The organism is Bradyrhizobium sp. 137, assembly GCF_023074095.1.
In the GTDB taxonomy this organism is placed as follows: Bacteria; Pseudomonadota; Alphaproteobacteria; order Rhizobiales; family Xanthobacteraceae; genus Bradyrhizobium.
Genome location: NZ_JADPKU010000087.1, coordinates 1 through 50,382 on the forward strand (window position 1 = coordinate 1; position 50,382 = coordinate 50,382).

32 protein-coding genes and 5 pseudogenes are annotated in these 50,382 nt (G+C 59.5%); 18 read left to right on the plus strand and 19 right to left on the minus strand.

Translation table 11 applies throughout. From position 1 onward, the window contains the following. The first annotated feature begins 1,287 nt into the window (after positions 1 to 1,287). Positions 1,288 to 2,868 (plus strand): Fic family protein, encoded by a 1,581-nt coding sequence (locus tag IVA78_RS24525; protein WP_247468295.1) that lies wholly within the window; start codon positions 1,288 to 1,290, stop codon positions 2,866 to 2,868. Between the two features lie 329 nt (positions 2,869 to 3,197). On the opposite strand, the pseudogene IVA78_RS24530 reads toward IVA78_RS24525, so the two are convergent. After that, positions 3,198 to 3,371 (minus strand): annotated as a pseudogene (locus IVA78_RS24530) (PIN domain-containing protein); the annotation flags it as partial. Then, positions 3,368 to 3,571 (minus strand): annotated as a pseudogene (locus IVA78_RS24535) (plasmid stabilization protein); the annotation flags it as partial. The pseudogenes IVA78_RS24530 and IVA78_RS24535, both read right to left, overlap by 4 nt. A gap of 2,118 nt (positions 3,572 to 5,689) precedes the next feature. Between IVA78_RS24535 and IVA78_RS24540 the strand changes: the two are divergent. Further along, positions 5,690 to 6,083, plus strand: a pseudogene (locus IVA78_RS24540) (helix-turn-helix domain-containing protein); the annotation flags it as partial. 181 nt (positions 6,084 to 6,264) lie between these two features. On the opposite strand, the gene ccoS reads toward IVA78_RS24540, so the two are convergent. The 11 genes from ccoS to IVA78_RS24595 form a co-directional block, all read right to left on the minus strand. Beyond that, on the minus strand, positions 6,265 to 6,432 hold the full coding sequence (ccoS, locus tag IVA78_RS24545) for a cbb3-type cytochrome oxidase assembly protein CcoS (protein WP_247468297.1): 168 nt from the start codon (positions 6,430 to 6,432) through the stop codon (positions 6,265 to 6,267). After that, a complete protein-coding gene (locus IVA78_RS24550) occupies positions 6,417 to 8,624 on the minus strand; it encodes a cation-translocating P-type ATPase (protein WP_247468300.1) in 2,208 nt (735 codons plus the stop codon). The genes ccoS and IVA78_RS24550 overlap by 16 nt, the downstream gene beginning before the upstream one ends. A gap of 11 nt (positions 8,625 to 8,635) precedes the next feature. Then, positions 8,636 to 9,121: a FixH family protein gene (locus IVA78_RS24555; RefSeq protein WP_247418532.1), complete on the minus strand. Its 486-nt coding sequence runs from the start codon at positions 9,119 to 9,121 to the stop codon at positions 8,636 to 8,638. Between the two features lie 15 nt (positions 9,122 to 9,136). Further along, positions 9,137 to 10,603, minus strand: a complete 1,467-nt coding sequence (gene ccoG / locus IVA78_RS24560; protein ID WP_247468302.1) for a cytochrome c oxidase accessory protein CcoG — start codon at positions 10,601 to 10,603, stop codon at positions 9,137 to 9,139. A gap of 110 nt (positions 10,604 to 10,713) precedes the next feature. Next, complete coding sequence (gene ccoP, locus IVA78_RS24565; protein WP_247468305.1) at positions 10,714 to 11,589, minus strand: cytochrome-c oxidase, cbb3-type subunit III; 876 nt, start codon at positions 11,587 to 11,589, stop codon at positions 10,714 to 10,716. A gap of 6 nt (positions 11,590 to 11,595) precedes the next feature. After that, positions 11,596 to 11,760, minus strand: coding sequence for a cbb3-type cytochrome c oxidase subunit 3 (locus IVA78_RS24570; RefSeq protein WP_247468308.1), 165 nt, complete (start codon positions 11,758 to 11,760; stop codon positions 11,596 to 11,598). A 13-nt stretch (positions 11,761 to 11,773) separates the two neighbouring features. After that, positions 11,774 to 12,505, minus strand: a complete 732-nt coding sequence (gene ccoO / locus IVA78_RS24575; RefSeq protein ID WP_247468311.1) for a cytochrome-c oxidase, cbb3-type subunit II — start codon at positions 12,503 to 12,505, stop codon at positions 11,774 to 11,776. A 10-nt stretch (positions 12,506 to 12,515) separates the two neighbouring features. Then, positions 12,516 to 14,165 (minus strand): cytochrome-c oxidase, cbb3-type subunit I, encoded by a 1,650-nt coding sequence (gene ccoN, locus IVA78_RS24580; RefSeq protein WP_247468314.1) that lies wholly within the window; start codon positions 14,163 to 14,165, stop codon positions 12,516 to 12,518. Between the two features lie 197 nt (positions 14,166 to 14,362). Next, on the minus strand, positions 14,363 to 14,788 hold the full coding sequence (locus IVA78_RS24585) for a CBS domain-containing protein (RefSeq protein ID WP_247418527.1): 426 nt from the start codon (positions 14,786 to 14,788) through the stop codon (positions 14,363 to 14,365). Next, positions 14,749 to 15,261: a universal stress protein gene (locus IVA78_RS24590; RefSeq protein ID WP_247468320.1), complete on the minus strand. Its 513-nt coding sequence runs from the start codon at positions 15,259 to 15,261 to the stop codon at positions 14,749 to 14,751. Before IVA78_RS24590 ends, IVA78_RS24585 begins: the two co-directional genes overlap by 40 nt. A 48-nt stretch (positions 15,262 to 15,309) precedes the next feature. Further along, positions 15,310 to 15,654: a hypothetical protein gene (locus IVA78_RS24595; RefSeq protein ID WP_247278987.1), complete on the minus strand. Its 345-nt coding sequence runs from the start codon at positions 15,652 to 15,654 to the stop codon at positions 15,310 to 15,312. Between the two features lie 188 nt (positions 15,655 to 15,842). Between IVA78_RS24595 and fixL the strand changes: the two genes are divergently transcribed. The 4 genes and pseudogenes from fixL to IVA78_RS24615 all read left to right on the plus strand — a co-directional run. Beyond that, positions 15,843 to 17,360, plus strand: coding sequence for a sensor protein FixL (fixL, locus tag IVA78_RS24600; protein WP_247468323.1), 1,518 nt, complete (start codon positions 15,843 to 15,845; stop codon positions 17,358 to 17,360). A gap of 3 nt (positions 17,361 to 17,363) precedes the next feature. Further along, a complete protein-coding gene (gene fixJ / locus IVA78_RS24605) occupies positions 17,364 to 17,981 on the plus strand; it encodes a response regulator FixJ (protein WP_247468326.1) in 618 nt (205 codons plus the stop codon). Between the two features lie 44 nt (positions 17,982 to 18,025). Then, complete coding sequence (locus IVA78_RS24610; RefSeq protein ID WP_247278990.1) at positions 18,026 to 18,445, plus strand: response regulator; 420 nt, start codon at positions 18,026 to 18,028, stop codon at positions 18,443 to 18,445. Positions 18,446 to 18,548: 103 nt separating this feature from the next. Next, positions 18,549 to 19,244: pseudogene (locus tag IVA78_RS24615) on the plus strand (helix-turn-helix domain-containing protein); the annotation flags it as partial. Positions 19,245 to 19,716: 472 nt separating this feature from the next. On the opposite strand, the gene IVA78_RS24620 reads toward IVA78_RS24615, so the two are convergent. Both IVA78_RS24620 and IVA78_RS24625 read right to left on the minus strand, forming a co-directional pair. Further along, a complete protein-coding gene (locus IVA78_RS24620) occupies positions 19,717 to 20,199 on the minus strand; it encodes an EAL domain-containing protein (protein WP_247468342.1) in 483 nt (160 codons plus the stop codon). 574 nt (positions 20,200 to 20,773) lie between these two features. Further along, positions 20,774 to 22,012 (minus strand): cytochrome P450, encoded by a 1,239-nt coding sequence (locus IVA78_RS24625; protein ID WP_247468328.1) that lies wholly within the window; start codon positions 22,010 to 22,012, stop codon positions 20,774 to 20,776. A 552-nt stretch (positions 22,013 to 22,564) separates the two neighbouring features. Between IVA78_RS24625 and IVA78_RS24630 the strand changes: the two genes are divergently transcribed. The 5 genes from IVA78_RS24630 (at position 22,565) to IVA78_RS24650 (ending at position 28,553) form a co-directional block, all read left to right on the plus strand. Next, entirely contained in the window at positions 22,565 to 22,816 is a 252-nt protein-coding gene (locus IVA78_RS24630; protein ID WP_247468330.1) for a GcrA family cell cycle regulator, read from the plus strand. 1,213 nt (positions 22,817 to 24,029) lie between these two features. Further along, positions 24,030 to 25,364, plus strand: coding sequence for an oxygen-independent coproporphyrinogen III oxidase (gene hemN / locus IVA78_RS24635; RefSeq protein WP_247468332.1), 1,335 nt, complete (start codon positions 24,030 to 24,032; stop codon positions 25,362 to 25,364). Positions 25,365 to 25,596: 232 nt separating this feature from the next. Beyond that, complete coding sequence (locus IVA78_RS24640) at positions 25,597 to 25,746, plus strand: hypothetical protein (protein WP_247278995.1); 150 nt, start codon at positions 25,597 to 25,599, stop codon at positions 25,744 to 25,746. Between the two features lie 860 nt (positions 25,747 to 26,606). Beyond that, positions 26,607 to 26,750 (plus strand): hypothetical protein, encoded by a 144-nt coding sequence (locus IVA78_RS24645; RefSeq protein ID WP_247333138.1) that lies wholly within the window; start codon positions 26,607 to 26,609, stop codon positions 26,748 to 26,750. Positions 26,751 to 26,999: 249 nt separating this feature from the next. Further along, a complete protein-coding gene (locus IVA78_RS24650; protein WP_247458952.1) occupies positions 27,000 to 28,553 on the plus strand; it encodes a carbohydrate porin in 1,554 nt (517 codons plus the stop codon). Between the two features lie 780 nt (positions 28,554 to 29,333). On the opposite strand, the gene IVA78_RS24655 is transcribed toward IVA78_RS24650, so the two are convergent. Continuing rightward, entirely contained in the window at positions 29,334 to 30,263 is a 930-nt protein-coding gene (locus IVA78_RS24655) for a TauD/TfdA family dioxygenase (protein WP_247468345.1), read from the minus strand. A 448-nt stretch (positions 30,264 to 30,711) separates the two neighbouring features. Then, a complete protein-coding gene (locus tag IVA78_RS24660; protein WP_247468335.1) occupies positions 30,712 to 31,548 on the minus strand; it encodes a hypothetical protein in 837 nt (278 codons plus the stop codon). A 1,395-nt stretch (positions 31,549 to 32,943) separates the two neighbouring features. Between IVA78_RS24660 and IVA78_RS24665 the strand changes: the two genes are divergently transcribed. Next, positions 32,944 to 33,570 (plus strand): FMN-binding negative transcriptional regulator, encoded by a 627-nt coding sequence (locus tag IVA78_RS24665; RefSeq protein WP_247468336.1) that lies wholly within the window; start codon positions 32,944 to 32,946, stop codon positions 33,568 to 33,570. Positions 33,571 to 34,347: 777 nt separating this feature from the next. Here the strand turns inward: IVA78_RS24665 and IVA78_RS24670 are convergent. Further along, positions 34,348 to 39,918: an ATP-binding sensor histidine kinase gene (locus IVA78_RS24670; RefSeq protein ID WP_247468338.1), complete on the minus strand. Its 5,571-nt coding sequence runs from the start codon at positions 39,916 to 39,918 to the stop codon at positions 34,348 to 34,350. Positions 39,919 to 43,047: 3,129 nt separating this feature from the next. On the opposite strand from IVA78_RS24670, the gene IVA78_RS24675 reads away from it, so the two are divergent. The 6 genes from IVA78_RS24675 to nolL all read left to right on the plus strand — a co-directional run bounded on the left by IVA78_RS24675 (position 43,048) and on the right by nolL (position 48,816). Beyond that, on the plus strand, positions 43,048 to 43,677 hold the full coding sequence (locus IVA78_RS24675; protein WP_247468349.1) for a response regulator transcription factor: 630 nt from the start codon (positions 43,048 to 43,050) through the stop codon (positions 43,675 to 43,677). Between the two features lie 91 nt (positions 43,678 to 43,768). Further along, positions 43,769 to 44,158, plus strand: coding sequence for a response regulator (locus IVA78_RS24680; protein ID WP_247468339.1), 390 nt, complete (start codon positions 43,769 to 43,771; stop codon positions 44,156 to 44,158). 1,459 nt (positions 44,159 to 45,617) lie between these two features. Then, entirely contained in the window at positions 45,618 to 45,923 is a 306-nt protein-coding gene (locus IVA78_RS34310; protein ID WP_253075282.1) for an aminotransferase class III-fold pyridoxal phosphate-dependent enzyme, read from the plus strand. Continuing rightward, positions 45,923 to 46,195 carry an aminotransferase class III-fold pyridoxal phosphate-dependent enzyme gene (locus IVA78_RS34315; RefSeq protein WP_253075120.1) on the plus strand — a complete coding sequence of 91 codons (273 nt, stop codon included), beginning with the start codon at positions 45,923 to 45,925 and terminating at the stop codon, positions 46,193 to 46,195. Before IVA78_RS34310 ends, IVA78_RS34315 begins: the two co-directional genes overlap by 1 nt. Then, positions 46,186 to 46,635: an aminotransferase class III-fold pyridoxal phosphate-dependent enzyme gene (locus tag IVA78_RS34320; protein ID WP_253075281.1), complete on the plus strand. Its 450-nt coding sequence runs from the start codon at positions 46,186 to 46,188 to the stop codon at positions 46,633 to 46,635. Before IVA78_RS34315 ends, IVA78_RS34320 begins: the two co-directional genes overlap by 10 nt. 1,059 nt (positions 46,636 to 47,694) lie before the next feature. Beyond that, positions 47,695 to 48,816 carry a nodulation factor fucose acetyltransferase NolL gene (gene nolL, locus IVA78_RS24690; protein WP_247458956.1) on the plus strand — a complete coding sequence of 374 codons (1,122 nt, stop codon included), beginning with the start codon at positions 47,695 to 47,697 and terminating at the stop codon, positions 48,814 to 48,816. Between the two features lie 439 nt (positions 48,817 to 49,255). Here the strand turns inward: nolL and IVA78_RS24695 are convergent. Further along, positions 49,256 to 49,860, minus strand: a pseudogene (locus IVA78_RS24695) (3-methyl-2-oxobutanoate hydroxymethyltransferase); the annotation flags it as partial. Positions 49,861 to 50,382 lie beyond the last annotated feature (522 nt).

The window sequence follows — 50,382 nt, forward strand, 5'->3', positions numbered from 1 at the left end:
ACGCCGTCCTCGCCGCCGTCGGCTACAACTTCCGCCGCCTGATCTGCTGGCTCAGGCTCTCGTTGTGGCAAATCCTGGCCATCCTCTTCGCCCGACCCCGAATCAATCCAGCCTGAATTCAGGGTTCTTCACGGACGACGACCTTCTCATCGTCGAAAGCACGCAAGGGGATCCTTATGCTGGCCTCATCGCCGCCGATGAATCCAAGATTAGATTATCGCCATCGTGAGCCGCCGCGCGACCCTTAAGCGACCCGCCGCATCCTAGGATGGCTGCGTTGCGGCGGATTTGCGAATTTCAAACCTAGCCGCGCGAACTGGGTCGATCAACGGACCACGTCCGCGGCCGTCCATCAGCCATGATCGCGGCACGCCGAATGCATCTGCGTAGATGCGGCCAGTTTCAGCATTGAAATAGCGAGCCGCGATTTCGTGGGCGCGATAGGTGCCTTGGTGCCACCCAAACCTGACCGCGGCCTCCCGGCTGGACTTGAAGCTGGCCGCCTTTCGGGCAGCGTGCAGACGGACGGTTGGGCCGGTCCGAGCCCCCTTATAATGCTCCTTCATCCCCGATCTTCCCGACGGCCTCTCCCTGTCGGTTTGGCCGTGCCCGTCAATTTCAAGGACTCGTTTACCGAGTGGAAGTCTGTCTTCCTAGCGCCTTGTTTCGATTTGAAGCGGGAATGCCGGCCGGCGAAGCCACCGCGTTCGAGGTTGATATCGCTCGGTTGCGCTTGGTGACGTTCGGTTTTCGGCCAACAGGGGCCCAAACGGACGAGAATTTCTGCATAACTATTGGTTATCACCAAGCTTCATGATTTTTGCCAAATCAGTAACTTTGTTAACTGATCAGGAAAATCGGGTGTTTTAACCCGTTTTCATGCCGTTTCAGGCCAATTTTGGCCTCCTCATCCTTTCTTAGACCCTTTTCGGCCGGTTTGGCACCAACTGCGGGCCAAATTTTATTACTTTGAGGTATTTAGGTAGCGAAAATTGGGTTCTCCAGGCACCAAGAATTTGGTCGGGTTTTTCGGCAAACCACTCGTCGATGAAAGCTGTGGGAGAGCTCGATCGGCGGCCACATTCTCAGCCGGACAAGCGCGTATCGTCGGCCTTCCACCGGAAGGCGCAGCTCGGCTTCTCGGTCTAAATGCGCCGTTGCAATAAATTATTGTAAATACGCAACGGAGTTTTATTGAGATGATCAGCATAATACTATTGATGTTGAACAGCATTATACTATTGTATTCGCACGACATCAAACTATCGGAACCTCGCGAGCTGGAACATGCCCTCCCTCCACGAAAAACTCGCCCAGTCCCTCACCGAGCTGAAGACCCTCAGCAACGGCGGAAAGCGACGAATCTTCCGGAGCGACGAACTTTCGCGCACCCACCGCGAACGGCTGGTGGAGGCCGGGTTCCTGAAGGAGATCATCAAAGGATGGGTGCTGATGACGCGACCCGAGGAGCGGTCGGGCGACAGCACGTCCTGGTACTCGTCGTTCTGGGAGTTTTGCCGCGCCTACTGCAACGAGCGCTTCAAGAGTGACTGGGTCCTCTCGGCAGAAAGTTCAATCCCGCTACTTGCAGAAAATCTTAACGTTCCGAAGCAGGTCGTGATCGCGGCACCGACCGCCAATAACCAAACCCAGCCCCTCCTCCATGGCACCTCCCTCTATCTGTACAAGGCGACCAAACTGCCGGTGACCCCGGTCGAGACCGCCGGGGTTCAGACCTTTCCGGCGCCGCAGGCGATCTGCGCTGCCGCACCAGCTTTCTGGCAGACGCAGAAGAACGACGTCATCGCCCTGCTCGGTTCGCAGAGGAATGCCAGTGCAATCCTAAAAGTCCTCCTGGAAGGCGGACATGCGGCCGTGGCGGGGCGCATCGCCGGGGCGTACCGACTGCTGGGTAACACGCGGGCCGCCGACGATATCGTCACCGCGATGACGGCGGGCGGGCACGATGTCAGGGAAGATGCCGATCCATTCAAGGCGCCGGTACCGATGCAGCTTCCAAGCCGGGCCACGCCGCCAATCATGACGCGAATCCGTCTCATATGGGCGGAGATGCGCGAAAAGGTGTTAGCAAATTTCAAGCTTGAGCCGCGGCGTATCAAGGATCATGACGGATATCTGGCCGCGATCGACGAACGATACACCTCGGACGCGTACCACTCGCTTTCTATCGAAGGCTACTCGGTCACGGAGGAACTGATCGAGAAGGTCAAGACCGGGAAATGGGATGCCAACGGCAGCGATGGAGATCGCAAACAAAGGGATGCAATGGCCGCGAAGGGCTACTGGGATGCGTTCCAGCTGGTCCGTGGCGCGGTGGCCCGCGTGCTCAACGGCGAGGACGCCGCCGAGATCGCCGATCGGGAGCACCTCGACTGGTACCGGGCCCTCTTTCAGCCCTCAGTTCAAGCCGGCATCATCAAGCCCGAAAACCTCGCCGGCTATCGAACTCACTTCGTTTTCATCAGGAACTCGGGACACACACCGGTCGCTTGGGAATCGGTACCTGACGCCATGGAGGCTTTTCTTGATTGCCTGAAGGAGGAGAAGGATCCGCGCGTGAGAGCTGTGCTGGGACACTTCGTATTCACCTTCATACACCCTCTTCCAGACGGCAATGGCCGAACGGGCCGCTTCCTCATGAATGTCATGATGGCATCGGGAGGACTGCCTTGGACAATCATTCCCGTCGGCAGACGCGACGAATACATGCGGGCACTCGAGAGCGCGAGCGTACAAGGTGATGTCGGTCCCTTCGCCGCATTCCTGGCAGACTGTTGTCGTCGTGAACCGCCTCCGCCCCGGCAGAGCCTTCCGGGAGAAGTCCAAGCACTGGCGGACCTCGGTTGAGCATCGCGCCGGACTAGGCCCGGCAAAAAGCCCAGTGTCACCAAATCGCGCGCGCAAGTTGCGAGCCATCGCACGGCGAGATGCCGACGTGACCGGCGCCCGTGGGCTAACCGGAGCGCGCGCGATCATGATCGGGATGACCACCATGATGATGATCAGCGATCAAGCTGACCAGCACCGATCCCGATCGGCGTGATCCCGATCATCATCCTCGGCGGCATCAGCATGCCGATGTCCAGGAGCAGCAGCAGCACGCCATTCCTCTGTCAGCCTCAGAACGGACGGTGGGAGGCCGTTCTCGGCTGCAAGGTCGAGGTGCTGACCAAGGGCTTTCTTTCTCTCGACCCGCGCGGCAGCGCGCGGATGCCGAACAACAGTTCGGCGATAGTGACGCTGGAGAAAAACAGCGTCTCGGCCGCCTGGGCGTCGAGCCAATCACGGACCGATGGATGCGGTTCGGGCTTCATCGCCTCGGAGACCACATTGGTATCGAGCAGGATCATTCGAAGCGCATCGGCTCAGCGGGACGCGCGTCGCGGCCATGTTCAAGTGTCTCGACATCGGCATTGGTGAGGCCGATCTTCCGGCTCATCTCCGAAAGGGCGGTGCCGAGCCGCAGCCGGCCATCGGGACGCAGGGCGGCCTCCAGAATGGCGCGCATTTCCGCTTCCGCGCTGCGATTGTGCTGCGCCGCGCGGACTTTCCCCTTGTGGCAGCACCATTCTCAAGCGCGATCGTGCTGCACGACCGGGTCCACGAAGGTGATATGCAACGTGATCGGCCCTCTGGAACCGTCGAGCAACACGCGAAGCCTGCTGCGCGTAGCACCGAACCCGAGAACGACTCCTTGCTTGCCGCTCAGACGCGGTCCAGCCGCTTCGCAAACGACTACACGCTCACCCACGGTCCAGTCGTGGAGCGTACTTTCACTGGCGCATGCCACTTTGAGTGTCCCAGGACTTTACCCGTCCCAATTCCAACCACGCCGAAAGAGACGATCTGCACATCGGGTCCCTCCGGTCCGACACGCCTCGAATTGCTGCAAGACTCGCATAATCGCGGCCCGACGCCTAGTCGAATTATGTGTATGGCGAGCTCTGCCTGGCGGTTCAGGGCCGCACTGGATCCACCAGTTGGAGTACGAACCTCCCGAATGCTGGTCTACTTTGAATTGGAGGATCCTTTTTGCAGTGGCGTTTATCAATTGGTCTAGGAGGGCCTAACGGGCGCTCTCAGGGCATGAGCGTTCTGTCCACCGTCGCGACGATATCCGCGACCGTGCTGGCATCGCGGTGGTGCTGTTCACGACGCATGACCATTCGGAGGTTGAGGACGATGACTGCCACAAAACTCTCGCGACCCTTCCGTGAAAGAAATGCTCTCGAGCACCTGGGACCGGGAGCTGTCGAAAGATCTTGCCCAGGAAGTCGAGATCTGCACAGGCGACCGCGCGAAACGTTCGCCGAGATGCGCCGCTTCCTTGCCGTCAAGGGCTACCGGGAATTTCTGCCGGCCGCAGAAGGCTCGCGTAAAAAATCGCCGAAGACGCGCTGAACTTGGTCGCTCACGCGATACGCTCCTACGCGCTCGAGAGGCCGGCTCTATCCGCCGCGCCTTTCCGGAGCGCGGCCGTGATTGTTCCGAGTGGGGCGACGCTCGTGAAAACCTGCATACGCTGATAATCGGCGTCCTAGCCGAATTACGGGCTGTTCGGCGAAGCCGCCGAGAACGCCCTCACTACGTTGAGGAGTCTCGTTCGCGCCTACGTGCTGAACGAACTCATGCACACGGTCGTGGGATCGATTCCTACGACGAAGCATTCGACAAGGCCTTCCAGGTCTTTCGTGCCAGGGCTGCCGGCTTTCGCTTCCTCGAGAGGCGGCCGGGGCGAGCGGGCCGTTGCGGCAGGAGCTTGCGTACGTCGCCGATCAAGAGGAAGGATGGGCCTCCCTGTAGGGGATCGAGGTAAGGTCTGGCAACGGCGCTGGCCGAGATTTTGGGTTGGATGCGCTCTACGGCCGGACGCCAGGGGGAGAAATACTGCAATTGCGGCGGACCAGCTACGTCCGCGCAAAGGACATTGCGCTGGCGCAACGGCGGCCCCGGCCGGCTTCAATAAGAAAGCATCACACCAGAATTGGGAGCGTATTGGGCATGAAGAAAACAGAGAAGACTTATCCCATTCTTGAAGGCCCCCTGCATGTTTTCAGTAACTGGCTGAGGCATCGCCGTGAAATCCGTGAGTTGCATCAACTCTACTGCGGCACGAAATCGCGCCCGACCTGCGCGTCACGCCTGCAGACCTCGATGCGTGGTCAAGGACGCTTGCGGCTGACGAATTGCCCCAGTTACTGAAGGTTCTCGGCATCGACCACGAGGATGTCTCGCGATCGAAGCCGGCAGTGCTGCGCGACCGCGGGTTTGCACCCAATGCGACCGGACGCGTGAGTGCAACAACGATGTCGAGATCAGGGTGGGTACCAGAGATTACGAAGATTACTGCCTCAACGCTCCAACGATGCAAGCGCTCGGCAGCGGCCTGGAGGGCCACCGGTCCTGAACGAGCGGCATCTCGCCCGTAGATCTACCGTGCGTTAGTCCCGCTAAGAGATGACACCGAATTCACCGTGTCGCGGTCTCTCGCATCCTCCGGCCATCAGCAAGGAGATCGCCGATGCTTCCGCCCGCACTCTACACCACCCAGCCTTCCAGGACGCGCTCCGCGCCCTCGCCGTCCGCTGCGTTCGGCGGCTGGTCGGCCAGCCGGCGCTCGTGGCCAGCGAATTCGCAAGCGGCAAGGACAAGGAGATCTTTGGCGAGGGCCCACCGCATCGCGGCCGAAGCGATCCTCAAGACCACGGTGCGCCTGGTAAACCGGGCGAGCCCGGACAAGGCGGCCAATACAGACATTCAGGTCCGCGCAAGCTCTGGGTCCTGACGGCCGGCGAGCTGAAGCACGCGGAGGACCACATGCTGCTGCTCGGCCGCAAGAACGCCATGGAGGGTCGCGACCTTCCTGCTCGAGACGGACATCCCGCACCGCGGCCGCCGGCCTGATGGCCGTCCGAGTGCCGCCGTGATATCGGCGACTATCTCGGCCTCATCCTGGAGACGGTCTCGCGAGCCCTGTCAGAGCTTCACGCGAAGGCCTTCTCGGCTTCTCCGGAGCGCGCCAGATCGTGCTGCGCAATCGCCAGCATTTGCCGGACATGGAGGTCGGACTCCCACCACGCCGCCGGTCCGTTCAGTTGCGTCGCCTTCGATTGGGAACAACGCCCCCCACGCAGTGACACAACCTGTCGTCATAACAAACCTGGTCAACCCTCTATCAATGACGACAGGGATGCTCTCCCATTCACTGGAAGTCCGCCGCACCTCGTGCGGAAGGCTACCCCTTTACCGCTTAGCCCGGGCCTCTTGCGGCGGCTCGTCGTCGGCAATTGCCCGCCACGCTGCGCCGTCGAAGTCGTCATACTGACCGCTCCGAAGCGACCAGAGGAAGGCGACGAGGCCTGCACCTCCGAGTGCCAGCGCCAGCGGGACTAGGATCACCAGGATTTCCATCGCGCAATCTCCCGCGACGCGCTACGCCCCCGCAGCGAATTCAGCATGACCAGGATCGACGAGCCGCTCATCGCGGCTGCTGCGATCAGGGGCGTCACGACGCCGCTGATCGCGATCGGCACCGCCAGGACATTATAAGCGATCGCGAGCCAGAGGTTTTGCCGCATCAGGCGCAGCGCCTTGCGCGCGGAATCGATGGCCGCGACGACCGGCGCCAGCGGCCGGCCGAGGAAGATGAGATCGGCGGTCGCCCGGCTGAGATGCGCGGCCGAGATCGGCGACATCGAGGCATGAGCGGCCGCTAGCGACGGCGCATCGTTCATGCCGTCGCCGACCATCAGCACCTTGGCGCCGCGCCGCTTCAATTCCTCGATCCGCGCGATCTTGTCGGCGGGCGTGACGCCGGCGCGCCACTCGGGAACGCCGAGAGAATAGGCCGCCGCCCTCACCGCCGGCTCGCGATCGCCGGAGAGAATTTCGACGCCGATGTTGCGCGCCTTCAGCGCCGCGATCACGGCTTGCGCATCCGCGCGGAGGCCCTGACGCACCGAAAGGATGAATTTTTCGGCCCCCTTGCAGAAAGCCACGCTGGAGGCTTCGGGATCTAGATCGGCACCGTCGCCGACCAAGGCATCGGCGCCGCAGAACGACGGACGGCCGAGACGAATCTCGACGCCGTCGACCGTTGCCCGCACGCCCTGCCCGGCCTCCTCGATTGCACCCACGATCGGCGATTTGGCGACGGCGGCCTGCGCGACCGCGGCGGCCACCGGATGATGGCTCGACAGTGCAAGTCGACCGGCGAGGTCGAACATGTCCGCGGGGATGTCGGCCGCATTCGTCACCTCTAGATCCGGCAGGGTGAGCGTGCCGGTCTTGTCGAAGATGACATGATCGGCTTCGGCCAGCCGCTCGATGGCGTCGCCGGAATTGAGCAGCACCCCGGATTTGAACATGGCGCCGGAAGCGACAGTCTGCACCGTGGGAATCGCAAGGCCGAGCGCGCAGGGACAGGTGATGATCAGCACGGCGACGCCGGTGACGATCGCGTCGTGCCAGCCAGCACCCGCGATGACCCAGCCGAGGATAGTGATGAGTGCGGTCGCATGCAGCACGGGCGCGTAGAGCCGCGAGGCGCGGTCGGCGAGCCGCATGTGGCGCGAGCGCCCCTGCAGCGCATTGTCGAGCAGCCGGGTGATCTCGGCGAGCAGCGTCGCCTCTGAGGCCGCCGAGACCCGCACCCGCAACGTGCCCGAGATGTTCATCGATCCCGCATAGACCGGCGTGCCCTGCTCGGCGGTGACATAGAGCGTCTCGCCGGTGATCAGGCTCTGGTCAATCTCGGAGCGCCCCTCGATCACGGTGCCGTCGACCGCGCAGCGCTCGCCGGGCCGCAACAGCAAGATATCGCCGGGATGAATCGCCGCCACCGGCACCTGCGAAATTTCATCGGGGCCGACGAACTTCGCCGCGGTCTCCGCCTTCAGCGCGGCGAGATTGCCCGCGACCGCGCGGGTCCGCCGCCGCATGTTCTGGTCGAGGAAGCGGCCGACCAAAAGAAACGTGAGCAGCATGATCGCCGCGTCGAAATAGGCGTGCTCGGCGTGGTGGATGGTCTCGACCACGGACATGCCCAGCGCGAGGCACACGCCGATCGAGATCGGCACGTCCATGTTGGTGGTCTTGTGCGACAGCGCGCGCCAGGCCGAACGGAAGAACGGCTGGCCGGCATAGGCTGCCGCCGGCAGCGCGATCAGCGCCGACAGCCAGTGGAAGAAGTCGCGCTGCTCCGGCAACATGTCCGAGACATTGCCGGACCACACCGGGATCGACAGCATCATCACGTTCATGGTGGCGAACGCGGCGACGCCGAGACAGCGCAGCAGGAAGCGCGATTCGGCAACTTCAGTCGCCTCCGCGCTCTCGGTCTCGTAAGGGTAGGCCTTGTAGCCGAGCTCTTCCAGCCGATCGATGAGACGGCTTGGGTCGAGCGTGCCCTGCTTCCATTCCAGCGCGACGCGCCGGTCGGTGAGGTTCACCCGCGCCAGCGTGACGTCGGGAATCGCCGACAGTCCGCGCTCGATCCTGGCCATGCATCCGGCGCAGTGAACGCCGTCGACGGCGAGATCGATGTGCTGGACGCCTTCGCCCGCGGTCCGGACGTAGTGCGAAAAGTCCCGCGTGATCCGCATGGCGAAATCCTTCAGTTCAGAATCACGCGGTTGCGTGACAGGAAGACGCGCGTCCCCCGCGCCTCACCCTCGATCACCAGGTCCCACTGGCCCGGCGCGACGGACGCGGCATCGCCGCGATAGAGGCCGATGCCCGCCTCGGTGAGCTCGACGGCGAGATCAGCGCGCTTGTCGGTCGGCCGCTCCAGGCGTCCGCCGAACCTCAACCCGCTCACCGGCTGCCCGGCAGCGTCGCGCGCTTCGACCTGGAGCACGGCATTGCCATCGGCGCGCCGCTCGATATGAGCGTTAACCTGCCATTTGCGCGCGGCTTGGTCCTGCGCCGCCGAGATCTCGCGGTCATAAGTGAGGCCTGCGGCATAGGGGCTGTCGACGTCGGTGCCGGGCAGCGTCGCGATCGCGAGCTTCATCATGGTGACGTTGACGCCGATCACGCCGCCGAAGAAGGCGACCAGCATCAGGAACACCTTGGTCCCGGTGAGCGGCTTGGATGCCATGGGTGTCTCCTGGACTTACGGCGAGACGAAATTGTCGGTGGCGGATGCGGCCTCGCCGAGCCCGATATCGGTGACGTCGAAGCGGACGGGAATCGACTTCTCCGGATTGCTCTGCGCCGGCGCGGTCACGAGCGTGCGCAGCTCGCTGGTGGAGTCGCGGGGGATCACGATCATCGGCCGGTCCGGCGTCACGGAGTCGACGCCGATGACGTGAATGGTCGCGTTGACCGGGCCGTTGGCGTCGATGGCGATGACGCGGTCATAGCCGCTCTTGTTCAGCAGCCGGACCGTGTAGGCGTTGCGGATCGAGCCGTCGCTGAGCCTGACCGCGACCGGATTGCGGTCGTGCAGCACGTTGACGTCGAGCAGGCTGCGGGTCGCGAGGGTGTAGATCATGATGCCGCCGACGGCCGCGATGATCGCGCTGTAGGCGACAGTGCGGGGCCGGACGATGCGGTAGACCGGCGCCTTGCCTTCCTGGCGGCGATGGATGTTGATGTCGTTGTCGTAGCCGATCAGCCGCTTCGGCCGGCCGATCTTGGTCATCACGTTGTCGCAGGCGTCGATGCAGAGCCCGCACTGGATGCATTCGAGCTGCGGCCCGTTGCGGATATCGATGCCGGTCGGGCAGACCGCGACGCATTGATAGCAATCGACGCAGTCGCCTGCGTGCTCGCCGAGCGCACGCAGCTCGGCGGCCTTCTTGACCGAGGTACGCTTCTCGCCGCGATCGTAGCGGTAGGTGACGTTGAGCGCCCATTCGTCGGTGAGCGCCGCCTGGATCCGCGGCCAGGGGCACATATAGACGCAGACCTGCTCGCGCATGAATCCGGCGAGCACATTGGTCGTCGCGGTGAGGATGCCGATCCAGGCGTAGGCGATCATCGGCGCCTGAAAGGTGACGAGCTCCTTCACCAGCGTCGGCGCGTCGTTGAAGTAGAGCACCCAGGCGCCGCCGGTCCACCAGGCAATCAGGAGCCAGATCGAATGCTTGAGCACGATCTCCAAGATGCGCTCGAGGCTCATCGGATCGGACGATTTGTCCTTCTTCATCCGCTCGCGCCGATCGCCTTCGATCAGGCGCTCGACAGCGTAGAACAGGTCGGTCCAGACCGTCTGCGGACAGAGATAGCCGCACCAGATGCGGCCGCCGACCGAGTTCATCAGGAACAACGCCACCGCGGCGACGATCAACAGGCCCGTGAAGTAGTAGACCTCCTGCGGCCACAGCTCGATGAAGAAGAAGTAGAAGCGGCTGTTGGGCAGATCGATCAGCACCGCCTGGCTGGGGGCGCCGAGACCGCGGTTCCAGCGCACGAAGGGCAGCAAGTAGTAGAAGCCGAGGCAGAACGCCATCAGGCCCCATTTGATCCGGCGGAAGGTGCCGGAGACGCTCTGCGGATAGACTTTCTTCTGGGCCACATAGAGCGGCCCGTAATCGTCGTCCGATGTGAGCTCGTTCGGGTTCACGGTCTTGTTCATCGCCTGGAGCTTCTCGAGAGGTGCGATTAAACCTAGACCCGACGCCGCGGCGTCCATTGATCCAGCGCAAACGGCAGCACTTTTGTTAGCCCCCGTTTTCTGCCGATCTGCTATTTTCCACCGCCCAGCGAGTGGACGTAGACCGCCATGGCCTTGATGGTGGCCGGATCGAGCCGCCCCTCCCAGGCCGGCATCACGCCGGCGCGACCCAGGCTGATGGTCTCGATCAGGCTCGCCTCGTCCGAGCCATAGAGCCAGATCTTGTCGGTGAGATTCGGCGCGCCCATCTCGGGGTTGCCCTTGCCGCCGTCGCCATGGCAGGCGACGCAATTCTCCGCGAAGATCTTTTCGCCCTTCGCCGCGTCGTAGCCCTTGCGGGTCGACAAGCCCGATAGCGACCGCACGTAATTGGCGACCGTGACGATCTCGTCGCCCTTCAGCACGCCGTCCTTGCCGAAGGCGAGCATTTGACCCTCATGCGCCTTGGCGTGACCGGAACGCGCGCCGAACTGGATGGTCTGCATGATCTGGTCGAGCGTGCCGCCCCACAGCCAGTCGTCGTCGTTCAGGTTCGGATAGCCTTTCGCGCCGGCGCCGCCGCTGCCGTGACACGGTGCGCAATTGTCGCCGAACACGGTCTTCCCCTTGGCGCGGGCAAGCGCCAGCAAGGCCGGATCCTTCTCGATGTCGGCGAGCGAGGCCGCACCGAGCGCCACCATTTTGTCGCCGCGGATCTTCTCGAGATTGGCGAGCTCGACTGCGACGTCGGCGCGGGACGAGTATCCGAACATGCCCGTGGTATTGCTGGAGATCAGCGGCCAGGCCGGATAGACGAGCCAGTAGCCGATCGCCCAGACGATGGTGAGGTAGAAGGTGACTACCCACCAGCGCGGCAGCGGCGTGTTGAGCTCCTTGATGCCGTCCCACTCGTGCCCGGTCGTGGACCTGCCGGTGACAGAATCGATGTCGCTATGATGATCGGTCATGATCTCTCACTCGTCCCGCAACGGCAGGTGTGCCGCTTCGTCGAAAGCGGCCTTGTTGCGAGGCCAAAATGCGTAGGCGATGATCGCGAGAAAGATCGCGATGAAGACCGGCGTCCAGATCGTGGTCACGAGACCGGACGCAAGATTGTCGAGTGTCAGGATGGCTTTCATCGTTGATGCCTTCTCAGCGAAGATTGGCTTTCTCGTTGTAGATCTTGAAGTCGACCAGCGTGCCGAGCATCTGCAAATATGCGATCAGCGCGTCCATCTCGGTCGGCGTGCCGGTCTTGCCGTCGAAATTGCGCACGACGGCCTTGTAGCGCTTGCTGAAGGCATCGCTGCCGGAGTTGTCCGGATCGGCCTGGGCCTTCATATCGGCGCCGGCGCTCGCGATCTGATCGTCGGTGTAGGGCACCCCGACGGTTCTCAGCGTACGCATGTGGTCGGCGATCATGTCGGGATCGACCTCCGTCTGACTGAGGAACGGATAGCCCGGCATCACCGACTGCGGCACGATCGCGCGCGGGTTGGTCAGATGGGTGACGTGCCAGTCGTCGGAATATTTGGCGCCGACGCGAGCAAGGTCGGGACCGGTGCGCTTGGAGCCCCACTGGAACGGGTGGTCGAACATGCTCTCGGCGGCGAGCGAGAAGTGGCCGTAGCGCTCGACCTCGTCGCGCAGGGGGCGGATCATCTGCGAGTGGCAGAGATAACAGCCTTCGCGGACGTAGACGTTGCGGCCTGCGAGCTCCAGTGGCGTATAGGGCCTGACACCGTCGACCGCCTCGATCGTGCTCTTGAGGTAGAACAGCGGCGTGATCTCGACGAGACCGCCGATCGCGATCACCAGCAGGATGCCGACGATCAGGATGATCGAGTTCTTTTCGAAGACTTGATGGCGTGTCCAGAACGACATGGAAAACTCCTCATTCCGCCGGCTGAAGAGCGACGGGCCTCTGGACTTCCGCTTCGCCGACGCGAACCGTCATCCAGAGATTGTAGGCCATGATCATCGCGCCGATCAGGAACAGGGCGCCGCCGGCGGCGCGGATGATGTAGAAGGGATGCATCGCCTCGACCGTCTCAATGAAGGAATATTCGAGGAAGCCGAGCGAGGTGTAGGCGCGCCACATCAGACCCTGGAGGATGCCCGACACCCACATCGCCGAGATGTAGAGAACGATGCCGAGGGTTGCGATCCAGAAGTGCCAGTTGACGAGCTTCAGGCTGTAGAGGCCCTTGCGATTCCAGACCCACGGCACCAGGCAGTAGAGCGCGCCGAAGGAGACGAAGCCGACCCAGCCGAGCGCGCCGGAATGCACGTGACCGATGGTCCAGTCGGTGTAGTGGCTGAGCGAGTTGACCACCTTGATCGACATCATCGGGCCTTCGAAGGTCGACATGCCGTAGAAGGCGACGGAGACGACGAGCATGCGCAGCACAGGGTCGGTGCGCAGCTTGTCCCAGGCGCCCGACAGCGTCATCAGGCCGTTGATCATGCCGCCCCAGGAGGGCATCCACAGCATGATCGAGAAGGTCATGCCCAGCGTCTGCGTCCAGTCCGGCAGCGCCGTATAGTGCAGATGGTGGGGACCTGCCCAGATGTAGAGGAAGATCAGCGCCCAGAAGTGGATGATCGACAGCCGATAGGAATAGATCGGCCGCTCGGCGCGCTTCGGGATGAAGTAGTACATGATGGCGAGGAAGCCGGCGGTCAGGAAGAAGCCGACCGCGTTATGGCCGTACCACCACTGGAACATGGCGTCCTGGATGCCGCCCCAGGCGACGTAGGATTTGGAGCCAAACACCGAGACCGGGAGGGCCGGATTGTTGCCGAGATGCAGGACCGCGATCGTCACGATGAAGGCGAGATAGAACCAGTTTGCGACGAAGATGTGCGGTTCCTTGCGCATGATGATGGTGGCAAGGAAGACGAGCAGATAGGCTACCCACACAATCGTCAGCCAGAGATCGGCGTACCATTCCGGCTCGGCATATTCCTTCGACTGGGTGACGCCGAGCAGATAGCCGGTGCCGGCGATCAGGATGAAGAAATTGTAGCCGATTACGACGAACCAGGGCGCGAGGTCGCCGGCCAAGCGCACGCGGCAGCTCTTCTGGACGACGTAGAAGGACGTCGCGATCAGCACGTTGCCGCCGAAGGCGAAGATCACCGCGGAGGTGTGCAGAGGACGCAGACGGCCGAAGCTGGTCCAGGGCAGATCGAAGTTCAGCGCCGGCCAGGCCAGTTGCGAGGCGATGATCAGGCCGACGAGGAAGCCTGCGATGCCCCAGAACATCGCCATGAAGGAGGAAAACTTGATCGGGCCCATGTTGTAGTTGGGGCGGCCGTTGATCTCCGCCGGCGGCAGCGCCGCCGCGCGATCGAAGTACCGGTTGATGATGCAGAACACCGCGGCCAGGCTCGCGGCCGCGCTCAGCGCAGCGTGGAAGGCGAAGGGCGCGTCGAGCGCCTTGGCCGAGGCGATTAAGCAGAAGAAGGCGGTGACTGCGAACACGACAGCCAGGCCGCTTTCACCTGACGTCATGGATTTGGAGAGGGCGGGCTGGCTCATGCGGATTCTCTCTGAAAGAACACGCCGCCAGAAACCACATCCGCCCTCGCGGGGAATTGATTGAAATCAAGCTAGCTGGATTTCCGTTGATGTGAGACCGATGCGGATCAGGGAGTAGTCGTCAATTGCTTGCGCACGGCACGGCGCACACCGCGAAGCATTGCCTCCGGAAAATCACGGAGCTTGAAATCGCGGGATCAGTCCCGCGCGGTGGCCTTGAGCGCCGCGATGACGTCCTCGCGGGCGATGATGCCGACCAGCTTCCTTGCGCCGTCGAGCACGATGATGCTCCTGATGCGATGCTCGACCATGATCTGGAGCACGCGCGTCAGCGTTGTGTCGGGGCTGACATAGATGAACTCGGGCGTCATGACGTCGCCGATCTTGCGGCTCATCAGGTCGGGATAGCGCGGCAGCATCTGGCTCGGCGTGAAGGCGAAACACTTCAGGATGTCGAATTTGGTGACGATGCCGACCACCTGCCCGTCATCCTCGACTGGATAGGAGTTGAAATCGTCGCGCTCGAACATCTCGCTGAGTTCGAGCAGGTCGAGATCGCACTGAGCCGTCCGTACGTTGCGTGTCATGTAGCCGCCGACGGTCTGTTCAAGAGACTTGTACACGGCGCGTCCTCCTGGATTGGTCTGGGTTCGCCGGCCGTCAGTGCGACAGCAACACGCGGGGCCGATTGCGTCATCAGATCATGCGTGGCGCCGCCGAGGATCAGCTCGCGGAAGCGCGAATGACCGTAGGCGCCGGCGACGATCAAGCCGGCGCCGATGTTATAGGCGATCTTCTCTAATTGCGCGGCGGCGGTTTGGTTTCTCGCGGCTTCCGGGATGCGCGCGATCGCAGCGAGGCCGTGGCGAGCGAGCCATGTGGCAACGTCCGTGACGCGCCCCATCGTGGCCGAGCCGTCGCCAGCGTATTCCGGAAGCTCGACGATGGTTATGTCCTTCGCGTTGCGCAGCCTCGGCAATGCATCGACAACCGCCCGCCGTGCCTCGGGCGTGTCCTTCCAGACTATGAGCACGCTACGCAGATCGAGCCAGTTGACTCCGTCGGTTACCATCAGGAGCGGCCGGCCAGCCTGCATTACCAGATCCTTCAGGCTTGCAAGCGAAAAGGCATCGGAGAAAGCGGGCTATATCCGCCGCTGACGACGATGTCGGCGCACCGCACCTGCGCCAGGACAAACCGCCTGGGAAAATCCAGGGCGCTGCGCCATTCCGAGTGTCCGCCGCGCGCCTTCGTCGCGGCGCGGATTGCGCCTCCAGCTCGGCAAGGCGTTCCTGACGGACGCCTGCTCCCGATCGATCAGCCCTAGGGCCTCGGCGCCATCTGCGAAATAGAGCGGCGGAGCGAACTGCGCCGCGGCAACGCCGACAATGGTCGCCTCGAACCGCTCGGCGAGTTCGCCCGCGACCTGAAGACGCGCCTCGTTGGGCTGATCGAGCGCCAGGCTGACCACCACGGTCGGATATGTCATCGGGAGCCTCCGGGCAGTACGTTGCTGTGGAAATCTAGCCGCGCCGACGCAAGGCAGGATGAGGTAGATCAATTTTCGGCGCCCAGTTGGGAGAAATCCGCCGATCAGACATCCGAACTTGCCTCCGGTCCGGCCTTGGGCGAAATTGCCGCCACGGGACCCCGCCGCGGGAGAATGGGAGCAATAGCTTGTCGCTGAGCCGCGTAACGCATCCGCCAGAGGACGCTCGCGGCGAGCATTTCGGCGTCCGGATCGAAGGCTTTGGCGTCGGCACCTGGGATCTCGATCTCAGGACGCGCGACCTGGAGTGGTCGGAAACCGCGAGAATGCTGCTCGGCATCGAACGGAATCAACCGGCGAGCTATGAACTCCTTCTCTCGCGCCTCGGTCCCGCGGACCGCGCGCGCCTGGAGAGCGCGATCGAGCATGTCGTCGACCACGGCGGCGGCTTCGACGTATCCTTCAGAGTTGCCAATGCCTCAGGCCTGGGGCGCTGGATTCGCGCCCGGGCAGGTCTCATCCGGGACGACGCCGGTGCCGCCCGCCATCTCAGCGGCATCTTTCTCGACGTCAACGAGGAGAAACAGGTTGAGGAGGCACTGCGCACCCGCGAGACTCACCTCCAGTCGATCCTCCAGACCATTCCCGATGCAATGATCGTCATCGACGGCCACGGCATCATCGAGCTCTTCAGCACGGCGGCCGAGCGCCTGTTCGGCTGGCCCGAGCAGGAGGCCATCGGCCAGAACGTCAGCATCCTGATGCCTGAGCCCGACTGCACCCGCCACGACGGCTACATCGCGCGCTACCGCACCACCGGAGATCCGCATATCATCGGCATCGGGCGTATCGCGACAGGCAAGCGCCACGACGGAACCACCTTTCCGATGCATCTGGCGATCGGCGAGATGCAGTCGGGCGCCGAGCCTTATTTCACCGGATTCATCCGCGACCTCACCGAGCATCAACAGACCCAGGCGCGGCTCCAGGAATTGCAGTCCGAGCTCGTCCATGTCTCGCGGCTGACCGCGATGGGCGAGATGGCCTCTGCGCTCGCCCACGAGCTCAACCAGCCGCTGGCGGCGATCAGCAATTATATGAAGGGCTCGCGACGGCTGCTCGCCGGCAGCAGCGATCCGAACACACGGAAGATCGAAAGCGCGCTGGACCGCGCCGCCGAACAGGCGTTGCGCGCCGGCCAGATCATCCGGCGCTTACGCGACTTCGTGTCTCGCGGCGAGTCCGAGAAGCGGGTCGAGAGCCTGTCCAAGCTGATCGAGGAAGCCGGCGCGCTTGGGCTTGCCGGCGCCCGCGAGCAGAACGTGCAGCTCCGCTTCAATCTCGATCCGGACGCCGATCTCGTCCTCGCCGACCGGGTGCAGATCCAGCAAGTCCTGGTCAATCTGTTTCGCAATGCGCTGGAAGCGATGGCGCAGTCGCCGCGGCGCGAGCTCGTTATTGCCAACAGCCGCATCGCCGATGATGTGATCGAAGTGGAGGTGTCCGACAGCGGGTCCGGCTTCCAGCGCGATGTCATTTCAAACCTGTTTCAGACCTTCTTCACCACCAAGGAGACCGGCATGGGCGTGGGACTGTCCATCAGCCGCTCCATCATCGAGGCTCACGGCGGCCGCATGTGGGCCGAGAGCAACGCATCGGGTGGCGCAACATTCCGCTTCACCCTCCCGGCAGCCGACGAGAACTGATTCATGACAACCAAGGGACATGTCTACGTCATCGACGACGACGAGGCGATGCGGGACTCGCTGAACTTCCTGCTGGATTCCTGCGGCTTCGGCGTCACCCTATTCGACAATGCGCAACGCTTCCTCGGCGCCCTGCCCGGCCTCGCCTTCGGCTGCGTAGTCTCGGACATCCGCATGCCGGGCGTTGACGGAATCGAGCTTCTCAAGTGCATGAAGGCGCAGCACAGTCCGTTCCCGATCGTGATCATGACCGGTCACGGCGACGTGCCGCTCGCAGTCGAAGCGATGAAGCTTGGTGCGGTCGACTTCCTGGAAAAGCCGTTCGAGGACGACCGCCTCGTCACCATGATCGAGGCCGCGATCCGCCGGGCCGAACCGGTCGCCAAGAACGAGGCTATGGCGCAGGATATGGCCGCCCGTGTGGCCTCGTTGAGCCCGCGCGAGCACCAGATCATGGAGGGGCTGATCGCAGGTCTCTCCAATAAGCTGATCGCCCGCGAATACGACATCAGCCCGCGCACGATCGAGGTCTACCGGGCCAATGTGATGACCAAGATGCAGGCCAACAGCCTCTCGGAACTGGTCCGGCTGGCGATGCGCGCCGGCATGCTGAAGGATTGAGGCAGGTCAAGGCACGTGTGCGGGCCTGTGGTAGCCACGCAGGCATGATCGAGATCGGCTCGCCCCATCAGCGGCCCCCAGGCGCATCGGCAAAGCCCACCGTCTACGTGGTCGACGACGATGCCGCTGTGCTGGGATCCCTGCGCTTCCTGCTGGAAACCGAGGGCTTTGCCGTGCGGACCTTCAGGAGCGCTCCGGCGCTGCTCAATGCGACGACCCCGCCCGGCGCGGACTGCTACGTGATCGACTACAAGATGCCTGACATCAATGGCATCGAGTTGGCCTGGCGGCTGCGCCAATCCGACGCCGACAGGCCCGTGATCCTGATCACCGGCTATCCCGACGGAAATATCTCGGTAAAGGCAGCGGCGGCAGGGATCACGGACGTGATTTTGAAGCCGCTCCTCGATGAAAACCTAGCGAAATGCATCCGCCACGCCATCCAGGACAGGCGCGGCCACTGACCTACGGGATTCTCCGTAGGTAAACCTCCTTAAGATAACGCTCGAAATTTCCGGATCGCGCGATCCCGCGTACCAATGCACCATCACAACGGAGATGGCGCAGATGCTGACCCAGACGCTCAAGACCCAGGCGATTAAGACCCATATCGGCGGTAAGATCGCTCCCGCGCTTTCCGTTTCCGAACAGTTCGGCGCGATCGCCGGACATGCCGGCCTCGTTGCCACCGAGTTCTCTTATCGCAAGGACGAGGAGATCTATGGCGAGGACGAGCCCGCCGAATATGTCTATCAGGTCGTCTCCGGCGCGGTGCGCAGCTACAAGCTGCTCTCCGACGGCCGCCGTCAGATCGGCGCGTTCCATCTTCCCGGTGACGTGTTCGGCCTCGAACCCGGCCAGACGCATCGCCTTGCGGCCGAAGCGATTATCGCCACCAGCGTACGCCTCGTGGAGCGAGCCAGCCTCGAAAGGTCTGCCAGCACCGACGTACAGGTCGCGCGCAAGCTCTGGGTCATGACGGCGGGCGAGCTGCGTCACGCCGAAGATCACATGTTGCTGCTGGGGCGCAAGACGGCGATGGAGCGTGTTGCAACCTTCCTGCTCGAAATGGATCGCCGCCTCGCCGTCGCCGGCATGATGGCACTGCCGATGTGTCGGCGCGATATCGGCGACTATCTCGGCCTCACGCTCGAGACCGTGTCGCGCGCGCTCTCGCAGCTTCACGCAAAGCGCATACTCGGCTTCTCCGGCGCCCGCCAGATCGTACTGCGCAACCGCCAGCGCCTGCACAATCTCGATGCCGGATCGCTTTCACCCGGCCGCGTTTCTCCTCTCCGACTTGGCCCGCCGAACGCATTTCGGCGGGCCTTTCTTGCCGCAATCAAGCCGCGGGCTGCGTTTCCGGCCAAGAGGATCAGAGTCGCCAAAACGTGTGCCAACTGCTGCGGCGGAGTTGAAGCCCAAAACGACCAAACCGGTTCGACCTCTCCCATCAGGTTGTGGCCTAGCAGCCGGCCTGACGTTACGGTGCGCGCAGGCGAATGCGGCGCGGATGTTGACGTCCTCTAGATCATCCTGATTTCGCGGTACTGGGCCTGCTGGCAGCTCTCGCACCAGTGACGCTGGTCTGGATCTCAGTCCGGGTCCTTCAATGCCGAATCCTGAAGACAGCTTTGTCGAGCCCGCCGCAATCTCCCCTACGAGGCCGACTGGACGAGAGATGGGACCCTCGGCTTGGACCGACTTTCCGCCGCAAGACGCTACGGGCGTCCGATCAAGTAGCCTTGCATCTCATAGAGCCCTCCTGGACAAGGAGCGACATTTGGACCTTCGTTTCGATCCCTTCAGCAAGCACCGGCACGCCAAGACCCTGAGCGAGCCGATGACAGCGCGAACGATGGCCAACGATCGCTCGTTCTGTCCAAGCGAGCCAACGAATGCCCGATAGATCTTGATCCAGTCGAGAGGGTATTCCTCGTTGGTAGGACAACGAGGAATACCCGGTCCCGAAGTCGTCCAGCGCGATCAGGATGCCGAAGCTCTTGAGCGATTGCATCGTCTTCTTCGCGCGCAAGACATCCTCGATCAGCACGCCTTCGGTGATCTCGAGCTCGAGGCCGGCCAGCGACAGCCCGCTTTCGCCCAGCACCTTTCGGACTTGCGCATCGAGGTTCTCCCTGCGGAATTGCGCGGCCGAGACGTTGACGGCGATCCTCAAGAGTCGGTTCCACGACGCGGCCTCACGGCAAGCTTCCATCAGCACCCGGTCGTCAATCTGGGCAATCGAACAGCCTCAGAGCGCCGCTCACGCCGCTTAAGCGCGATCAGCCTACCGCCAAAAAGGCCTTGCCCGCTCAGGCATGTCGAGGGGATATCGCATGACAGAACTGTCGGGTGGGACGCGCTTTTTGAAGCCAAGCGACCGGGCCGGAAAGTTCCGGCAGGCGATCGCCCATGGAAACAAAGCCATTACGGATCGGTCCGCCACTTGGGGCTTCTCGGAGAGAGCCGATCCGCTCACCATCCCTCCAAGGCGAACGCGAGCGAGCGTTTCGCCCAGAACAAGGCGAGAGGGCCGCTCGGCGGAGCACAACCAGGACACAGAAAGCGAGGCCCTCGGAGGTGGTACCAGGGGGTGGCGCGATGAATATCGCAACCGCCCGGCCAAGGTCTTCGGCGGGATAGCGACGCTGTGGCCCTGCCGGCAATCGTCAAAACACCCAGAAGCCCGCAAGGCAACCCCGGTGAACTTACCGAGACAACTGGTCTCCACGAGGTCATAACTGGTTCTGCACGATATGACCAGTGTTGAATGTCGCTCGCAACCGAGACTAACCTGGAATCTGCACCGGCAGTGCGGAATAACCGTGCACAAAATTGGATTGAACTCGCTCCGGTTCGCCGACCACCTTTACCTCCAGAGATCGCTTCAGCATCTCCTGCCACAGGATTTTCAGCTGCAGCTCTGCAAGATGCCTACCCATGCAACGATGAATCCCAAAGCCAAAAGAGAGATGTTGCCGTACATGTTCTCGATCGATGATGAAGCTGTTGGGGCTAGCAATAACGTCGTCGTCTCGGTTGCCAGAGATGTACCACATCACAACTTTATCGCCTCGCCTGATTTGCTTGTGCCCTATCGTGAAATCGTCCAAAGCGGTCCGGCGCATATGGGCGATAGGCGTTTGGTATCGTATAATCTCGGATACCGCCCCCGGCACTAGCGAAGCATCATCGCGGAGTTTTCGCAGTTGGGACGGATTTTGACTCATGAACAAGACGCCACCGGTAATTGAGTTGCGCGTAGTATCGTTACCTCCAACAATCAGCAGAATGAGGTTGCCCAGGAACTCACATGGCTCCATGTTTCGGGTCGCCGGTGAATGCGCCATCATAGAGATTAGGTCAGCGCGCGGCTCGGATTTTGCCCGTTCGCTCCAAAGCCGTGTGAAATAGTCCAAGCACTCGGACAGCACCGCCTTTCGCTTTTCCCAGCTGTCAATCTGGTGGCCCATTTGTGGACTCAAGGCGGCTACGTCCGACCAGTAGGTCAGCAGCCGTCGATCTTGAAAGGGAAAGTCGAACAGCGTGGCCAGCATTTGGGTCGTCAACTCGATGGAGACTCTATCGACCCAGTTGAAGGTATCATTGCGCGGCAAACCGTCCAAGATCTTCTGAACCCGCGAGCGGATCAAGCCTTCAAGCTTCGCCAGGTTCTCCGATGCTGCGATCGGACTGACAGTCTTACGCTGCTGAGCATGGACAGGAGGACTCATCTTAATAAAACTGGGAGTCCAATACTTCTGCGGCGGGTCCACAATTGTGACGCTTCGCTCTGACGAGAATATTGTGTGATTTGAATCCACGGCTACGATGTCGCGGTATTTTGTTATCGACCAATATGGACCGTACGGGCTGTCTTCGCAATAATGGACGGGATCTTCCCTTCGCAGCCGCTCGAAACAAGGCCAAACGGTATCATCTTCAAAGCGCTTGGGCTCGCTTACATCAAGGCGGCTCAGCGGGATGTCAGCCTCCTCGCAAGCGTTCTCTGCCGATAAGTCTGTCATGATTGTCTCGCGGACATTGGCGTGCAATTTTGAAAGCTCGGCTCATGCGCTATTTGCACTCGCATGGAAGCTCGGTCGAAACACAACGAGCTGGGCCCTCCAGTAACAATGTGTGACGCATGTCCATGGCTGGGCTTCGCGAGAGCTCGCACAATCGTCAGAACTCTGAAATTATCTTACGGCCTAAGTTACTTGGGAACTTGGTTCGGCCCCCGTCGATAAAGATAGTGGAAAGGCGAGCGAAGCTCCCCTATCAAGATTGGGGAGGCGCGCGAACTCGCTTTTGTGGTAGTCAACATCAGGACGCAAGCACTCGCCGCGATGGCACCCAGCGGCACGCCCGGTTGCCACTCGACTACTTATATTGCGCGAGCAGATGGGACCCTAATCACGGTAGGGACTAAGAAGAGAGCGCGGTTTGCCAAGGACACTCGTTTTTCCTTCACTCGCGATGCGGGCTTTCGTAGAACAGGAGACCAAACCGGCGATCGTGCGCGAGCCGGACGAAGAGTAAACTAACCTGACGTCACAACTGGCACTAAAGTAGCGTCCATGCGCTGGAATAAAAGAGAATTGGCACAGCTGGAAAAGCTCTGGGCCGCGGGACAGAGTGCCGCGCAGATCGCGCGTCATCTCGAGTGCAGTCGCAACGCAGTTTGCGGCAGGCTAGCTCGGTTGGGCCTCACTCGAGGTCACAAGCCACCAACAGCAAAACCCAAGATAGACCCGCCCCGAAGCGAGGGCCGACGGCGATGGCGGCTGGTCGCGATTGCGTCGGAACGAAGCTGTCGCAAAAGGCGCTAGATAGCCAGCCTCAAGAAATGAGCAAGCGGCAGCTTTACGCGATGCTAGCTGAGGCAGTCAGGAATACCGCGTAGAACTATCAGGCGCGCCGCGATCTCCCGGGCTATGCGCCGTACTTGGTCCATCCGGACGATTTGCTTGTTGGTTTGCGCGCTTTGTGGCTATGGGACGAACAGTGGCGTCGAGTAGAATGTTCGCGGCGGAGGCTCGATCGTAGGTCAAGTCATCCAATCTCAAGAGGCTGGATGCACTGAATTAGAAGAAGAATGCGTTCTGGTTCTTGAGCCTGTTTTCGGTTATGCGTCTTCGGGGAAGCGCCCGACGTCCTGGTTTGCGCCGTGTTTGGAAGTTTCTGCACACGCCGTGCCCGACGAAGTACACGAGCTCGGGTGAAGCCGCTTGACCGTGAGCCTGTCCCGACGGAACCTCCGACAGGTACCGCCCCGGCGTCGGTGACAAGCTCAGCCTTGGAGCAACTTCACGGACCGCCGAGCTCTCGAGATATTGTCTGACGTCGGTCAAAATAGACTCCTGCAGTGCCCAGACACACGAAGACGACCACCACCCACCATAGGTGCCTTGACGATCTGTGCAAAACCGGTGGCAAGTCTGAAACGGCTGTTCAATTGCATCGATCACTTCTCGCTCGCCTACCCGGCTCATTACTTTTTCCATACCAACTGCGAGAACACACTCACGCCAACAGCCGTGGCGCCGCGCGACACCGACGATCCTCGCATTGGTGAAGTTCGACTATGTACCGGGATGTCCCCGAGGCGGCGCAGGATCCCTGGGTGGATGGGGAATACGCCAGGCAGAAGTCAACTACCAAACCTTGTAAGTTGATGAAGATTGCGAGGCGACGTATCAATTTTGATCGATGAACTTCGCACGAGTCAGGTCGTGGAGCAGTTCGAGCTCTAGCAGCGTCAACGGCCCCGGTGGATGTCTCGTTGGCGAACGTCGGAGATTAGCGAAGCGGAGTTGAATCTGGGGCCCCGCCGTGGCCGTGTTGATTCGAGTATCTCGCCTGCAGCAGTTGTTCTCTGTCTTCGAGAGGAACGGCTTGCTATCCCACACCGCGTTTCGTCAGCAGATCGGCCGTCACGCAAGCTTCCAATTGTCTAGCGACATTCCGGACTACTGTCGGCAAAAAGGAATGCAAAAGACTTCGCTTGCGACCACAAACTTCGTAAACATAGGATAACAATCGTTGCAGACCTCGGTCCTGGAAAAGTATTGCGATGCTCGCCTTCCTTGGTACACCATCTATCCAACTGTAGCCCAGTTCTCCACGGTGGTCGGCGCCGAAGCCTCTGAGAAATGGCTGCAGCGCCTGCCGGTTAATGAGTCCGTGTCGCTCTATTTCCACGTTCCGTTCTGTCGATCGATTTGCTGGTATTGCGGCTTCGCTCGAAGCATCACTCGCCGGGATTCACCCATCCTAGAATATTTGGCGGTTCTTCGTAAGGAGATCGAGTTGGTCGCGGCGCAGGTGCCGCAACGGCTGCCTGTGAGCGACGTGCACTTCGGCGGTGGAACGCCGACCCTCATCGAGCCCGCGCAGTTCGGGGCACTGATGGAACTTCTGCGCCGCCGCTTTGCGGTTTCGAAAACGGCCGCCATCGCTGTTGAGATCGACCCCCGCACGTTCACGCTCGCCACATCCGAAGCGTTAGCGGCTGCCGGCGTGAACCGCGCGAGCCTGGGCGTCCAGAGCTTCGATCCAATTGTTCAAAAGGCCATTAACCGCGTTCAGAGTGAGGCACAAACAGAGCGCGCTGTCGAAATGCTGCGGCAGCATGGAGTAATGCGCATCAACTTCGACCTCATCTACGGTCTGCCAAATCAGACGGTGCAGTCCTGCGTTCAGACCGCGACTACGGCGGTGGCCATGCGACCAGACCGGCTTGCGGTATTCGGCTACGCGCACGTTCCTTCCTTTAAGAAGAATCAGCGCCTGATCGACGAGGCAGCGCTGCCAGACAGCCCTGCCCGTGCAGAACAGGCCGCGGCAATGGCCAATACACTGATTGCTGCGGGCTACCGCCAAATCGGACTTGACCATTTCGCCTTGCCGGACGATGAGCTCGCGCTGGCGCAGAAAGCCGGTCGCCTGCGGCGGAACTCACTGGGTTACTCGGCCGACACCTGCCATAAAGTCATCGGTTTCGGCCCGTCGGCCATCGGCCGAGTTGGCGATGGTTACGTCCAGAATGAAGTTGCAGCGGGTTCTTACAGCGGCCAAATCAAAGCCGGCCGTCTGGCGACGTCAAAGGGCTACTGTCTCAGCCTCGAAGACCGCGTCCGGGCCGCAATCATCGAGCGGCTGATGTGCGATTTCGAGGTCGACGTGCCGGCAATTTGCATTGCTCATGGATTTGACCCGGTCCCGTTCCTCGGTTCACCCGAACGCTTGGCAATGCTCGCCGAGGATGGGATCGTGGAGGTGGAAAAGGGATTCATCCGCGTGAGGCAGGAGCATCGTTTTCTAACTCGCGCTGTGGCCGCCGCATTCGATGCTTATCTCGGCGCGCCGCTCTGTTAAGGCCAGCCAAGGAGCGCTGATCGTATGAATGCATTACCTTCCGTTACGCGCCCAGAAGCCCGGGTAACGAGTTTCGCTCACCTGGTGCACTCACGTACAGCGCCAAATTCGTAAAGGACGCCGTGCGCAGCTGCGCGACGAGAGCCGGCCCGGCCCTAGCCGCGAAGTCAGCTAGGCGAGTTGCTGCCGGGAATTGGACGCCCCCGACTGCAACGCAGTCCGCTCACGCGGCGTGACCGACAAAGTTCATCACATCACCACCATTGCCCGTGTGGCCGCGGACCTCGACCAGGACGACGACTGGCTGCGGGACGTCGCCAACAAAATGGCGATCGAGGACGGCTTCATTTGGGTCTACCGCGTCGGAGAAGATGAGATGTAGGCGTTCAGCGACTTCGGTATCGAAAACCTGATCGAGCTCGTCCGGATGTACGAGGATATTTCGACCTCCTCAAGCGCTGGCAGCCCGGGATACCGCAATCAGCCTGCGGTCTACGCTGGATACGAACTCCCAGCAAAGAGGAGCGCTTCGTGGTGATGCACGACGGATCCTATTGATGTGCATGGTCGCCGCTCGACCGGAATCGCTACGGATCGCTGCGTGCAATCCAGAGCAGCAGCTGGTCGACGCGATGAGCTAGACCAAAGAGCACAAAAGGACCGGCGCCGGCGCGACACGGCGCCAACGATAATCGAGCACCACAGTTAGAACCGGATCCCGCGGGATCGAAACAAGTTTCCCGTAAGAGCCTCGCGCAACCGGAATCGAAGCGACCTTCCCGAATGGCACCCCTCGATGCTGCCATACCGGAGTTCGTCCCTGACGCCGGGACGGTCTCGCGCCGAGCGGCACGACAGATTCGCACAGCGAGGCCGACGTCCCGCGCCCGGTCAACCTACCAAACCTAGCAATTGATGGAGATGACGGACACATGCCAGTCAGTGCCGGTGAAACTCGCTCGGGCCACATCAAGGACGAAGTCGCGATGCGATATAGATCCGGTAACTCCAATCGAGCTGATGGATGTTCTGTCTGGTCCCGCAGCTATCAAAACGCCTCCAATCGCGCTCTCCATCTTCCCATGAGAGCCAATCAAGGCCTCGTGCCGGCCTCAGCGAGCTTACGGGGGTCAAAAGATGTTAGCCCCTTCTGCCCGCCTGTGCTTCATCCCATGGACCGAGCTGCGGGCGTTTCTAGGGTCCGGCGTGTTCTTATGCGAGCTCAGCTAGCGCGGCTCTCTGTTGAAGAACATCCTCGTGGCAGCGGATTTGTCGCGAGAATCCCTGGGCTCCGGCGCTGGCCGCCAATCTCTTGCCAGCGAACGTCACATCGAGCAGGCCACACCCCGTCTCGACACGGTGCAGCAGATGCTTGCACTCGATTAGCGATCGAGCGGCTGGGTTGCGTCGCGCTGGGTACCACCACGTTGGCCAAGCTGCGCCAGCAGTGGTGATAGCGCGGAAGGCTGAGCGGGTCTCGTTGGCATAGAGATGCCGCCTGGCCTCAAGCGTCACCTAGTCCGCCTTGAGCACTAGGATCCCGAACCGGTCTAGACCGTCAGGTGGACGTGCACCTTATTCAAATCGACGGACGTGGAAATCACGATGCATTGTTGCGGTATAGCGCCAGTATCCATGCGGACATACTCGGCTGGCGAAGTTGCTTTCATCTCTCGACCAAGTGCGAAATCAAGAGGGCGTATTCTCCTTTCCCTGATAGCTAGTCTCGCCTGCAGTTCGGCGGAGGCAGAACCTGGTGATATCTCTGGCCCTAGAAGTCACAGCCCCGATGAGCTCGCCGAAGCAAGAAGCCAAACAATCTCGAATCCGGCTGTAACCTTCCGAAGCGGCCGGCCCAAAGGAGCAGCGCGCCTTTCTGGGAACTCGCTGCCAAAAGCAGCTAGGTCTACCACAACGCGCGACAGTGCGGAGGTCACCGCCAAGAGCAGAAGTCAAAAGCAGATTGACCCATTCGCAAAATTCGAGAAGCTCCGCGAAAAAGGTGCGGCGTTCACTGGGCCTGGTCCTGCGGACACCATAGATCAGGATACAGCTTCTGTCAGATCCGAGCTTTCGGATCTCGGGATTGGATTCGCCGGCTGGACCCTAAACACGTTTGTCAACAATCAACTCGGTAATGCGACCAGAAGCACCATCGCCAATCAACAATATGTCGGCCAGAATCCGACATTTAGTACGGTCAACTCTATGATCGTGACCTATGACCTCGCTCGGTTTGGAATTCCCGACGGTCAGATCGTCGTGGGAGCCGAGCATCAATATTGGACATGGAAGAGCGCCGGGCCAGACCGACTGGGAATTAATGCAGTTTCCTACTATCAAACGTTCTTCGAAAGGAAGATCGAACTCAAAGTGGGTTACCTCAGGAACCAACATGAGTTTGCGGGTGCCGGAGAAAAAGTTTTTGGACCCTCGTCGAAGATGCTGTTCCAAGCAGGCATGAGCAACAATTGGGCGCCAACGCCGGCTTTTAATCTGAAGTACAATTTTGACGATCGCTTATATAACAAGCTCTCAATCCAGCGCTCGCTTAGTCCAGCCGGTCAATATACGCATGTAAGCGAAAATCCCACTGGCTTGAACTGGAGCACGCGCGACGCGGGCATTCTTTTACTTGATGAAGTTTGCTATAAGAACAAGCCTGCTCCCGGGGTACCCGAGACTTGGCTGCGGGCTGGCGCGGGCTTTAACAACAGCAGCTACACGGACCTACAGCATCCGACGCAACCGACAGCCAAGGCGAACAGCGTCTACTATGTAGCTGCGGATAGGCAATTCTGGCAGTCTGCCGTCCATGGCTCGGCATCTCGCGGAATCTATGGCGGGTTCTCTGCGATGTACGCTCCGCCTGACCTAAATAGGGCTAGTCAGTACTACGAGCTTCGCCTGTATGCGAAGGGCCTATTTGACAGCCGGCCCACTGATCAGATGAGTCTTGTTGTCAACAACACCATCTGGAGCCATTTCGCGGTGGACGCTGCATTGGCGAAAGAGCAGCTGGCGCACCGGGACAGCACAGCAATTTCGGGACTGTATACGGCGCATCTGGCGCCCGGGATATATACAACCGTAGGACTGACGTACATCAATCACCCGACAAGCATTACCTACACGCCGCAAACAGGACACGCCCTGAATATATTGGTATCTACGTCGGTATTCTTCTAGGCTCTCAGGACTGCGCGGACCGTCATGTAGTCGATATCCCCACTCGCCCTTTTCAACGGTGTGGGCCTCCCATCACGGCGATTTTGGTATCCGCTGTGCTCCTGACGCGAAGCCGGGTACCCCGTAGATTGAGCCGTGATATCCAACGTAGCATGCTGTTGGGAATGGTAGGTTAGAGCCTGCTGCTTCGGTCTACGAGCGATAGGCCGACATCGTACTTGCGCAAGAGCTATACCCTCCGGCCGCGGAATGATGTTCGATGCTCATTTGTTCAATTGAGTGCTGAGCTTGCGGCAGCGACATTGCTTTTGGATGATTGCTGGTGCAGTTCGTCAGACTCGCGTCCGAGCTCGTACTCTGCCATGACAAGCCGAAATCGTGCCCTCGGAGCTTAGTTCACGCCGAAGAGGTGTGGTAAGCGGAACCGCGACACAGGTGCCAAAGCTACCCGACTACGGCAATCGCTATATCTGTCCGACGGTCGCGGCGCTGGCCGAAAGGCGATGCGCGAGGTCGGCGGAGATGTGCCCCCCTTCGGCGGCAAATCGACCGGACGCGGCCGGATGACTTGCGCCACTCGAATGCTGACTCATTTTCGCCGGTCGAGACGAGCTTGAGCATCTTACTCCAGCAAGGAGGTCGCCTCCCGAGTCTGCGGCGCGTTAGCCCTCCCATCCAATTGCGCGTGGCGTTCTGCTGGGTTCACTTCTCTTCTCAAACATCTATTCGCGCGAACATGCGATAAGAGCAGTGCATTATCGGTGAATTTGCCGAGCCTTGCTAGGCAACCTTCGTGGACGGGTGCTTCGTCGTCTTGAGGCGCGTTACACTGCATCGACCGTCGACGCTGACGGGCGCGTCACCATCGATTGTGGCACGATGAACGACGCGATGCTGGTCACCGTAATCGTTGACCGCATAATGCTGCGTTGCGCGGTTATCCCAGATCGCGACATCGCCTTCTTTCCAGCTCCAGCGTACGGTGTTTTCGGGTGCCGTGATATGAGACTGGAATAGATCAAACAGCTTCTGACCGTCGCGTTTTGGGATATCAATAAACCTTTGCACCAGATCGCCGAGCACCAGCGCGCGCTCGCTGGTCTCGGGATGTACACGGACCACCGGGTGCTCCGTCTCATAGATCGTTTTGGTAAAGACCTCATCAAAATGCTTCTGGTCGATTTCGCGAACACGGCAGGTCCCGGCGTAGTCGAAGGCGTTGCTGTGAACGGTCCAGAGTTCGTCGGCAAGCCGTTGGAGCGGCCGCGGCAGATCCAGATAGGCGGCCACAGCGTTCGACCAAATCGTATCGCCACCGGACGATGGGACCACAATGGCTCGCAGCACCGCAAGTCTAGGATACGCCGCGAGAAAGGTTCCATCGGCGTGCCATACATCAGCCCGGCTACCTCCGCGCGCGGAATCAAGCTCGATGATCGAGGTCGTTCCATTGATCGTACCGAGTGTCGGATGCGGCACCAGCCTTCCCAAACACGCAGCAAAGCGCTCCTGCTCCGCGTCATCAAGATGCCCCTGATCACGGAAGAAGATCACCTTGTGTTCGAGCAGCAAGCTGTTGATCCCAGCGACAGTTTGGCTCGGTAAATCACCCGAGAGCGTGATATTTCTGATTTCAACACCGATGCGCGCTGCGCGCTTGACGACGTCGGTCAGTGGAATGACACTCTCGGTCGAAGCCGTTTGTTTCATTGCGAATTTTTCCAAGCTTTGCAGCTTCTTCAAGCGGACAAGGGCGCGTGTGACTCGGTTTCGAAGGCGAGCCTCGCGCTACGGGTACTCTCGAGCAAGCACCATGCCAGTCGGAAAACGGAGCTGTGAACGTCCGTCAGGTACAGGATCGGATTCGAGTCAAACAGTTTGCCAGGAACTCGATGCCACCTCCCACCCTCTTGCCAACGCCACCCGGGTCGGCGGCGAAAGGCATAGGGCACATAATCGATAAGAAATGTACCGCTCGGCACCCGAAGAGAAAGGCCATACGGTCCTCGTGCAACGTCGGGCAGCCAGCTGTGCGTGCTGTTCTCGTCCAGTATGCGCCCTCCGCTCAACAGTTTGCGGACGTCGGCCAGTCTCGAGCCGCCTCTGCGAACGGGCCGTCACCGGCTCTCAAGGTGTCCGGGACCTGCCCTGGCCGTGATCACTGCCGAAACATCATCGGCTGGAAATGGAAGAGGAATAGATGACCTTGGAAGAGCTCCAAACGATGAACTACGGCTTCATCCAGGCGAAAGCCATTGATCCGCGGCACTGGGATCGCGATGTTCTCGATGCACAGACGTCCGAGCACGGCGAGGCAGATGTTCTGCACGGTCCGGCTGGGTTTGCTCAACAAGCCAAAGATATGTCCACTACCAGTCTTGATAGGTGTTTCAATGTTGTCAAAGTAGTTGCCCTCGATCAGTACTTGCACAGATGGTCCAGCATCCACTGCATGGAAGAATCCGCCGCTCTGTTGCGCATTCGTGTTGCGGAAGTAATTGCTAAGGAGATGAATAATAGCCTGCGCTCCGTCAATGTGCGGCGCCCGCCCTGAGATCTCATGGAAATAGTTATTTGCGATGGTGATCGTCTGCGGGACACCAAGAAACAGGAGATTCCAATGGTGCTCCCCGTTACAATAGGAGGAATAGGTATCGCCGCCATCGAAGTCGTTCCAGGAAATCGTAATATTCGTCGTAGGGCCAAAACCGCCGGCAATCATCTGCCGCCCGATATTGTGAAATCGGTTGTGATCGATCCTAACCAGGTCGGCTCGTGCAATTGCAATAGCATCGCCGGCAAATATCACGCCTTGATTGATATCACTGATGGTCAGGTTGCGAATAACGACGTTGCTGACCCCATTTAGGCGTAGCCCCTTCCCTTTGATTGTAGCGCTCGGGCCAACGCCGATCACCGTCTTGTTTGAGCCAATCTCCAGCGGGCGCTTGCCGGCCCGTCGAAGCCGACCAATGTCTTCTCCTTGCCATCGCAATGCGCATCGTTGCCGTCTATAAGGAGAAGGGACTCACTCTTGTAAGGTGCCGAACAAGCACGGCCGTATTGGCAACCCTGCCCCTCGCCTTGCCCTTCCGTACGGGTAAAGTCTATTGTTCCGGCTACCTGGATCTCGCGCGGACTATTGTCATTGCAGTGCCCGTCGCTGTACGAACGACACAACTCATACTTCAGAGCTTTGGTTGATCTGACCTGAACTACCTCGCCTCCAAGGCCGCCCGTCGCTGCAGAGCCAAAGCCCTTGAGGGCTTCCGATCGCACATTGTTCGATCCGAGCACGGAAGAGACGCCGACGACGACAGCAAGTCCACCGAGCACGCGCAACGACCGCTTGATGTGCTCATCGTGTCCTTCATAGGCATATGCTCTCTCTTACCCGGAAAATCCGCACGAGGACTTGAACTCTCGAACTGAAATGCTGAACTGGAATAGGCCATCAGCATGCGGCGTTAACGCCATCAGATCGTCCTCAATAAGGCAGGATCGGAAGATCGGAACCATGCTACGCAACAGCCGAAGTGTGCAGCCGCAGGCTCCGCGCCAGCTGTGATGGATCTGGGTAGCCATAGAGCCAATCACGGCCGATGAAAGCAGCGGTCGATGCTTCGAGGCCCCGTCAGCGGAATACTGTAGCGCGCAACACGTCTGGCCTGGGAGGATGGGCCGTCGCTCCCGACGTTTTGCTGGACCGGCGGGAGGCGCTTGAGCTCTTCGGCATTTTCGACCAGCACCAGAACGCGTGATGCATGATAATTCGCATCCGCGGGAAACAGATAGGCGGCGCGGCTGGGATCCTCGTCTTCCTGGATTGCACGTCGGATGTCAGGCCCCTTCTTCTGCGATATAGATGGGCCAGATTGGCCCCGTATGTCGCGTGCCAGACACATCACACGGACGGACGCCTCCTATCGATTTCATAACCGGCAATCATCACGCCGCCGGAATGGCTACGATTTCCTTGTTTTTGATTGTCTGTCCAGTGCCAGGGGCGGATCTAGCACAGCCAGTCACCGCCAACCTGCGGCTCGCGGCGCTTCGAGCTGATGCGGCAGGGCTCAGCCGCAATTCTGGTCGTCCCCACTCACAGCCCTAAGGTGAAGCTGCTCATGTGCTGCAGTCATCGGCACGAAGAGCCGAATTCGTCTGCAAGCGGGCGCATAGAAGGCAACGGCTGACCAGCGTGCAAACTCACCCTCCGATGTGCACCTGCACCTTTGACGCATCATAGGTTTACTGCCCCCAGGGCCTAGCGCGCGCGGAGGACTGAAACCACCCACCAAAACTGATCGTTTTTATGATCCAGCATGAGGTGTACCCCAGTCCGAATCATGAGTCGCCCGGCTTTCCGTCGGGCTGCCGGGGAGCTTCGTCGATGTACACGCCGCCCTCCTTCCAAGTTGTCGATATCACCGACGTTCATCGGACGATGCGCCAGGCACGCTCGGCGACACTGATCACCGCTACTCACGAAGGGCTTGTTGGAACGATGCTGCCCGTAGTACTCGACGAGCGCGAAGGCTCCATGGGCACGATTTACGCCCACGTGGCGCGTGCGAATCCGCAGTGGAAGCTGACACCGACTGGCGAGGCGATGGCCATTTTCGCTGGAGCGGAGGCCTATGTCAGCCCCTCCTGGTACGTGACCAAGCACGAGAGAGGCGAGGCCGTACCGACGTGGAACTATGTCGCTGTGCATGCCTACGGGCCGGTCGAATTCTTCGATGATGCCGATCGGCTGCGAACGGTGGTCACGCGGCTGACCGATGTGCATGAGCGCTCGGGCAAAGACCGCTGGGCGATTTCTGACGCCCCTGCCGATTTCATCAAAACGGAGCTTAAGGGGATTGTCGGTCTGCGATTGCAAATTACACGGCTCGATGGCACGCGGAAGATGAGCCAGAACCGCAACGCGGCGGATCGCGCCGGCGTCATCGAAGGGTTATCGAAGAGCGACCGTGACGACGACCGTCGTGTGGCTCACCTCATTGCGAAAGGATGACGAACTCGAACGACGTATTGTGAACGACGCGGTATCACCTGGATTTTCTCCATATCCTCGACTTTGCGCAGCGATGCGCCGGCGGCGGTCGGTTCCTGCTCGCCTCAGGCGCTTTTACAGAGCACAGAAAACCATACACGACGCCATCGCTTGCGCGTCGCCTATTGCGAGCGGCAGCAGCGGCGCGAGGCCCTGAGGCCAACTCCGGAGAAGAGCGGTACACCGGTTGCAATCCGGGGCCTGCTTCGGGGCGCATGACAGGAATGCTCTGCATTGAGATCGGATTCAAGGGGGCTGCGCTGGCTACACTGTTATCAAAGCAACCCTTCCTAAACCACTTTAGCACTTGGGATTGGCTCTAACAGATCAGCCACACCGAGACTCTGCGCAGCCACAGGCGACGGTTGCATGCATTATAAAGTAAATCATGTCGCTCTCCCGACTCAAACAAAGATGCTTTGGAGGGCGATTGCCGTCATTCTCTCGAACACTGCGTGTGCAGCTTTCGTCTGATTCCGCTTGACGCCCTGCAAGTCTCAAGAGACTTGCAGGAAGCCCTCAAAGCGTCCTGAATCTGACGTTACGGTCAGACTGTAGATCTTCTGATAATTCGCGAAAATCTGCGAGACCGCGCGATCGAGGTTGCTGTCGTTCGCTCCAACACTCCTTGATGGGCAGTAAGAAACGCGAATGTCTCAAATCCTCGAGGTGTCGCCGCTCGCTTCTGTCACGATGATCGGGGCTCCCGGAGCGCCCTGCTCGATATCCAACTCGAGCCTAAGACGGTGAAGCGACCTGTTCCGACCGATCCACGCCCTGCGGCGCAACCGGCATGCTGAACTGAAAGACCGCCCCGCGAGGATCATTGGCGCCCGCCCACATCCGGCCTCCGTGCGCCTCAATAATAGAATGGCAAATAGCGAGCCCCATGCCCATGCCTTCGGACTTGGTGGTGTAAAACGCCTCGAACACGCGGTCAGCGCTGTTCGGATCAAGTCCTGGACCCGTATCCCGAAAAGTGACCACTACGTTGTTCGAGTCATCTGTCCGCGCGCTGATCAGTAACTCGCGGTCACCTTCGTTGATCTCGCTCATGGCCTCGATGGCATTCGTGATCAAATTGAGAATCACCTGCCGGAGCTGGACGCGATCCGCGCGGACGAGCGGCAACGCCTCAGCCCGTCGCGTTTGCACCCATACATCATTTTTCGCAAGTTCCGCGCGAACTAGCGCCAGCACCTCTAAGATCAATTCGTCAATTGCGAGAAGCTCCGTTTGCATAGGAGCCTTATTCATAAGAGCGCGGATCCGACGGATCACGTTCCCTGCACGCATACTGTCACGGACAATCAAACCGAAGGTCTGTCGAACTTCTTCCAGATTTGGCGGCTGAGCACCGAGCCAATTTAGCCCCGCCCCCGCATTACTGCTGATCGCGGCAATCGGCTGGTTGACCTCATGGGCGATTGAGGCGGCCAGCTGTCCCATTGTCGTGATCCGATTGGCGTGTGCCAGCCCCATCAGAGTCTCGCGATACCGTCGTTCGCTTTCACGGGCTTCCGCTTCCGCTCTCTTTCGCTCTGTCAGGTCGAGGACGAAGCCAACACCTTGGTCGTCGCGCGCATCGAAGACGGCGAGGCCAATTAGCACCGGCACGCGGCTGCCATCCTTGCGGACATACTCTTTCTCGAACTGCTGAACAGCTCCGGTCCGTTTTGCTTCTGTTCCAGCATCCAGTGTGCGCTCGTGCCATTCTGGCGGTGTCAGGTCGAGACCGTTCACTCGCCCCGCGACGAGATCCTCTCGGTCGTATCCAACCATCGTGAGGAAGGTTTGATTTGCCTCGATGATCTCGCCTCCTTCGCGGATGATAAATATTCCGATGATGTTAGCGTCGAGTAAGCGCCGGATTTTCGACTCCCGTTGCTGAACTTCGCTGTACAACCGGCTGTTTTCCAGCGCTGTTGCAGCTTGCGAGGCAAGCATTTTCAGCACCGAGTTGCGGGCAGCCGAGAATATGCGCGCGGCGAGATTATTCTCCAGATAAAGTACGCCGATCAGCTTGCCCTGCGTGATCAGTGGCAGGCAAAGAATAGAACGCGCTTTGCGCTCACGGATATACGGATCTTCCGCAAATGAAGGCTCGGCGGCAGCATCTTCGAGAATGACGTTTTCGCGGACACGTAGGACGAAATGCAGCACGGACTCGGGAAGTGCCATCGGAGTTACGGGTTGTTCATTCACCTTTACAAGCAGCGCATCCGCCACCGTTGCGGCTTCCGCCTCGATCCGCGGCTCGCCTCCATGCAGCAGAATTAACAAACCTCGTTCGGCGCCGGCCTGCTCAATGGCAGTCCGCATAAGCGTGTCGATTAGTTTTTGAAGAACCATCTCGCCGGAAATCGCCTGCGACACTTTTGTCACCGTCGCGAGATCAAGATGCTCAACCGGAGCTCCGATCCTCATTCCATTCGCGGCAGGAGTGGTCTCCTCATGGTTGAGATGGGGATTCAACTCGTCGAGCTGACGCACTTTGCCATCTGCTCCCCAACGAAGGTAGCCGCGCCGCGCGTCCTGCAGGTAAACCCGGGAGATTCTGTCAAAACCGCGCGCAGCATAAAAGCGCGCTGCAAGTTCGCAAGCGATTGCCTCGTGGTGGGCGAAACCGTCACGTGCTGCGGTCTGGATTGAGTGTTCATACAGTCGCATTGCGTCTGTATCGCGGTATTCCCGCCTTGCAATTTCAGCGCCGACCAAGGCAGCCCGATTCTCAAAATTTTCGGGGCAATTCGCCGCCCATATCTGCAGCTGTCTGTAATGGGCATCAATGATATCCCGATGTTGCTGTTGTTCGCTTTCGCCTGGCTTGTCGCAATAACATGAGTGAGACAGCGCACCATAGAAGTGAAACTCCGCGATCAACGGCTCTGTCGGCATGGTCCATAATTTGGGCTTCGCCTTGGAGCGAGCATCAACAGCCGCAGCATAATCGCCGGCTATAAATCGCGCCTGAAGTTTACGGATCCAGTAGACGGTTTCGCTAGGTGACAGCTCCGGACTCCGTGCCAACGATCGCTCGACGTCTAGCTCGTCAAATTGTTGGTCATCGAAGCAACCGAATGAGCGCGTGAGGCCGCGCATGCTTCTAATGATTGCGAGCTGAGCGGCTACGGTATCAGCAGCAAACTGAACCTTTCTATTCCGTATCGTAGCGAGGCTTTTCTCTATCTCGTTCTGTACCTCTTTCAGGGGATCTCCGGCCATGATCATATTTGAGGTTAGATGAAGCAAGCTGTACGCCTCATAGATGACATCGCCGCTGCTGACCGCAGCTGCGAGCGCTCGCCGGATCAAAACCCGGCCACCTCTTAGGGGCTTCGTCCACGGGATGACGTTGCACCCGAAGGCCAAATAGACGGGAGCCCGAAAACGGGAGAACTCACCGCGATCAACCAGGTCGCAAGCAAGACGACCAAATTTGTCAGCTGCTTGGTAGTCACCGAAGCGCCCGGCCAAGATTCGGCCTAGCCATGCGTAATGGGCGCAAGAAGCATCAGTGTTGCCGTATTCGAGGCTGATGGTGACAGCTCTGCAGATGACCAAAGCGGATAAATTGGCGTCCGTGAAACCTGCGGGCGGAAGAATCCGGGTCAAGACGGCGAGCGTGGCAAGCGTGGTCTGATCTGTCATTGCAGGCAAACTAGCAAGATCCTCGATTGCGTCGGGCAGTTGTGACCACATCCGCTGATATTCGGCTAATGTTTCCTGGTCCGTCGGATGCTGCGACCACTCGATCCCGACGTCGTGAAGATATTCGAGCCCTGTGAGCACTGCCCGCCCGTGCTGACCGAGCGTCAAGTAAAGATCGACCCGCAAACATGCGACCGTTGCTCGCTGGGGCGCGTTCAAGGCGCGCTTCGACAGTACGGACAGGAGGCTCTCTGCAATGTCCAGCTGGCCTACCAAGAATTCGCATTCGGCCCGGCTTGTCTCCAGTGCGAACGCGAGTTCGTGGCGCCTTTGCCAAGAGTGCTCCGCGAGCAGCGCAGCACCGACGGTGAAATATGTGAGTGCCGAGGCGTAGGCCGCCGACGCCCTGGCACGCTGCCCTGCCACTAAATTCAGCTCTGCGAGCTGCTCACGCTCCTGACCGGAGGCAATTAGCGCGACACCTCGATTAAGTTGGCTGACGATGTCGAAGATAGCCTCTTCGCGTTTGTGCGCAGGGACGTGTGCCGCCAGCATCCTACCGATCCGCAGATGGGCAGAAGCGCGCGAGGATTCTGGCACCAGCAAGTAGGCCGCCTCTTGAACGCGATCGTGGAGGAAGCGGTAGGCTGTTCCGTGGCGCGCGATCAGTTCCTGCCGGATCGCCGGCCACAGGGTCGCGTGCACCTGCTCCTGCGAAATTTCGAGCACGATCGCAAGCTCCGCCGTCCCGGCGATGTTGCCGAAACAGGCCAGCTGTTGCAGCGCGTCCTGCGTTTCCTCGGGCAGGCGGATGAGCTTGCCGAGCATCAGATCCACGACGTTCTCGGTGTACGCTTTTGCGTGAATACGCTCGAGATCCCATCGCCAGCGCGCCGACTCGTGATCGAACGTCAACAGCTGCTCTTCGGCCAGTTCAGAAAGGAATTGAATGGCGAAGAACGGATTACCCATCGTCTTCTGATGCACCAACTTTGCAAGCGGGGCAGCGCGTTTTGGTCCGCAGCGAAGGGTATCCGCGACTAACTGCGCGACATCGTCTGCAGTGAGCGGCGAGAGCGTGATCTCCTCGAAATTTACGTCGGCTCCCCTGATGGAGTCGAGCTTGCGTTTGAGTGGATGGCCTGCATCAAGTTCGTTGCCGCGGTAAGCTCCAATGAGCAGCAGGTGCAGATCCGACTGGGTCAGGAGATCCTCGATCAAGTCGAGCGTTGCGGCATCATGCCACTGCAAATCGTCGAGGAAGAGCACCAAAGGATGGGTTCGCCGGGCGAACACGCCAATAAAGCGACGAAGCACCAGCTGGAAACGAATTTGCGCTTGCCGGGCTGGAAGCTCAGCAACCGCGGGCTGCTCGCCAATGATCAGGCTCAGATCGGGAATCAATTCGGCCATCAGTCGTCCATTCGCGCCGAGCGCCTCCCGCAGCGCTTGCCGCCAGGTGGCGAGTTCGCCCTCACTTTTGCTGAGAAGAGGACGGACAAGACTCTGAAACGTCTGCACTAGCGTCACATAGGGAACGTCGCGCTTCAGTTGGTCGAATTTGCCTGACACCAACTGCCCGCGCGAGGGCACCAGTGCTTTGTGTAGCTCCTGGACGAGCGAAGACTTACCGACGCCGGAGTAACCGGCGACGAGCACCAACCTCGGCGTGCCGCTCTTCACCGCGCGATCGAAAGAGGCAAGCAAAGCCTCGATCTGAAGGGCTCTGCCATAGAGCCTCTCGGGGATGAGCAACCGATCAGGTGTGTCGTCTGTGCCGAGCTCAAACGGGTCGATGCGACCGTGGGTGGCCCATGCTGCGAGACAGTGTTGCAGATCGTGCTCAAGGCCAGCGGCAGTCTGGTAGCGTTCCTCGGCGGTTTTCGCGAGGAGTTTCATCACAATCTGAGATATCGGCAGGGGGAGGTTTTGTGATTTCTCGACGGGCGGTATTGCTTTTCTTGCAATATGACAATGGATCCACTCCAAGGGATCTGAGCCCGTGAACGGCAGCGCGCCGATCAGCATCTGGTAGAATGTCACGCCAAGTGAATAGAGATCACTGCGACAATCGACCGAGCGATTCATTCGTCCGGTCTGTTCGGGCGCCATGTAGGGCAACGAGCCGGCGATGAACTCGGCAGGCTCAGGCGGCACGCGCTCGCGGGAAAGACGGGAAGCCAGACCAAAACCAGTGAGTCGTACCTGTTCGTCAGGACAATTGACCAGAATGTGAGCGGGTTTCAGGTCCTTGTGGACTAAGCTGTGCCGGTGAAGCTTGCCCACGGCCCTGGCGATACCAACAGCGAGGCGCAGGAAGCGCTTGGGTTCCATACGGACCCCGAGTAAATTTAGCAGTGGCTCGCCGCATGGATCCTCCAGGACCAGCATAGTCCGACCAGCTTCCCGGATCAGTTCCAACGGCCGCACCGCCCATGCCTCGTCTAGCTCCTCCCTCAGCTCATACTCATGGGCGAGGCGGTCGAGCGTCGTTGGGTCTTCCGTGATGGGCCGCACGACAAGCACGACAGCCCTGCTGCCGTGGATTTGCCGGCGCCACGCACGGCAGAACGCGCGATCACCGTCCTCCCACAGGGGCTGGATGTCACTGTCGACATTTGAGCCGAACAGAGTTCGGCTGAGGGGGTCCCGCGGCATTTGCCCGCCCGGTCAATAAGGACTGAGCCGAAACCTGACACATATGGGGCGAGCTTGTGAAGGGACTTCGCAAAACGGCGCGAGTACCGATTAAGGCCGCCAAAGAGTGGACCGCGGCACGCCGAGATGCGACTTACACACCCAATGCGTGGCCCGATCGTGTCGATCCAGCCCAGTCGTGCGCGCCGGCCGGGCCTGCACAGCATCGGCGGCGGGCGCTGCCGACTAGCGCAGTATGTGGGCGAAGGATTGTATTCGATAGAGCGGCTCGTGGCCCGTTACCCGACCACGGCCCACTGCGCGACGTGCAGCAGCGCCCAGATCGCTGTTACCGCTCAAGCAGACAATGACATGTGAAACCTGATCGGTTTGCCCATGATCGGCACAACGCGCGAGGCCATTGGACGCCGGCTTCTGAGCGCTGCATCGGCCTGAGCGTCCGGGCCGCGATGCGCAACGCCATCCCATGAGCCAATTGCGAGATCTCCTGGCGAGAACTGAAGCCCCGAGCGCCACAACCCGGCGCGCGCTATCAGGACCTTAGCGTGCGCCCGGTCCGTCCCGGCGTTATCTGTGAAATGTCGATCCTGCTGTCCCCATGAAACAAGCAGCGCGGCGACACTGAGGTCGCCGTACCGAGCTAAGGAAGCACAGAGCCTGCGTATCCGACACGATATTGAAGGAGCTCGCCGTGCACAACATTGCACTTGAGGAAGGCTGCCCCTTCGACAACGCCTCTCAGACGCTAGTCACGAGCCTGATTCACGATCGCAGCAGAGACTTCGCTCCAACGAGACGCATCCAATGATGCGGCGGCGCGTTTGGACATTGACCAATAAACGACAACGCCTGATCGAGCGACTTGGGCCAAAGAACTGAAGCAGCTTCTTGGTTGCATGAGCCCCTCGAAATCGGATGTACTAGGGCTGGGAGCGCTCGGTCCATTGCAGCAAGTCGCACAGCTGGACCTTTCCGCCGCTTCGATGGCTACCCCGCGGACATAAGCGGCCGATATTGCTTTTTCGAGCTGAAACCGCACTGGCGCGGTATCAGCTCAGCCTATTCCCCTCAAGGCCCGCACGAAGCTGTCGATCTCCGGGCAGTCCCTAGATCTGAGGTCGGTGCCGGCCGAGGAATACCGGACGGCAGGGCACTTACGCTGACCGGCGGAATGTCGCTTCCCTGGTTGACTATTGTGCGAACCGCTCTGAATGCGATCAGACGATCAGTGAGCTCGGCGATCGCCTTGCTGATATCTGGCATGTCGAACGACCCTTTCTCACAGAAGCTGGTCCCGAGAATTCACCCACGCTTAACAGCACTGTCGCCAAAGAAGTTTGCTCCACAATCGCCCATGAAGGCGTGCTTCTAAGGCCCGAGGAGAAGCAATATGCTTGTCGAATCGCTGAACATAAACGCCGCAAGGGCGCTCAGGCTAGAAATCCGGCCGACAAGCGGGTGCCGTTTTCGAGATCGACGTTCACTCCTGGCTCCATGTTGGAGGCGCCATGCAGTGATCGACTCTGAACCACAGCATCAAGGGCAAATCTGCGAGCCACTGTGAGCGAAACCGCGCTCATAACTATTCTCTTCATTGTTGCTCCCATTGATGGAGCAACTGACCCGCGACAAAGGCACCCCTGATGCTCACCGGGCGCCGCATAGGCTCTCGCTGATCGGAATGCCGCTCGCTGCGGTTCGCTGCTTGAACCGCTGTTCAAGAAAGGCGTAAGCTACCCCAAAACCGGTGAAGAGAACTGCAATTAAAATGAAGAACAGCGGAACGCCTTCTTTGCCAATAGATGTACACCGGCATCGTACAACCTGACGCTACGAACGATTCAAGCCCTTCCTGGCCGGTGCGAAGTAGCAGGCAGTCACTACCTACGCTGCCTTGCTGAGCGAGCCTCAGTTTTGCCGCGCTGGTTGCTCCATTCGAGGCAGCGTCACCACGGATGTCCTGGCGATGTGGGGCGAGCCCGACGCGCTTTCTGCTCAACGGAGTGCATCGGGCCGCCCGTAATGACCCTGCCTGAGCCGTAGGCCCTGAGCAAATCGATGAGCTACTGGCAGATCTGACAACAGCTTCAGGTTGACGCTCGGGGCGCGTTTTGTCGTTCCTATGTAGGTCAAAGAGCGGATCTTCAAGGTGCCTGGCACGGACCTGTGATGTCCGCCAATTCTGGTAGGAGAATGATTCTTTCGCTGGATCAGCGGTTGTTTGGCTGATGCAGGAGAGCAAATATTACTGCTTTTTGGCGAACTGGTCCGCAGCTGGACATCGAATGGAGTGTGTCCCGCCTCTCCATTCAGATTACGCCGCCTCATCTTGGGGTGCGAGCCTCGTGAAGGAAGCAACGGCACGAACGCACGTGAGCGCCCCTGCAGCAGCTCGAGTTCGAGCATCTTTACGACAAACATGACGGAAAGGACTTGAATCTCACCTAGCGTCAGGTTGTACGAAGTCGGTGCAAGGTGCTTTCCTCAACCTCGCAAAGAGCAACTCACAGGCGCTCTGAGAAAAAGAAAAGTTCATGTGCTGATGCCGCTGCTACTCGTTCTGATGTCTATTTTCCTTACTATGGGTGCGATAGTCTACGCCGCTTGCCGATCTCAACGCCGGCGGGATCGGCGCATGCACAGGCACCATAGCGCCAATTCGCTCAGCTCGCGCCCCCGCGTTCAACTACCAAGGCGCCGGGCATTCTGATCCTTCAGCCGCATAATGGGTCGTCCGCTGCAGCCTCATTCGCGAGGCCCAGGCGACACGCGCCGCCATGCTAAAGCGAGCGCCTCAAGTTCTGGAGTCGGTGCTTCTCGATCGCTGCTGATCGTTTGATCGATGCCGCGGGGCCGATCCGACGCGACGGCGGACAGACGCGAAAGGCAGTTCTCGACCAGTCGGGCGGTTTTTGCTAGACTTTCCTGTAATGCATCACGCTGGCGCGAATGGCTGACCCGTCACATACCTGGAAAATCTCAAACTTTGCACTGCGCGAAAGTCCTCGAAAGGTCAATCAAAGGTCGTAGTGAGGCGACGATTCTACTGTAAATCGTACAAGTGAGGCTCTGATCGTGACCAAGCGCTCTGAACCGCGGAAGGAAGCCGCAAATGTCGTAGGGCCGGAGGTGAGGCCGAGCGTCTTCCTCGTCGACGATGACCTCTCAATGCGCGAATCACTGGTCAACCTATTTCGTTCGATCGGTCTGGATGTCGTTGCTTACGGATCGGCCCGGGAAATGCTCCAGAGCGAGCTCCCTGATGTTCCTAGCTGCCTTGTGCTTGACATCAGGCTGCCGGGATTGAGCGGCCTTGAGCTCCAGAGTGAGTTAGCCAAACTGAAGATTCACATTCCTATTATTTTCATCACCGCTCATGGCGATATTCCGATGACTGTCAAAGCCATGAAGAGTGGAGCAATCGATTTTCTCAGCAAGCCGTTTCGCGATCAGGAACTACTCGATGGCGTAGTCGCAGCTATCGAACAGGATCGGAAGAGACGAGGTGTAGACAAGGTGGTCAGGAGGCTGCAGTCCTTGTTTGAGGCCCTAAGTCCACGAGAGCAGGATGTATTGAAACTAGTCGCCGCCGGCCTATTGAACAAACAGGTAGCTGCGGAACTCGGGCTCGCCGAGATTACAGTCAAAATCTATCGCGGTCACGTGATGAAGAAGATGGGAGCTCGATCGCTGGCCGATTTGATCAGGATGACTGAGAGGCTGGGAATTGGGACCGACCGTTTCAGGGTACAAACCTAGGTATGATTTTACAATTTCGTCGTGCAAGCGCATCCTTCTGCTGGCCGTCATGCTTCCGCCAGCGCCTTCGCCCAACTAAGAACGGGTCGTCTTGTCTAGGTATTCAACTGTTTCCGTTGTCGACGACGATCCTTCGATTCGTGCCGCACTGAACAACCTTTTGAAATCGCAGGGTCACAACGTTCGTACGTTTGCATCGGCTGAGGAATTCTTGCGGTCATCTCAATTGAACGATACGTCCTGTGTCATTGCAGACGTGCAGATGCCCATGATGAGCGGCTTTGAACTTTTGGAACAGATGCGGGCCCAGGGCCACGCTGCGCCATTCATCCTGATGACTGCCTTCGCAGATGATCGCACGCGAGCCCGCGCGTTGAGCGCCGGCGTAACCGGCTTTTTTGCCAAACCCTTTGCCAGTCTGGATTTGATCGCCTGCGTCGATGAAGCGCTTAGCGAGCATCGTGGTGGAACGAACGCGTGAAAGACGGGGAAGCAGTCTGGACCAAGCCGCACCCGCGCGGCGCTTACGATGTCGATCAATGCGCGATTGCCCGTGCTACCGCGTGCCAGTGGCGATCCTCGCCTTTCGATCTTGCCGCATTCCTGTCGTTGTTGTTGCACTTTCGGCATCTGGTTGAAACACTTGCAACGTCGGGCTCCTGACAAGACGCCTCTGGTATGATCGCGCAATCAGACGAGGCGAGGCCCTCCTCGCTTTAACGAAGGAGCGCCCTACGTTCAGTGCTACGACTGAGCTTAGCGCGAAAGTGCCACGGCACCGGCTTGCCGGCAGTACCTCGTTAGAACAAAGAACTCACCTAAAACTTGTGCGACCGCTCCAGATAGGTCGGGCACCGGAGTTTGTGGGAGGAAAGGCGCGGCGATCGCGGCCAAAATCACGCAGTCGGTCGAAACGATCGGTGCGGAATTCACAAAAGCCACAAAGATCGCATTTTGGCGATGTTGGCTTTCGCAGGATCGAGTGGTGTACGCCAAACTCGCCAACTTGCATTCGCTCCCAGCAACCCTTCGGCGGGCCGAAGCACCGGAAACCTACGCATCCGCTGCGGGGCAACACAAATGCCACTGGTCGAAGCGATTTCAAGCCCACGCCTTTGCTGCCGAACGCATCCACGCCTCTCCGCGCCGGTCCCGGCCAAACGCAAGGCCCAAAGCGGGGCTCTGGACGCGCGATAAGCCCGCGCGCCGGGCCAGATCTGCGGCGGCCGTGTCCCTTCTACTCGCCGGGACCGTGAGCGTGAGCCACCAACACACGCTTCCGGCTGGCGGGCTCCGCCGTCGCCGGGAGCGCATCGGCCCCTCTGGTCGCGATGAAATTTTTCGGCCCACATACTTCCCCGTTTCCAAGCTAACCGCGCAGTACGCGCAAATTCTTCAATCGCGCGCGGCTAAGCAAATCTGCCCGCGAAGGACGACTTAGCCGGGGCCCTCGCTGGATGGAGACGAAACTACTAAACATAGTAGCTTTGTTCCGCCTGGTTCTCGGGTAAGCCGTTGGAGCTGATTTTCAGACGCCCTACGCATAGCCCAAAGGACGCCGAGAGGCGCCGGAACCGTGCGCTCGTGGTCTGCCAATCCTGTACGATGTTGGCCGCGCGCTTGTTCGTCGGGCAGATTTTCTTGTCGAGGAGACGACCACATGGTTGGAGGACACGAGCCGCACAGAATGAAGACAGTCGAAATGCTAGAGTCCAACGTGCGTTCGTACTCACGTTCTTTTCCTGCTGTCTTCAGCAGGGCGCGCGGCTCGATTATGTTCGCAGAGGGTGGCCGAAAGGTCATTGACTTTCTGTCCGGCGCTGGAGCGCTAAATTATGGCCACAACAATCAGGAGATCAAATCGGCAATCAGCGAGTATCTGGAGTCGGACGGGGGTCGTCCACGGCTTGGACATGGCCACTCCAGCAAAGGTCGAATTCATGGAGACCTTTAGCTCTGTCATCCTTCGTGAACGGAATCTTTCCTACCGCTTTCAATTTACGGGGCCTACGGGAGCTAACGCTATTGAAGCAGCTCTAAAGCTCTCGCGTAAGATCACAGGACGTCACAACGTCATTTCTTTCACGAATGGATATCACGGCCAAAGTTTGGGAGCCAAAGCCGCGAGCGGTAACCGCTTTTACCGCAAAGGCAGCAGCATTCCTTTATCGGCACAACGTTCATGCCCTATGATGGGTATCTTGGCTCCGCTCACAGTGCGGCGGATTACGTGCGAAAGGTATTAATGGACGAGAGCAGTGGCACTGATCTTCCAGCCGCCATTCTCGTCGAAACCGTGCAAGGAGAGGGAGGCATTAACGTCGCCGGCGAGGAATGGTTGCAGTCAATTCAGGCTTTGGCAAAAGAGGTCGGAGCTATTTTCATAGTTGACGATATCCAAATGGGCTGTGGCCGTACAGGCGAGTTCTTCAGTTTAGAGTTCGCTGCGTTGTCGCCAGGCATTGTTGTAATGTCGAAATCGCTGAGTGGGTACGTTTGCCACTATCGATGCTCCTGATCAAAGAAGCGATTGACGCATGGGAACCAGGCGAGCACACGGGGACGTTTCGAGGAAACAACCTTGCACTCGTCTCTGGCAAAGCGGCTTTGAATCTGTATTGGCGCAACCAGACGTTCTCGCAACAGGTCCGACGCTTGAGCGCATTTATGCGGCGTCGACTCGATGCTATCGCGCACCAGCACGGAAACAGGTTTGCTGTTCGTGGACGGGGCATGGTATGCGGATTCGATTGCAAAACGACCGAAATCGCAGAGGCGACGTCACATGGAGCGTTTGAGAAGGGATTGATTATCGAGCGATGCGGACCGACCGATCAGGTTGTAAAGTTCTTGCCTGCACTTACGATCGAGCAAGAAACGTTGGGACAAGGGCCTAGACATATTCGAGGAGTCATTGACCGAAACGTTGGATTCAGCCCGAGCAAGCTAAACTTGTAGGCGCACGAGAGAACCTGTTGCTAGCGACCGCATCGCCGCACAAGTCGTGGCGTGTGTTCTCGCTTGCCGCCGAAATGGTCAGGAGTTTTGAGGCCATGATCATCAAGGTGAAGCCTGAAGGCCAAGGCTATCTGTGATCCGCCGAGTCGGCTGATGCGTGGAGAACGCCTGCTGCCCTCCTCGGTCCACAGCACGTGAGTGCGAGCAGCACCTTTGAACCTCGCAGTCGCGAGCGACTTTGGTCGAGCTGGTTATCTAAAGTTTCCACTCTGAGGTCTGCCGAAGGTGAGCTCGCAGCGGAATGGAGTCGAATGGCGTGGTATGGCTTCTTGGTGGCCACGTGCCCAGCCGCACCGGCGCGACTTTGTTAGGACCGGAGATTGTGCAGCAGCGATCCAGCCTGAGCCGTTTAGAGCATAGGTGCAGCAATAATCACTCCGGCGGCCGGCTTTGCGACGAAAGCCGTCAAGGAATGAGCGGTGGGGATGTCCCGGGTTCTGTTGAATTTCTGAAGAGGTCGGCGTTGTCACCTTGAGCCGGTAGGCTCGGGGTGCTGATTCCAAAGGAGAGCAACGCGATTACGAGAGATATCACACCGACTGGTTGGCCGGCGACCGGCGCTGTGGACGAAGCATTTGCAGAAGTGCAGGCGAGTGCCCGAGTTCAGCTATCAGAAGCCCCTATTTGGCGTGAGCGCCTCGGCGGCAAGCGAAGGTGACGGACCAAATGTCAACTATGCTGGGCCAACCGAAGAAGCCCGACGCATCTGCCGGGTCCGAGATGCGTCGGGCTGAGTGGAGGACTGAGCGCGACAGTCTTCCTCCCAGAACCGCGTCTGCAAGTAGTATGCCGTGCCCGTACTGCTACACAAATATCTCAAATTAGATATCTGCTCTGCCACAAAGTTCCGCGAGGCATTCAGAGACGCTCGGCCAGCTCCATCTTCAAGGCCTGACTATTCCCGTTCCAAAAACTCCCGCCATCACCTTTCGTTTGGATCAAAAATGAGGCAGAAGAAGCGGACAACGGGCCGCCGGCTCATCAACAACAGATATCTAGATGTTTGATACATTGCTACGCGTGACTGGAACGATCGCGCCGAGCTCGCGCACGACAGAGGCAAACGATCGAGATCTAAGCTTAGATTTCGCGAAAGGTGCGCTCATTGTTTTGGTGATCGTTGGGCACCTGATTCAGTATGTCATCTACCGAGACGACGGGTTTTGGTATTCGCCGTACTACAAATCGATCTATATGTTTCACATGCCGCTCTTTATGGCGATAAGCGGATATCTTTCTTCTCGATCACTGCTGCAAAAGTCGTTCACTCGAGCCGCCAGCGACCGTGCGAAGCAGCTCTTGCTGCCGATGCTGTTTTGGTGGACGTTCATGGAGACAGCTAAGCTGGCGGCATTGTGGCGCGCGCCCAGCCTAGCGAGCGGACTTTTGGAATTTGTAGACGATTTCGCTGGCACATACTGGTTCATCTGGGCCACGTTTGTTTCCTACCTTCTCCTCAAGATTTCTACCAGGCTAAACCACCAATCGTGGGTCATATCTGGCTTAGCCATACTGGTCGCACTCGCGCCTCTGACATTCTCCATATCACCCCTGATCAGATTCACTTACCCGTTCTTCTGCTTCGGCTTCTTGCTTGCTCAATCGAGAGAACGATGGACGCGTGCGTCGCGACATCACAAGCCGCTCCTAATTTTACTTCTCTCGATAGTGACCTGCGTATGCTTTCTAGCTTGGGGCAAGGATACCTATGTCTACAATAATCTTGGGGTAATTCACGATTTCCGGTCGGCTAAAAACGTGCTTCTGATGTTTGTTGGCTCTGCAGCTGCCTCAGCAATCGCTATCGAACTCCTGCTGCAATGCTGGAGCGTTGGCCGTTCAAATCGAATGGCCCGCTTTATCGCTGTGGAGTTGGGCCAGACCACGTTGCTGCTCTACCTGGTCCAGGGTACCGTGTTCCGTCTCATGGATTTCGTACAGTTCGGAGAACTTTGGGATCTCACGACCCGGTTGATCATCGCGGGTATGCTCGGTGCGGCGATTATTGCGATCGCGCTAACGGTGCGCTCGATTGTTCGCGGCGTTCCATATCTGTCGCAGCTCGTCCTTGGAATGCCGCCACGCTCAGGTCTTCCGCAAGCCAAACCTGCAATTAACTAGCTGTATGCATTTGATTGTTTGAGTACGGCAGGGTATGGCGATAGCATCGACTTGTGACGCCGCCGGAATAGCGTTCGAAGCCAGATCCGGCGGAGACGGCGTGCCGCCGGTCGAGCCGGTGATCGGCATAAGAGCAACCCCATCGAAGCGTGTATTGCTCAGGGTTTGTATGCCACCGGCGAACTCAGCCCATTGCGTCCGTCCAAACAAGATCGACTGTCGTGAGATTAGCTTCGCTGCACCAGTCGTCTAGCCGCCGGGTTTCGACCCAGATCTGGCGATTTCTTCGAGCGCCGTACTCAAGTACTGAACCCGAGACGTCCCAGTCGTTCGAATTTCCGTCTCGGCCCGCAGCTGCCCGAAGTAAAAGGCCCTCGGCAACGAACAAGCCGTTCTTGTTCGATGAGATGGCGAGGCGTGCTCATCTCGAGCCTGTTGTGCTCAGAGATTCAGTCGCTCGCGCAGCGAGCTCGGCCGGGATGCCTTCGAGGACAAGAGCAAAGCATCCGGCCTGGTGTAGCTGGTGCGCATCGTCAAGCAGACGTAGGGCATCGTCCGCGTTCCGACCCTGTACCTTGAAGCCACCCATCGCGTTGACGCTTTGTGGCGTGAGACTAAGATGACCCATCAAGGGAATTTCGCAATTCACCAAGGCTCGGATCATCTCGACCCGCTTACCCCCTCCCGAAGCTTGACGGCGTCTGCGCCACGCTGCAGGACGCCTCCAGCGTTGCGTATCGTGTCGTCGGAACTGAGATGAAAGCTGAGAAACGGCATGTCAGCTAGCGCCAGGCCCTGTTTGTGCGACCACGTCCAGGTGGTGATTCATCATCGCCATGCTGACCGGTAAAGTGGTCATCAAACCCAAGGCATACGTTGCCGACGCTATCGCCGACAAGAATGACGTCGACGACAGGATCGGCGATGCGTGCCGTTACCCGCATCATAAGCCGTGATCATCACGATGGCGCGCCCTTCCTCCTTGCGTCGTTGCAGAACTGGAATCGTGACGCGTTCAACCGCCAGCTGCGAAGTGTGGCTCATGTCGATCTGATCCGGCCCCGCATGTCTCTGGAAATGGCCTTCCCATTGGAGAGCGAAAGGTATCTGTCATTAGGGAGCCCGAAAAGGCGCGTCACTGAGAAATCGGAAGCACAAAGTTTCCAATGATTGGGGGTCAGCAAATAAGGTCTTTCAACATGTCCTCTGCGCGGTGTTCCTGGGACTGACCATCCGAACATTCTGAGCGTCAAAAACGGCGGCCTGGAGACGACGCACGCGAGCGGCGATAGTGGATGTGCTTATGAGGCTGCGATCTACGTGTCAAAGCCGCTGTCGGCCCTTTAAGGCGGCATGTCCATCACCTCTGGCTGCTGACAAGGAATAAGCCTCCGAGGGGAGACGCCTTGCGGCGGGCTGGCCTGATGGTTGAGAACTGTACGTATGGACAGCCATACGATCAGTACTCTGAATCGACTTGAAGTGGTTGATACAGGCCGGCGGCGCCGCTGGTCTGAGGAGGAAGGCGCGGATTGTTTTGGAAAGCCTATCCGAGCCGCGCCTGGT

Excerpts from the sequence above, each read along its gene's own strand:
- IVA78_RS24595 (WP_247278987.1), bottom strand. The coding sequence starts at position 15,654 with ATGACATATCCGACCGTGGTGGTCAGCCTGGCGCTCGATCAGCCCAAC.
- ccoG (WP_247468302.1), bottom strand. The coding sequence starts at position 10,603 with ATGAACAAGACCGTGAACCCGAACGAGCTCACATCGGACGACGATTAC.
- IVA78_RS34320 (WP_253075281.1), top strand. The coding sequence starts at position 46,186 with ATGCTCCTGATCAAAGAAGCGATTGACGCATGGGAACCAGGCGAGCAC.
- IVA78_RS34310 (WP_253075282.1), top strand. The coding sequence starts at position 45,618 with ATGGAGACCTTTAGCTCTGTCATCCTTCGTGAACGGAATCTTTCCTAC.
- IVA78_RS24550 (WP_247468300.1), bottom strand. The coding sequence starts at position 8,624 with ATGCGGATCACGCGGGACTTTTCGCACTACGTCCGGACCGCGGGCGAA.
- IVA78_RS24590 (WP_247468320.1), bottom strand. The coding sequence starts at position 15,261 with ATGCAGGCTGGCCGGCCGCTCCTGATGGTAACCGACGGAGTCAACTGG.
- IVA78_RS24670 (WP_247468338.1), bottom strand. The coding sequence starts at position 39,918 with ATGCCGCGGGACCCCCTCAGCCGAACTCTGTTCGGCTCAAATGTCGAC.
- IVA78_RS24630 (WP_247468330.1), top strand. The coding sequence starts at position 22,565 with ATGCGCTGGAATAAAAGAGAATTGGCACAGCTGGAAAAGCTCTGGGCC.
- nolL (WP_247458956.1), top strand. The coding sequence starts at position 47,695 with ATGTTTGATACATTGCTACGCGTGACTGGAACGATCGCGCCGAGCTCG.
- IVA78_RS24570 (WP_247468308.1), bottom strand. The coding sequence starts at position 11,760 with ATGAAAGCCATCCTGACACTCGACAATCTTGCGTCCGGTCTCGTGACC.
- IVA78_RS24610 (WP_247278990.1), top strand. The coding sequence starts at position 18,026 with ATGATCGAGATCGGCTCGCCCCATCAGCGGCCCCCAGGCGCATCGGCA.
- IVA78_RS24555 (WP_247418532.1), bottom strand. The coding sequence starts at position 9,121 with ATGGCATCCAAGCCGCTCACCGGGACCAAGGTGTTCCTGATGCTGGTC.
- IVA78_RS24655 (WP_247468345.1), bottom strand. The coding sequence starts at position 30,263 with ATGAAACAAACGGCTTCGACCGAGAGTGTCATTCCACTGACCGACGTC.
- IVA78_RS24625 (WP_247468328.1), bottom strand. The coding sequence starts at position 22,012 with ATGACAGACTTATCGGCAGAGAACGCTTGCGAGGAGGCTGACATCCCG.
- ccoP (WP_247468305.1), bottom strand. The coding sequence starts at position 11,589 with ATGACCGATCATCATAGCGACATCGATTCTGTCACCGGCAGGTCCACG.
- ccoS (WP_247468297.1), bottom strand. The coding sequence starts at position 6,432 with ATGGAAATCCTGGTGATCCTAGTCCCGCTGGCGCTGGCACTCGGAGGT.
- ccoO (WP_247468311.1), bottom strand. The coding sequence starts at position 12,505 with ATGTCGTTCTGGACACGCCATCAAGTCTTCGAAAAGAACTCGATCATC.
- IVA78_RS24665 (WP_247468336.1), top strand. The coding sequence starts at position 32,944 with ATGTACACGCCGCCCTCCTTCCAAGTTGTCGATATCACCGACGTTCAT.
- IVA78_RS24650 (WP_247458952.1), top strand. The coding sequence starts at position 27,000 with ATGCGGACATACTCGGCTGGCGAAGTTGCTTTCATCTCTCGACCAAGT.
- IVA78_RS24525 (WP_247468295.1), top strand. The coding sequence starts at position 1,288 with ATGCCCTCCCTCCACGAAAAACTCGCCCAGTCCCTCACCGAGCTGAAG.
- IVA78_RS24620 (WP_247468342.1), bottom strand. The coding sequence starts at position 20,199 with ATGGAAGCTTGCCGTGAGGCCGCGTCGTGGAACCGACTCTTGAGGATC.
- IVA78_RS34315 (WP_253075120.1), top strand. The coding sequence starts at position 45,923 with ATGGACGAGAGCAGTGGCACTGATCTTCCAGCCGCCATTCTCGTCGAA.
- fixJ (WP_247468326.1), top strand. The coding sequence starts at position 17,364 with ATGACAACCAAGGGACATGTCTACGTCATCGACGACGACGAGGCGATG.
- ccoN (WP_247468314.1), bottom strand. The coding sequence starts at position 14,165 with ATGAGCCAGCCCGCCCTCTCCAAATCCATGACGTCAGGTGAAAGCGGC.